General features: G+C 45.5%; 47 protein-coding genes and 1 pseudogene. 17 read left to right on the plus strand and 31 right to left on the minus strand.

What is annotated here, in order from left to right:
* Positions 1-44 precede the first annotated feature (44 nt).
* Both AAE250_RS05130 and AAE250_RS05135 read left to right on the plus strand, forming a co-directional pair.
* Positions 45-557 carry an HU family DNA-binding protein gene (locus AAE250_RS05130; RefSeq protein ID WP_294598953.1) on the plus strand — a complete coding sequence of 171 codons (513 nt, stop codon included), beginning with the start codon at positions 45-47 and terminating at the stop codon, positions 555-557.
* A gap of 26 nt (positions 558-583) precedes the next feature.
* Complete coding sequence (locus AAE250_RS05135) at positions 584-685, plus strand: smalltalk protein (RefSeq protein ID WP_294598950.1); 102 nt, start codon at positions 584-586, stop codon at positions 683-685.
* 80 nt (positions 686-765) lie between these two features.
* Here the strand turns inward: AAE250_RS05135 and AAE250_RS05140 are convergent, their stop codons facing one another.
* From AAE250_RS05140 to AAE250_RS05160, 5 genes are read right to left on the minus strand one after another with little or no spacing between them, the layout of a single operon-like run.
* Positions 766-1,881, minus strand: coding sequence for an ABC transporter permease (locus AAE250_RS05140; protein WP_294598947.1), 1,116 nt, complete (start codon positions 1,879-1,881; stop codon positions 766-768).
* Positions 1,882-1,886: 5 nt separating this feature from the next.
* Complete coding sequence (locus tag AAE250_RS05145) at positions 1,887-2,990, minus strand: ABC transporter permease (protein ID WP_294598945.1); 1,104 nt, start codon at positions 2,988-2,990, stop codon at positions 1,887-1,889.
* Positions 2,991-3,041: 51 nt separating this feature from the next.
* Entirely contained in the window at positions 3,042-4,499 is a 1,458-nt protein-coding gene (locus AAE250_RS05150; RefSeq protein WP_294598942.1) for an ATP-binding cassette domain-containing protein, read from the minus strand.
* Positions 4,477-5,367: an HlyD family secretion protein gene (locus tag AAE250_RS05155; RefSeq protein WP_294598940.1), complete on the minus strand. Its 891-nt coding sequence runs from the start codon at positions 5,365-5,367 to the stop codon at positions 4,477-4,479. The genes AAE250_RS05150 and AAE250_RS05155 overlap by 23 nt, the downstream gene beginning before the upstream one ends.
* A 25-nt stretch (positions 5,368-5,392) precedes the next feature.
* Positions 5,393-6,661 (minus strand): TolC family protein, encoded by a 1,269-nt coding sequence (locus tag AAE250_RS05160; protein WP_294598937.1) that lies wholly within the window; start codon positions 6,659-6,661, stop codon positions 5,393-5,395.
* Positions 6,662-6,980: 319 nt separating this feature from the next.
* On the opposite strand from AAE250_RS05160, the gene AAE250_RS05165 reads away from it, so the two are divergent.
* Together AAE250_RS05165 and AAE250_RS05170 are read left to right on the plus strand one after the other, a co-directional pair.
* Positions 6,981-7,883, plus strand: coding sequence for a helix-turn-helix domain-containing protein (locus AAE250_RS05165; protein ID WP_294598934.1), 903 nt, complete (start codon positions 6,981-6,983; stop codon positions 7,881-7,883).
* 59 nt (positions 7,884-7,942) lie between these two features.
* Complete coding sequence (locus AAE250_RS05170) at positions 7,943-11,107, plus strand: AAA domain-containing protein (RefSeq protein WP_294598931.1); 3,165 nt, start codon at positions 7,943-7,945, stop codon at positions 11,105-11,107.
* A gap of 35 nt (positions 11,108-11,142) precedes the next feature.
* Here the strand turns inward: AAE250_RS05170 and carB are convergent, their stop codons facing one another.
* The 4 genes from carB to glmS form a co-directional block, all read right to left on the minus strand.
* A complete protein-coding gene (gene carB, locus AAE250_RS05175) occupies positions 11,143-14,376 on the minus strand; it encodes a carbamoyl-phosphate synthase (glutamine-hydrolyzing) large subunit (RefSeq protein WP_294598929.1) in 3,234 nt (1,077 codons plus the stop codon).
* 23 nt (positions 14,377-14,399) lie between these two features.
* Positions 14,400-15,476 (minus strand): glutamine-hydrolyzing carbamoyl-phosphate synthase small subunit, encoded by a 1,077-nt coding sequence (gene carA / locus AAE250_RS05180; RefSeq protein ID WP_294598926.1) that lies wholly within the window; start codon positions 15,474-15,476, stop codon positions 14,400-14,402.
* Between the two features lie 43 nt (positions 15,477-15,519).
* Complete coding sequence (locus AAE250_RS05185; RefSeq protein WP_294598924.1) at positions 15,520-17,403, minus strand: amidophosphoribosyltransferase; 1,884 nt, start codon at positions 17,401-17,403, stop codon at positions 15,520-15,522.
* A gap of 146 nt (positions 17,404-17,549) precedes the next feature.
* Positions 17,550-19,394: a glutamine--fructose-6-phosphate transaminase (isomerizing) gene (glmS, locus tag AAE250_RS05190; RefSeq protein ID WP_294598922.1), complete on the minus strand. Its 1,845-nt coding sequence runs from the start codon at positions 19,392-19,394 to the stop codon at positions 17,550-17,552.
* 366 nt (positions 19,395-19,760) lie between these two features.
* On the opposite strand from glmS, the gene gltB reads away from it, so the two are divergent.
* From gltB to asnB, 3 genes are all read left to right on the plus strand, one after another.
* On the plus strand, positions 19,761-24,302 hold the full coding sequence (gene gltB / locus AAE250_RS05195; protein WP_294598920.1) for a glutamate synthase large subunit: 4,542 nt from the start codon (positions 19,761-19,763) through the stop codon (positions 24,300-24,302).
* Positions 24,303-24,355: 53 nt separating this feature from the next.
* The gene (locus tag AAE250_RS05200; RefSeq protein ID WP_294598918.1) at positions 24,356-25,699 is read left to right on the plus strand and encodes a glutamate synthase subunit beta; all 1,344 of its coding nucleotides are present in this window, start codon (positions 24,356-24,358) and stop codon (positions 25,697-25,699) included.
* A 184-nt stretch (positions 25,700-25,883) separates the two neighbouring features.
* Entirely contained in the window at positions 25,884-27,611 is a 1,728-nt protein-coding gene (gene asnB / locus AAE250_RS05205; protein WP_294598915.1) for an asparagine synthase B, read from the plus strand.
* A 70-nt stretch (positions 27,612-27,681) separates the two neighbouring features.
* Here the strand turns inward: asnB and AAE250_RS05210 are convergent, their stop codons facing one another.
* From AAE250_RS05210 to AAE250_RS05315, 22 genes and pseudogenes are all read right to left on the minus strand, one after another.
* On the minus strand, positions 27,682-27,774 hold the full coding sequence (locus tag AAE250_RS05210; RefSeq protein ID WP_005837261.1) for a smalltalk protein: 93 nt from the start codon (positions 27,772-27,774) through the stop codon (positions 27,682-27,684).
* A gap of 40 nt (positions 27,775-27,814) precedes the next feature.
* The gene (locus tag AAE250_RS05215; protein ID WP_294598908.1) at positions 27,815-28,318 is read right to left on the minus strand and encodes an HU family DNA-binding protein; all 504 of its coding nucleotides are present in this window, start codon (positions 28,316-28,318) and stop codon (positions 27,815-27,817) included.
* Positions 28,319-28,622: 304 nt separating this feature from the next.
* Positions 28,623-29,927: an FRG domain-containing protein gene (locus AAE250_RS05220; protein ID WP_294598905.1), complete on the minus strand. Its 1,305-nt coding sequence runs from the start codon at positions 29,925-29,927 to the stop codon at positions 28,623-28,625.
* A gap of 272 nt (positions 29,928-30,199) precedes the next feature.
* Positions 30,200-31,495 (minus strand): DegT/DnrJ/EryC1/StrS family aminotransferase, encoded by a 1,296-nt coding sequence (locus AAE250_RS05225; protein WP_294598902.1) that lies wholly within the window; start codon positions 31,493-31,495, stop codon positions 30,200-30,202.
* Between the two features lie 14 nt (positions 31,496-31,509).
* Positions 31,510-32,100, minus strand: a complete 591-nt coding sequence (locus AAE250_RS05230) for an acetyltransferase (RefSeq protein ID WP_294598899.1) — start codon at positions 32,098-32,100, stop codon at positions 31,510-31,512.
* An 11-nt stretch (positions 32,101-32,111) separates the two neighbouring features.
* Entirely contained in the window at positions 32,112-32,720 is a 609-nt protein-coding gene (locus AAE250_RS05235) for a sugar transferase (RefSeq protein ID WP_294598896.1), read from the minus strand.
* A gap of 444 nt (positions 32,721-33,164) precedes the next feature.
* The gene (locus AAE250_RS05240) at positions 33,165-33,584 is read right to left on the minus strand and encodes a hypothetical protein (protein ID WP_294598893.1); all 420 of its coding nucleotides are present in this window, start codon (positions 33,582-33,584) and stop codon (positions 33,165-33,167) included.
* A 208-nt stretch (positions 33,585-33,792) separates the two neighbouring features.
* On the minus strand, positions 33,793-34,989 hold the full coding sequence (locus AAE250_RS05245) for a glycosyltransferase family 4 protein (protein ID WP_294598890.1): 1,197 nt from the start codon (positions 34,987-34,989) through the stop codon (positions 33,793-33,795).
* Positions 34,990-35,145: 156 nt separating this feature from the next.
* Positions 35,146-35,650: pseudogene (locus tag AAE250_RS05250) on the minus strand (IS66 family transposase); the annotation flags it as partial.
* 633 nt (positions 35,651-36,283) lie between these two features.
* On the minus strand, positions 36,284-37,348 hold the full coding sequence (locus AAE250_RS05255; protein ID WP_294598884.1) for a glycosyltransferase: 1,065 nt from the start codon (positions 37,346-37,348) through the stop codon (positions 36,284-36,286).
* A gap of 86 nt (positions 37,349-37,434) precedes the next feature.
* The gene (locus AAE250_RS05260; RefSeq protein WP_294598882.1) at positions 37,435-38,163 is read right to left on the minus strand and encodes a glycosyltransferase family 32 protein; all 729 of its coding nucleotides are present in this window, start codon (positions 38,161-38,163) and stop codon (positions 37,435-37,437) included.
* An 18-nt stretch (positions 38,164-38,181) separates the two neighbouring features.
* The gene (locus AAE250_RS05265; RefSeq protein WP_294598879.1) at positions 38,182-39,258 is read right to left on the minus strand and encodes an EpsG family protein; all 1,077 of its coding nucleotides are present in this window, start codon (positions 39,256-39,258) and stop codon (positions 38,182-38,184) included.
* Positions 39,259-39,267: 9 nt separating this feature from the next.
* The gene (locus tag AAE250_RS05270; protein WP_294598876.1) at positions 39,268-40,275 is read right to left on the minus strand and encodes a hypothetical protein; all 1,008 of its coding nucleotides are present in this window, start codon (positions 40,273-40,275) and stop codon (positions 39,268-39,270) included.
* Between the two features lie 6 nt (positions 40,276-40,281).
* Positions 40,282-41,739 carry a lipopolysaccharide biosynthesis protein gene (locus tag AAE250_RS05275; protein ID WP_294598875.1) on the minus strand — a complete coding sequence of 486 codons (1,458 nt, stop codon included), beginning with the start codon at positions 41,737-41,739 and terminating at the stop codon, positions 40,282-40,284.
* A gap of 3 nt (positions 41,740-41,742) precedes the next feature.
* Entirely contained in the window at positions 41,743-43,020 is a 1,278-nt protein-coding gene (gmhB, locus tag AAE250_RS05280) for a D-glycero-beta-D-manno-heptose 1,7-bisphosphate 7-phosphatase (protein ID WP_294598872.1), read from the minus strand.
* Between the two features lie 4 nt (positions 43,021-43,024).
* On the minus strand, positions 43,025-43,672 hold the full coding sequence (locus AAE250_RS05285) for a D-sedoheptulose-7-phosphate isomerase (protein ID WP_294598870.1): 648 nt from the start codon (positions 43,670-43,672) through the stop codon (positions 43,025-43,027).
* Between the two features lies 1 nt (position 43,673).
* Entirely contained in the window at positions 43,674-44,630 is a 957-nt protein-coding gene (locus tag AAE250_RS05290; RefSeq protein WP_294598867.1) for an NAD-dependent epimerase/dehydratase family protein, read from the minus strand.
* A gap of 10 nt (positions 44,631-44,640) precedes the next feature.
* Positions 44,641-45,660: a GHMP family kinase ATP-binding protein gene (locus AAE250_RS05295; protein ID WP_294598864.1), complete on the minus strand. Its 1,020-nt coding sequence runs from the start codon at positions 45,658-45,660 to the stop codon at positions 44,641-44,643.
* Positions 45,661-45,669: 9 nt separating this feature from the next.
* Positions 45,670-46,815, minus strand: a complete 1,146-nt coding sequence (locus tag AAE250_RS05300) for a glycosyltransferase family 4 protein (protein WP_294598861.1) — start codon at positions 46,813-46,815, stop codon at positions 45,670-45,672.
* Between the two features lie 60 nt (positions 46,816-46,875).
* Positions 46,876-48,222, minus strand: a complete 1,347-nt coding sequence (locus tag AAE250_RS05305; protein ID WP_294598858.1) for a nucleotide sugar dehydrogenase — start codon at positions 48,220-48,222, stop codon at positions 46,876-46,878.
* A 31-nt stretch (positions 48,223-48,253) separates the two neighbouring features.
* A complete protein-coding gene (locus AAE250_RS05310; protein WP_294598855.1) occupies positions 48,254-48,742 on the minus strand; it encodes a UpxZ family transcription anti-terminator antagonist in 489 nt (162 codons plus the stop codon).
* A gap of 28 nt (positions 48,743-48,770) precedes the next feature.
* Positions 48,771-49,307, minus strand: a complete 537-nt coding sequence (locus AAE250_RS05315) for a UpxY family transcription antiterminator (RefSeq protein ID WP_294598852.1) — start codon at positions 49,305-49,307, stop codon at positions 48,771-48,773.
* A 675-nt stretch (positions 49,308-49,982) separates the two neighbouring features.
* Here AAE250_RS05315 and AAE250_RS05320 point away from each other — a divergent pair.
* From AAE250_RS05320 to AAE250_RS05365, 10 genes are all read left to right on the plus strand, one after another.
* On the plus strand, positions 49,983-50,279 hold the full coding sequence (locus AAE250_RS05320) for a hypothetical protein (RefSeq protein ID WP_294598849.1): 297 nt from the start codon (positions 49,983-49,985) through the stop codon (positions 50,277-50,279).
* Positions 50,280-50,460: 181 nt separating this feature from the next.
* Entirely contained in the window at positions 50,461-50,826 is a 366-nt protein-coding gene (locus tag AAE250_RS05325; protein WP_294598846.1) for an SH3 beta-barrel fold-containing protein, read from the plus strand.
* Between the two features lie 80 nt (positions 50,827-50,906).
* Entirely contained in the window at positions 50,907-51,353 is a 447-nt protein-coding gene (locus tag AAE250_RS05330; protein WP_294598844.1) for a Lin1244/Lin1753 domain-containing protein, read from the plus strand.
* A gap of 13 nt (positions 51,354-51,366) precedes the next feature.
* Complete coding sequence (locus tag AAE250_RS05335; RefSeq protein WP_294598841.1) at positions 51,367-51,552, plus strand: hypothetical protein; 186 nt, start codon at positions 51,367-51,369, stop codon at positions 51,550-51,552.
* A gap of 124 nt (positions 51,553-51,676) precedes the next feature.
* On the plus strand, positions 51,677-52,447 hold the full coding sequence (locus tag AAE250_RS05340) for a glycerophosphodiester phosphodiesterase family protein (protein WP_294598838.1): 771 nt from the start codon (positions 51,677-51,679) through the stop codon (positions 52,445-52,447).
* A 339-nt stretch (positions 52,448-52,786) separates the two neighbouring features.
* Positions 52,787-53,632 carry a diaminopimelate epimerase gene (dapF, locus tag AAE250_RS05345; protein WP_294598835.1) on the plus strand — a complete coding sequence of 282 codons (846 nt, stop codon included), beginning with the start codon at positions 52,787-52,789 and terminating at the stop codon, positions 53,630-53,632.
* 15 nt (positions 53,633-53,647) lie between these two features.
* Complete coding sequence (locus tag AAE250_RS05350; protein WP_294598832.1) at positions 53,648-54,880, plus strand: LL-diaminopimelate aminotransferase; 1,233 nt, start codon at positions 53,648-53,650, stop codon at positions 54,878-54,880.
* Positions 54,881-54,972: 92 nt separating this feature from the next.
* Positions 54,973-55,695, plus strand: a complete 723-nt coding sequence (locus tag AAE250_RS05355; RefSeq protein ID WP_294598829.1) for a hypothetical protein — start codon at positions 54,973-54,975, stop codon at positions 55,693-55,695.
* Between the two features lie 30 nt (positions 55,696-55,725).
* Entirely contained in the window at positions 55,726-56,082 is a 357-nt protein-coding gene (locus AAE250_RS05360; protein ID WP_294598827.1) for a P-II family nitrogen regulator, read from the plus strand.
* An 89-nt stretch (positions 56,083-56,171) separates the two neighbouring features.
* Positions 56,172-57,605: an ammonium transporter gene (locus tag AAE250_RS05365; RefSeq protein WP_294598824.1), complete on the plus strand. Its 1,434-nt coding sequence runs from the start codon at positions 56,172-56,174 to the stop codon at positions 57,603-57,605.
* Positions 57,606-57,671 lie beyond the last annotated feature (66 nt).

Consider the following 57,671-nt stretch of genomic DNA (forward strand, 5'->3'; position numbering starts at 1 on the left):
GAATTAGTTAATATAGTTTTTAACCTTTAATTTTTTAATTGTTTATGGGAGTACCATTCAAGAAGATTGCGAGGAAGGATCCTCGAAAAGCAGATGCGGTGGCAAAGTATTATCCGCAACTGGTGACATTGGGAGACAATGCGACGCTGGACGACCTTGCGTATGTGATGAAGGAGAAGAGTTCACTGACGCTCGGAGACATTCAAAGCGTGCTGACAAACTTTGTGGAAGCGATGATTACAACGCTCTACAACGGACAGTCGGTGAATGTGAAGAACTTCGGAGTATTCAGCTTGTCGGCACGTACGGCAGGGGTACTGGATGTAAAGGAGTGCACGGCGAAGAACATCAAGGCGGTGAAGATTAACTTCAGGCCGTCCAGCACCGTAAGACCGGACATCACGGCAACACGTGCAGGGCAGAAGATCGATTTCTATGACCTGGAATCGCTGGTGAATAAGGGAGAAGGAGGAAGTTCCTCCGGAGGCGGCTCGGACGACAACAAGCCGGGCGGCGGCGGTTCGGATGGAGACCAAGGAGAGAATCCGCTGGGATAAAATATAAACCTAAACTTTAAAATCTTATGAGTACAAAATCATCTACCTGGGATAAAATCCTGAAAATTGTCATTGCGATAGCTTCGGCTGTGCTGGGTGCACTGGGAGCGAATGCAATGAATGTGTAAAATGAAGGTGTTGTTTCCTTTCCGAAAGGGAGACAACACCTTTTCTCTATCAAGTATCACAAATCATTCACTTTTCCCTATCAATTACTCTTCTTATAACTCTTCACCGCCCACAGATTAAAGATCACCGCAAAAGAAGCCAAGGCACCCAACTGGGGAAGCAAATCGGAGAAACCACCACCACGAAGATAAACAGTACGCATCATCTCCACAAAATACTTTAAGGGATTGAGACGGGCAATCCACTGCGCCCACTCCGGCATGCTATGAATAGGAGTGAAAAGACCACTCATCAGCATCAGTATAAGCATAAAGAACCACATGACGAACATGGCCTGCTGCAACGTGGCAGAGTGATTGGATATCACCAGTCCCAATCCGGAAACAACCAGCAGGAACACCACCGCAAAACCATAGATCGTGAAGAAATGTCCGGCAGGCAGAATACCGTAGAGCAGCCAAGCAAGAATGAAACAAATCGTCAGTACCACAAAGCCTACCACCCAATAGGGAATCAGCTTGGCTGCAATGAAAACAAACTTGCTGACGGGAGTCACATTGATTTGCTCGATAGTACCTGCCTCCTTCTCTCCCACTACGTTGAGTGCCGGAAGGAAACCACAAATCATTGTCAGCAGCATGACCATAAGTGCAGGAACCATAAAGAGTTTGTAGTTCAGGTTCGGGTTATAAAGATTCTGAGTCGTCACTTCTACACGGGGAACAGACCTGCCCACCCCTGCCGATGCAGGCGATTCCTCCCTCAACTCGCGGGCATAGTCGTTGATGATGGCAGAGAGATAGGAACTTCCCAACCCTCCCTTCGTTCCGTTCACGGCATTGGTGGCAACCAGCAGGTCGGGGGCTTTCCCATCCATCCAGTCCTTCTCGAAATCACGGGGAATCTCCAGAATGATATCTGCCGATCCCACTTCGATGGCCCGCAGCGCTTCGTCGTAAGTTCCGGGAATATCCGTGGTACGGAAGTAAGTGGAAGCACCAATCTTATCGACCAGACGCCGGGAAATGACACTATGGTCATTGTCTACAATATTCAGGTTGATGTTCTTTATCTCCAGGTTTGCCGCCCAGGGCATCACGATCATAATCATGCAGGGGAAGATGAAGATCAGCTTCGGCAGAAAGGAGTTGCGGAACAACTGCTTGAATTCTTTTTCGATGAGATACTTTATCATAATAATCACTCTAATCTATTTTTAAACTTCTTGAAACTGATCGTTATCAGTAACACCGCCATCGTGGCCAGTATGCCGACTTCCATCAGTACAAGCGAAATATCCACTCCTTCAATCATCAGCTTGCGCACAGCCTGGATGTACCAGCGTGCCGGAATGACGACGGAAATACCTTGCAGGATGGCAGGCATGCTCTCAATCGGGAATATCATGCCCGAAAGCAGCATGGTAGGCATCATCAGTATCAATCCCGAAGCCAGCATGGCAGCCACCTGCGTGCGGGTAACGGTAGAGATGAGCAACCCCAAAGCCAGGGACACAAAGATAAAGAGCAGCGACACCAGGACCAGCCAAAACAAACTACCGGCCACAGGAACATCGAGCACATAGACCGAAAGCAACAGCACGGTAGTAAGGTTGACAAACGACAGCACAAAATAAGGCACCGCCTTGGCAAGGATAATGAAAAGCGGCTTCACGGGAGATACAAGCAGCACCTCCATCGTCCCCATCTCCTTCTCGCGAACGATGGAGATGGAAGTCATCATGGCACAAATCAGCATGAGGATAAGCCCCATGACACCCGGCACAAAGTTATAGGCACTCTTCATCTGAGGATTGTACAGCAACTTCACCTGAGGTACGATGGCAGCCGCATGTACTCCCGGCGGAAGCATCTCCTGTCCGGCAGCGGAAATGATGCTGGTGGCATAACCTGCCTGCATGGTAGCCATATTCGGATCGGTAGCATCGGAGACGAGCTGCACGCTTGCCTCACCGGTATAGAGGTTATTGGCAAACTGGCTGCCGAACACAAGTGCCATGTCTATGTCTCCCTTCCTGAACAACTGCTCCACTTCCTGCGGGGAATACAGACGGCGGGTGATGGTGAAGTACTCGCTGGCATCCATGCGGTCGATGATGCGGCGGGTAACCACATCGTTCGACGGGTCGAGGACGGCCACCCGCACGTTGCTCACTTCGGTGGTGATGGCAAAGCCGAAGAGGATAATCTGCACGATGGGCATACCCAGCAGGATCATCATCGTGCGCAGGTCGCGGAAGATATGGAAGAATTCCTTTCGGACAAAAGCTATAAATTGTTTCATTGTTCTATCTATATTTTAGGCACGGATTACACGGATTTCACAGACACTCCATCAGTCTGCCGTCCGCACAGCCTGGCGTGCCAGTTGCTGGAATACGTCGTCCATGGTCTCGGCCCCGAATTGTCGTTTCAGTTCGGCAGGGGTGTCGAGGGCACGGATCACACCGTCCACCATGATGGAGATACGGTCGCAATACTCGGCCTCGTCCATGAAGTGGGTGGTGACGAAAATGGTGATGCCACGGTCGGCAGCCTGGTAGATGAGTTCCCAGAACTGGCGGCGGGTGGCGGGGTCGACACCTCCCGTAGGTTCGTCCAGGAAGACGATCTTCGGTTCATGGAAGATGGAGACGGAGAAGGCAAGCTTCTGTTTCCATCCCAAAGGCAGACTCTTCACCAGCGTATCGCGTTCGGCGGCAAGGCCGATACGTTGCAACAGCTCATCCGTCTTGGGGGCAATTTCAGCATCGGGGATTCCATAGATACCGGCAAAGAGACGGATGTTCTCCCATACTTTGAGGTCCTCGTAGAGGGAGAATTTCTGGCTCATATAGCCGATGTTCTTCTTCACGTCTTCGGTCTGGGTGGCGATGTCGAAACCGGCTACACGGGCTGTGCCGTCGGTGGGATGGCTAAGTCCCGTGAGCATACGCATGGCGGTAGTCTTGCCTGCACCGTTGGCACCGAGAAAGCCGAAGATTTCACCCCGGTGAACGCGGAACGAGATACGGTCGACGGCGGTAAAGCTGCCGAAGCGTTTGGTCAGGTCGTTCACTTCGATGACGTAGTCTTCGCGGTGCTCTGCCTTATCGTGCTGCAAGCCGGCAGGACAAAGGATGTCGGCAAATTGCTCCAAGATGCGTTCGGGAGTATCGATGCCATGTATCCGGCCTTCGTTGATGAAGGCGATACGGTCGCACTGGCGGGCCTCGTCGATGATGGGCGTGGAAGCAATGATCGTGATACCTTGTTCCTTGAGGCGGCGCAGCATTTCCCAAAACTCCTTGCGCGATACGGGGTCTACACCCGTTGTCGGTTCGTCCAGAAAGAGCACATCCGGCTTGTGGATGAGGGCGCAACTGAGGGCAAGCTTTTGCTTCATACCTCCCGACAAAGCTCCGGCACGGCGCTTGCGGAAAGGTTCTATCTGTCGGTAGATGTCCTTCACCAAATCGTAGTTCTCCTCGATGGTGGTATGGAAGACGGTGGCGAAGAAGTTCAGGTTTTCTTCTACCGTCAGGTCCTGATAGAGGGAGAAGCGTCCGGGCATATAGCCCACCCGGCGGCGTATGGCTTTATAATCCTTCACCACATCCAGTCCGCAGACGGTAGCTGTCCCGCTGTCCGCCAGCAGCAAGGTGGTGAGGATGCGGAAGAGCGAGGTCTTCCCTGCACCGTCCGGGCCGATGATGCCAAAGAGTTCACCGGGCTTCACGGAGAGAGAGACACCTTGCAAGGCTTCTACCTTGCCGTAGTGCTTGGTGACACTATTTAAAGTTACAGCCTCCATACATTCCTATTTTCAGCATCCCGTCATTCTTCACAGCTATCTTCACGGCATATACCAGGTTGGCACGTTCGTCTTTCGTCAGAATGGTCTTCGGCGTAAATTCGGAGGTCTCGGAAATCCAGGTGACGATGCCCGGGTATTCCTTCTGAATGTCCTTGCCATAATCGGAGTAAACGGTTACCTTTTGTCCCAGCTTGATGTCGGCAAGCTGTTCGGAAGTGATGTAGGCGCGAAGATAAATCTGCTCCATATCAGCCACCTTGAACAGCGGTGTGCCGGGAGCAGCCAACTCACCGGCTTCGGCGTATTTGGCAAGGACGGTTCCCGTCAGCGGAGAGGTGATGTGGCATTTGCTCAGTTGGTCTTCGACCTGCGCCACCTGGATACCGACGGAGGAGCTTTGCCACGTCAGGCTCCGGTCACTGTTTCGCAAGGTGGAGTTCTGGGCTGCGAGCTGTTTGTTCAGCACTTCGAGCAGTGACTCGGCATCGTCCAGTTGTTTCTGATTGGCGGCGCCTACACGGAGCAGGTTGGAGACACGGTCGCGTTCGCGCCGGGCCTGCACAATCTGTTCCTTGGTGGCGGCCACTTGCTTCAGGATGTCGGGACGCTGCCCTTCTACGGACTTGACACTGGCTTCTAGCTGGAGCTTTTTCAGGTAGAGCTGTACGGTGTCGATGATGCCGACTTCCTGACCGGCTTTCAATGCCGTGCCTTCTTCAATGTCGAAACTGAGCAGCTTGCCCGAAGCTTCGGCCGATACAATAACCTCGGTGGCTTCAAAGGTTCCCGTAGCATCGTATTCAGGCGTGCCGTTTCCACAAGCAGCAAGAAGGAACAGGAGGGGAAATAGTTTTAATGATTTCATAATGATGTATGTTTTATTATTATTTTCATTGATTCAACGTATACTTCAACTGCCAGATATTCATCAGCAACTGCACCTCATGCAGTGCCTTGGTCTGGCGGGCCAGGTTTTCATTCGTAATCTCGCGTAGCATATCGGTCACGGTCAGCGTACCGTTCTCCACCTTGGCTTCGGCGGCACGGCGGATGTTCTCACGCAAACGGATGATTTCATTATCATCTGCCATCTGCCGGCGCATGGAGATTACATTTGCATCCTGCCGGGTAGCTTCGAGGCGGGTATTGAAAAGGAACACGTCGCGGCTCGATTCTATCCGGCGACGGTTGTTGTCTATCCGGCGGCGGTCGTTCTTCAAGGTATACAAGCTACCGAAGTTCCACGACATGCGTACGCCCGCTATATAATAGGTATCGAATTCATCCTTCAGCATATTCAGCCCCGGATTGCCGTAAGCCCCTTGCACAAAGAGTCCGAAGCGGGGCATCAGGCGCGTGTTTAGGGTAGCTTCCTGCACCCTCAACTGTTCGCCCTGCGCATCGAACCAGCGAAGTTCCGGACGATTATTCAGCCCACCCTCCACGGCACCGGTTTCTTCCAAGGGCGGCTTCACCAAAGACGTTTCCGAGGACACCTCCTTACCGATAAAGGCAGAAAGCATGTTCAGGTAGGCACGGCGCGAGGTTTCCAGTTCCACACGGCGCTGCTTGGTATTCAGTTGTTCCACACTGACGGCATCCAGGTCGCTCTGGCTGGCTATGCCATTGGCTATGTAGTCCGAAACTTGCTTATGTGTCCGTCCCAGGTCATCCAGCAGCAGTTGGTTCTGCTTCAGTTGTTCGTCCAGCAGCAGGATGCCGAAGAATAGTTGGTTTACACGGTCGTTCAAAGCATACATGTCGACGTTTTGTTTTTCCATCTCCACATCCGAGGCGGCACGCGTCAGGCGTTTCCTGGAACGGATATCGCCACCGTCCCAAAGGGTCTGCTGCACTTCGAGCATCACCTGGTACTGGTCTTTCGGAGCAGTCTTTACATCAATGCCCGGTATCTCCACCGGCAACCGGGTTATTTCACTCTGGTACGTCGCCTTACCGGACAATGAGAATTGGGGCAGATAACCTTTCCCGGCATTGGAAAGGTCGTACTCGCGTGCTTTCTCTATCAGTCCGTATTGGCGTACCAACGGATAGTTGGCCTGTGCCTGGCGCCGGCACTCGTCCAACGTCAGTTGGGCATGCATCAACGTTGCGCCAACAAGAAGGGAGAAAGAAAGAAGGATTCGTTTCATTTTCATATTCTGTTTCTGTTATGAGTTAAATGACAAAAGAATTATTTTTAGACAGAAGAACAAAAGAACAAATTCATGATATGCTATAGCTTATATTTTCTAATATGTTCTTTTGTTCTTCTGTCTAAAAAATATAGCTCATGTCTATCATCTTTTCTATTTTGTTTTCTGTTCTGTTTCGACAGTGCAAAGATAGGCTATAAAGATATATGATTACTTTCTATTAATCGCACAAGATGTCCCATTTGTTCGATTTACAACAATAATGGATAATATATTCGCCCGTTTTCTTATCTTTGCCACAGATATACATCCGTTAACAGAAATGAAAACAACAGAAAAGAGCAAACCTCTGAGTCTTGGATTTCAAGAGTTGAGAGACAGGGCCGACCTCATCACACATGCCGAATTCCGCTCCATACGGCAAGGAGTAGGCATGGTAGTCAGCTTTGCGCAAATGCAAAGTTCATTGTTCCGCACAGGGCAGCCTTACCGTACCCAAGAGTGCCGCATCATACGCATCATGCGTGGTGTGGGGCGTATATCCATCAACCTTGTGGAACACGAAGTAAGGGAGCAGATGATTGTCATCTCCCCGCCCAATTCTCTGATAGAGTTGATCGAGATAAGTCCGGATTATGATTTTCAGATAATCGTCCCCGAAAATGACTTCCTGCCTGCCATGCAGAACAGCAACATAACGGATATATGCGGGCAATACGGGCTTCCCCTCTCACTGACCACCGAGGAATGGGAACGTACCGACAGATTCTTCTCACTGCTATGGGAAACCATGCACCGCACTCCTTTCCGTCGGGAGGTGGTGCAAAACTTAATCACCGCCTTGCTATATGATATAAGATACATACGGGACCAGAAACAAGTTTCCCTCCCCTCCCGCCTCTCCCGCCAGGAGGAAGTGTACCGCCGCTTCATCGCTCTGGTAAACGAGTACGGCAAGCACCAACGCAACATCAGCTTCTACGCCGACAAGCTATGCCTGACGCCCCACTACCTGAGTACGGTGATCCGTGAAGTAAGCGGACAGACGGTGATGCAATGGATAAACCAAGCCGTCATCCTCGAAGCCAAGGTACTGTTGAAGCACAGCGACCTGCTGGTGTTCCAGATATCGGATGAACTGAACTTTCCCAATCCGTCGTTCTTCTCGAAGTTCTTTAAGAGAATGACGGGGATGACTCCGGCAGAATATCAGAAGCAAATGTAAATATCAAATAAAAAAAACATATCTTTGTAGGTAGAAACTCAAAATAATCCTATAAACTGATGAACCTGACATCCCTGAAAGAACTGCTAAGCTCAGTTACCAATGATTCGCGCGACACGACTAATATAGTAGCCTATTGGGAAGCCTTGGAGTATTTTCAAGAAATTTCTTTCCCTAAACCGACAAACAGCAATACCGACTCTGAAAAAGTAAGATTGAAATATGCCGGTTCGCAAGATGAACTGAACGACTTTATACACCCTTCCGAAGAAGGTGACGAGAACTTCCGCGTCTATGCAGGCGGAGTGTCGAAGTTCGAACTGTTCTCGGCGCTGTACAATCGCATTCCTGCCGAAGAAGACAATAAACGTTTCAGAAAGCTGCTCGAAAAGAATTGGGAAGTCAGCGTGCTCTATACCATAGAGCTATCTCCCGAAGGTAAATACATAAAAGGCTCATTTCAACTTTCCTCCTATATCTGGGCGATAAGTTGCTTGCTGCACGACCGGACGATCAATGAGGATAATTTAGAACCTTTGATAAAGGAAGGCGATGAGTTTTTCCAGGCAGATATTCCGGACGGCGAATTGTACGGACGACTGCTGGAGAAGGTGAAGCAGTTGATGACGGAACTGCATATACAAAACCTGTTTTACTCTACCGAACTCTACCGCAAGAAGGAGTTAAAGAAAATATGCATCCGTACGCTGCTGGAAAATGATACTGACTTGAACCAGAGTTTCTATGCCAAAGACCTGAGCCGGGTACGCAGGAGCTTACAAAGCAAAGAGTCTGCCCTGCTGTTGAATACCTATATCAATGCACCGTTAAAGTCCGTTGAAGGACGCCACAGCATCTGCTCCGCAGAGAATTACCGGAAGTGGCTGCAACCGGAGAAATACCCCATGGGACGCTGGCCTTCTGAGTTTGCCCCCGCACTGATGCAGCAAATGGCCATCAACATAGCCTTGACGGATGAACGGCAAGGCGGATGCGGCATCTTCTCCGTCAACGGCCCTCCGGGAACCGGAAAAACAACGTTGCTTAAAGATATCATAGCCGAATATATAGTGCGTCGGGCACGCTTACTGGCAAACCTAAAGAAACCGGATGACGCTTTCGGTTATGATGCCATTCTGAATAAAACATTGGAAGGCAAAACACAGTCACAGAGTACGTTCGCTTTTAAAACACAATCCGGACTCGATGATTATGGCATTCTGGTGGCATCCTGCAATAATGCGGCAGTAGAGAACATCACCTTCGAACTGCCGGAAATGAGCAAACTTCCCAAGGCACAAGCCATGAAAGAAGCCGGGCACACGCTGAAGTTCAGTGAAGAACGCGACCTGTTCTTCGGCGAGCTTGCCACAAATATGCTCAACGGCTCTACGGAACCTGACAAACAGACAAAGAAAGCCTGGGGACTGATTTCGGCACGACTGGGTAAAAGCGATAACATCCGCTCTTTCTGCGAAATGGTGCTGAAACAGTTTGCCTCCAAAATCAGCAGCAAGGCAGATAACAAAAAGGTAGCCGCCGAATTCAAAGGGCGCTTCCCTACTTTCGAGGATGCCAAAGAGCAGTTTATGGAGCAATACCGGCTTGTAGAGCAGTTGCGCCATAGACTGTCCTGCAACGAAGCTCTGTTTGAAGAAGCCAATGAAAAGATGCAGCCTGCCAATCCTCTGAAAAATGCAGCTTTCGACAAAGCAAGGGAAGAGCTGTTCTACCGGGCACTTGTATTGCATGGTTCGTTTATCATCCATTCTTTCAAGTGGCGGTGCAATCTTTATTCCCTCATATATCTCTGGGAAGGTAAATATACCTCCGAAGAAAAGGCGCTGATCTTCCCTTCCCTGCTCAACAGTCTCTTCTTCCTTGTACCGGTGGTCTCCACTACTTTTGCTTCGGTGCAGAAAATGCTGGAGTACGTAGGTAAGGAACAACTGGGACTATTGATTGTAGACGAAGCCGGACAAGCCGCCCCACAATGTGCCGTAGGCGCTCTGTGGAGGGCAAAGAAAGCAATCATTGTAGGCGATCCGAAGCAAGTGGAACCGGTGGTGACCACCGATGAAACGCTGATGAGTCTTTATCAGAAGAAGTGCAGAATCGCTTCTCTGGCAGCCTATCTGTCAAAGTCTCATTCCGTACAAGGGTTTGCCGACCGAATTAATCCGTATGGAGCGTGGATAGGCGAAACCTGGGTAGGGTGTCCGTTAGTGGTACATCGGCGGTGCATCAATCCGATGTTCAGCATTTCCAATCGGGTTTCTTATGACGGAACGATGATACTGGGCACAAAGGATGAAGTAAAGGCAGACGAACAGCAGGAATTGTTATTCGACCACTCGCTATGGATAGATGTACCCTCAAAGAGGAATATGGCTAATGGAGGAGGCAACCACTACGTACCCGAGCAGGGAGAACTCTGTCTTCGGATTATCTTATCCTGGATGAAGAAGCATTACGAAGGAAAAGATAACCGGAAGTTGTACGTCATATCTCCTTTTACAACCGTTGTCAACGGGGTGAAAACAGCTGTAAGGAAGGCATTGCAGCTGAAGGAAAATGAATGGCTACTGCCCAAATACAAGAGGTGGGCAGAGGCTAATTGCGGCACAGTGCATAAATTCCAGGGCAAGGAGGCGGAGGAAGTCATCTTCTTGCTGGGATGTCAGCCTTCGTCTACGGGAGCTATTGCATGGGTAAACAGCAATATCCTGAATGTAGCGGTAACCCGTGCAAAGAAGCGTGTCTATTTTATCGGTGACTATGAGATATGGTCGCAGAAGAATGGGAACTTCAATACGCAGATCATCCGCTTCTCGGAGGAAGATACCGGTTTGAGACGACTGCTTTACACAGATTTGCCTTCTTTTGAAGACGTAGTTGTGGATGTAGAAACGGATATAGAAGAACCGGAAATCCGTCCTATTCCCAAATATTCTTTCCTGACCGGACCTGATTACCGGATGCGGCATCACGTCATATATTCGCATCCTTACCAGCTGATCTTTGAAGTCATGATTAGTGATCCGGCAATAACATTTCCACTATTGCCTGCCTCTCATTATCAGAAAATATCAGAAGAACCGGATTTATGGATGTGCCTGATTTATCCGTCGGATATAGACTTTACGGAAGATGAGCTACATGCAGAGCTTGGGCAGGTGATAGACTGGTTTGTGGGCGACAATTCAAATGCCACACTTGAGTAAAGGAAGTGTGGCATTTGAGCTGCCCAAGTGTGGCATTACTTATATTCCGACCATGACTTGATAGCCAAATCATCCAGCGTCATCGTGCAGAAGGCATGGATAAACGCACTTGCCAGACGGGCATTCGTAATCAACGGAATGTTGAGGTCGATGGCGGCACGGCGTATCTTGTAGCCGTTTGTCAACTCGCCTGCGGTGAGGTTCTTCGGGATGTTTACTACCATATCGATCTCCTTTTTGTGCAGCATGTCGAGTGCCTGCGGTTGTTTCTCCGGCTCACTGGGCCAGTAGACGCGGGTATTCTCTACACCGTTCTCCGTAAGGAAGTTGCTGGAACCACCCGTAGCGAAGATCTTGTAACCCTTCTGCTGAAGCATGCGGGCGGCAGTAAGCATATCCACTTTCTGCTTCGGCGTACCGGTAGAAAGCAAGATATTCTTCTTCGGAATGCGATAGCCCACGGAAAGCATGGCTTTGAGGACAGCACAGGAAGTATCACTTCCGATACAGCCCACCTCACCCGTACTGGCCATGTCCACACCCAGCACCGGGTCGGCCTTTTGCAGACGGTTGAAGGAGAACTGGCTGGCCTTGATACCTACGTAATCCAGGTCGAAGAGGTTCTTGTCCAACTTCTGCACAGGGATGCCGAGCATTACTTTTGTGGCAAGATCGATGAGATTGATCTTCAACACCTTGCTGACAAAGGGGAAGGAACGGCTGGCACGCAGGTTGCATTCAATCACCTTGATATCGTTTTCGCGAGCCAGGTACTGGATATTGAATGGTCCCGAGATATTCAGTTCGCGCGCAATCTCACGGCTGATGCGCTTGATGCGGCGTACGGTCTCCACATATAACTTCTGCGGCGGGAACTGGATAGTGGCATCACCGGAGTGCACACCCGCAAACTCGATATGTTCGCTGATGGCGTAAGCGATGATTTCTCCATTCTGCGCCACGGCATCCATCTCCACCTCTTTGGCATGTTCGATGAACTGGCTGACTACAACGGGATGCTTCTTCGATACATTGGCTGCCAGTTGCAGGAAGCGTTCCAACTCCTCCTGATTGGAGCAGACATTCATGGCCGCACCCGAGAGCACGTACGACGGACGAACCAGCACGGGGAAACCTACCTTCTCTACAAAAACATTGATGTCTTCCAGTGAAGTAAGCGCACTCCATTCGGGCTGATCCACACCGATGCGGTCGAGCATGGCGGAGAACTTGTCACGGTCTTCGGCATTGTCGATGCTCTTGGCGCTTGTACCCAGAATGGGCACGTTCTGCGCATCGAGGCGCAAGGCAAGGTTGTTCGGTATCTGGCCACCGGTAGAGACGATGACGCCATGCGGATTTTCCAGTTCGAGGATATCCATAACGCGTTCGAAGGTGAGTTCGTCGAAGTAGAGGCGGTCGCACATATCGTAGTCCGTAGACACGGTTTCGGGGTTATAGTTTATCATAACGCTACGGTAGCCTTCCTTGCGGATGGTGTTCAGCGCCTGCACACCGCACCAGTCGAATTCTACCGAGGAGCCGATACGGTAGGCACCACTACCAAGTACGACGATGGATTTATGGTCGCCCAGGTATTTCACATCGTTGGCAATGCCGCTGTACGTCAGGTACAGATAATTGGTCTGTGCAGGATATTCGGCGGCAAGGGTATCGATTTGTTTCACTACGGGCAGCACGCCTACGCTCTTACGGTAGTTGCGGACGTAGAGGATGCCGTCCTCCATATCTCCCTCGTAACCTATGACACGGGCTATCTGGAAGTCGGAGAAACCTTGTACTTTGGCTTTGCGAAGCAGTTCGACGGGCAGGTCGGCAATCTGCTTATGATTCTTGCCCCACTGTTCCAGTTCCTTGCTGGTATTCATAATGTTCATCAGCTTCTCCAGGAACCAGCGGTCTATCTTGGTCAGCTCGTGCACCTGGTCGATGGTATATCCGGCACGGAAGGCTTTGGAGATAACGAAGATACGTTTGTCGGTAGGTTCTTGCAGCGCCTTGTCGATATCGGAGATAACAAGCTCCTTGTTCTCCACAAAGCCGTGCATGCCCTGACCTATCATGCGGAGTCCTTTCTGAATGGCTTCCTCGAAGGTACGGCCGATGGCCATTACCTCGCCTACGGACTTCATTGAAGAACCGAGCTCCTTGTCCACACCGTGGAACTTACCCAAGTCCCAACGAGGGATTTTGCAGACTACATAGTCGAGTGCAGGCTCGAAGAAGGCGCTTGTGGTCTTGGTAACGGAGTTCTTCAAGTCGAACAAGCCGTAGCCGAGTCCCAGTTTTGCAGCCACGAATGCCAACGGATAACCCGTTGCTTTAGAGGCTAATGCAGACGAACGGCTCAAGCGGGCATTTACCTCGATTACGCGGTAGTCTTCACTCTCGGGATCGTAGGCATACTGTACGTTACACTCTCCTACAATACCGATGTGGCGGATGATGCGGATGGCAAGTTCGCGCAGTTTATGATAATCGCTATTGCTCAAAGTCTGCGACGGAGCGATGACGATGGACTCACCCGTGTGGATGCCCAGCGGGTCGAAGTTCTCCATGTTGCAGACGGTGATACAGTTGTCGAAGCGGTCGCGGACTACTTCGTATTCCACCTCTTTCCAGCCGCGCAAGGACTTCTCTACGAGTACCTGCGGAGAGAAAGAGAAGGCTTTTTCTACCAATACATTCAGTTCTTCTTCGTTGTCACAAAAGCCCGAACCCAGTCCGCCGAGTGCGTATGCAGCGCGGACAATGACGGGGTAACCCAGTTCCTTGGCGGCACGGCGGGCATCTACGGCATTCTCTACTGCTTCGCTCTTGATGGTCTTTACATCGATCTGGTTCAGTTTCTGAACGAAGATTTCACGGTCTTCGGTGTCGATGATGGCTTGTACGGGGGTACCGAGGACTTTTACATCGTATTTCTCGAAGATCTTGTCTTTGTAGAGGGCTACACCGCAGTTCAAGGCGGTTTGTCCGCCAAAGGCAAGCATGATGCCGTCGGGACGCTCTTTCTCGATGACTTTTTCTACAAAGTAGGGGGTGACGGGCAGGAAGTAAATCTGGTCGGCAACGCCTTCCGAAGTCTGCACCGTGGCGATGTTCGGGTTGATGAGGACGGTATGGATGCCTTCTTCCTTCAACGCTTTTAGCGCCTGCGAACCGGAGTAGTCAAACTCTCCCGCTTCACCGATTTTCAGTGCACCGGAGCCGAGTAGCAGGACTTTCTTTATTTTATCTTCTTTCATTTGTTGTACGTTTAATAAGGTAATTACAGCAGTTTCACAAACTCGTCAAACAGAAACTCCGTGTCCGTCGGTCCGCTGGCAGCTTCCGGATGGAACTGTGCCGAGAACCAGGGATTGCGCTTATGCTTGATGCCCTCGTTGGAACCATCGTTCATATTGATGAAAAGCGGTTCCCAGTCTTCGGTCAGCGTATTGTTGTCTACGGCATAACCATGGTTCTGCGAGGTGATGAAGCAACGCTCCGTACCCACCATGCGCACGGGCTGGTTGTGGCTGCGATGACCGTATTTCAGTTTGTATATCTTGGCTCCTCCCGCTTTACTCAGCAACTGGTTACCCATGCAGATACCGAAGATAGGCAACTTCTCGTTTGCCATTGCCTTGCGGATGTTCTGTACGGCAGCATCGCAGGTATCGGGATCACCGGGACCGTTGGAGACGAACAGTCCGTCGAACTCTAGTCCGTTGTAATCGTAATCCCAGGGCACGCGGATAACTTCTACGTCGCGTTTCAGCAGGCAGCGGATGATGTTGGACTTTACACCACAATCCACGAGCACTACTTTCTTCTTATCAGCACCCTCATTGTAACGGATCACCTCTTTGCAACTTACCTTATCTACATAGTTTACGCCTGCATAGACTGCTTCGGGCACATTCTCCGGCTCGTCATCGAAGACAATCTTGCCCATCATTACACCATGTTCGCGCAGCACCTTCGTCAGTTCACGCGTGTCGATGCCCGTAATGCCGGGTACTTGTTCACGTTTCAGCCAGTCTCCCAAGCTTTCTACAGCGTTCCAGTGGCTGTACGTCTCCGAGTAATCGCTCACGATGATGGCTTCAGCATGGATGCGTTCGCTCTCCATGAACGTAGCCAGCCCGTTCGGTTCGATGGTGAACGGTGGCACACCGTAGTTGCCCACTAACGGATAAGTGAGCGTCATTAACTGACCGGCATACGAAGGGTCGGTCAAGCTCTCGGGATAACCCGTCATGGCTGTGTTAAAGACCACCTCTCCCGCTACCGGCTTTTCATAGCCAAACGACTTGCCGTGAAAGCGGCTCCCGTCGTCGAGGATAAGAGTTACATTTCTCATCTATAGTATTACTTTGTATCTTGATTATTCTTTTCTTCTTCCATCAGAACTGGTAAACTTGTTCAATATAGTCAATGAATGCGGCATTCAACAGCTTCACGCCACCCGGTGTAGGATAGTCTCCGCTGAAGTACCAGTCTCCCTGATGTTTGGGACAAGCCTCATGCAGTCCTTCGAGGGGCTGATAGACAATCTGTACTTTGGCTTTCGTTCCTTTCGGGGTAAGCAGTTCCACCATCTTGGCGGAGATTTCTTCGTCGGTGAAGGGAGCATAGATATCCTTTACATAGTTCACCATCTGCTCCTTCGGCAAGCCCACCTGGTCTTTCGACTTACGATAGGCAGCGGCAATCACATCCTTCATGTCCCGTTCTTTCAGCAGCTCTACGGCAGCCTTGAAGGCGATGAACTCGCTCATCTTTGCCATGTCGATGCCGTAATAATCGGGATAGCGTACCTGCGGAGAGGAAGAGACGATAACGATCTTCTTCGGACCCAGACGGTCCAAGATACCGATGATACTTTGCTTCAAGGTGGTTCCGCGGACAATGGAGTCGTCAATGACAACCAGATTGTCCACACCTGGCACGAGGCTCCCGTAAGTGATGTCGTACACATGAGCGGCAAGGTCGTTGCGGCTGTTGCCCTCGGCGATAAACGTGCGCAGCTTGATGTCTTTGATGGCTACCTTTTCACTTCGTATGCGTCGGGAAAGGATACGTTCCAGTTCTTCGTGACTGGGTTTGTTTGCCAGGTTTGCAATCTGCTCTACCTTTTCTTCGTTGAGATACTCGTCCAGTCCTTGCAGCATGCCGTAGAAGGCAACTTCGGCCGTGTTGGGGATGAAGGAGAATACGGTATGGTCGATATCGTTATCAATGGCTTTCAAGATGTTAGGTACCAACTTCTCACCTAACAGTTTACGTTCCTTGTAGATGTCCATGTCACTGCCGCGACTGAAGTAGATGCGCTCGAAAGAGCAAGGTCTCACCTCACGGGGCTTGTTGATTTGCACCGTACGCAGCTTGCCCGCCTTGTTGATGAACATAGCTTGTCCGGGTTGCAGTTCCTTGATGGAAGCGGCAGGCACATTCAGGGCGGTCTGTATCACAGGGCGTTCGCTGGCAAGCACGGCTATCTCGTCGTCCTGATACCAGAAGGCGGTACGGATGCCCCACGGGTCACGAACGGCAAAGGTTTCACCGCTTCCGGTGAGTCCGCACATCACATATCCTCCGTCCCACTCCCTGCTCGAAGTGCGCAGCACGTTGGCAAGGTCGATATGGTCTTCGATGTAATGGGTCACGTCCATGCCCGTCAAGCCCTCGGCTTCGGCGAGGTTGAAGAGGCGTTCTACTTCGCGGTCCAAGCGGTGTCCCAGTTGTTCGAGCATGATGTATGTATCGGCGTACTTGCGCGGATGTTGTCCGATGGCGGTGATGCGTGCAAAGATTTCATCGACGTTCGTCATATTGAAGTTGCCGCAGAGGGCAAGGTTCTTGGCACGCCAGTTGTTTCTTCTTAAAAACGGGTGCACGTAGGAGATTCCCGACTTTCCGGTAGTGGAATAGCGCAAATGCCCCATATAGGCTTCACCGGCAAAGGGAAGCACACGCTTTGCGTATTCGGCATCGTGCAGCTGTTCTTTTGTCAGATCCTTGAAGTTACTCTGCACCGTACCGAAAATCTCGGTGATAGCACCGGAGCCCAAGGCCCGTTCGCGAAACATGTACTCTTCACCGGGATTGGCTTCCAGTTTTACACAAGCCAGACCCGCACCTTCCTGTCCGCGATTATGTTGTTTCTCCATCAGGAGATAGAGCTTGTTCAGTCCGTACATCCATGTGCCGTACTTCTTTTCGTAGTATTCCAGCGGTTTCAACAGGCGTATCATGGCGACGCCACATTCATGCTTTAGTTGTTCCATTTATAGATTTACTAATTACTAAATTACAAGTTACAAAAACGCATTATCTATTCAAGTAAAACGCATCATCTGTTCAGGGTAAACACATCATCTGTTTGGGTCAAACGCATCATCTGTTTTGCCTCAACACATCATCTGTTTTTTCCCTACTCTACGGTCACCGATTTCGCAAGGTTTCTCGGTTGGTCTACATCCATACCTTTGCACACGGCGATGTGATAAGCAAGCATCTGCAGCGGCACCGTAGTTATTAACGGATCGAGGCATTCCATTGTTTCGGGAAGTTCGATGCAAGTATCGGCAATCTTGCTGATAACCGTATCGCCTTTCGTAACGATGGCAATAACCTTGCCTTTGCGCGCCTTGATTTCCTGGATATTGCTGAGCACTTTCTCGTAAAGTCCGTTCTGCGTGGCGATAACCACCACCGGCATTTCGGCGTCTACCAGGGCGATAGGCCCGTGCTTCATTTCGGCAGCCGGATAGCCTTCGGCATGGATATACGAGATTTCCTTCAGCTTCAATGCACCTTCCAGGGCTACGGGATAGCTGTAACCGCGTCCCAGGTAAATGAAGTTATGGGCGTATGTGAATATCTTGGAAAGTTCGGCAATGCAGTCGTTCAGCTTCAATACTTCCTTCATTTTGTCGGGAATCTGTCCCAACTCCTTGACAACGGCAAGGTATTGTTCCTCGTCAATCGTCTTCTTCTCCCGGGCAAGCGTCAAGGCAAGCATGGTGAGCACCGTAACCTGTCCGGTGAAGGCTTTGGTAGATGCCACACCGATCTCGGGTCCTACGTGAATATACGAGCCTGTATGCGTAGCGCGGGGAATGCTGGAGCCGATGGCATTGCATATACCATATATAAATGCTCCACGACTTTTGGCAAGTTCCACGGCAGCCAATGTATCGGCTGTCTCTCCGCTCTGCGAAATGGCAATCACTACGTCGTTGCTGTCAATCACCGGGTCGCGATAACGGAACTCCGATGCATATTCCACTTCCACCGGGATGCGGCAGAAGCTCTCGATCAGGTGCTTGCCGATAAGTGCTGCATGCCAGGACGTGCCACAGGCTACAATCACAAAGCGTTTGGCAGCCAGCAGGCGCTCCTTATAATCTATCACAGCCGAAAGTACCACATTGGTTCCTTCTACATTGATGCGTCCGCGCATGCAGTCGTGAATACAGTCGGGCTGTTCGAAGATCTCCTTCAACATGAAGTGCGGATAACCGCCCTTCTCCAACTGACCGAGGTTGAGTGCCACCGTCTTCACTTCGTGCGGGCACTCCACGTTCTTCAGGTTCACTACCTTCAGCTTCTCACCCCGGCGTATCACGGCAATCTCTTCATCTTCCAGATACACTACCTTGTCGGTATATTCCACAATCGGCGTGGCATCCGATGCCAGAAAGAACTCGTCCTTGCCGATGCCCACTACCAGCGGACTGCTTTTGCGTGCCGCAATAATCTCGTCCGGGTTGTCTTTGTCGAGCACGGCGATGGCATACGCACCGATCACTTCCTGCAAGGCAAGCTGTACGGCCGTCAGCAAATCAAGGTGGTTTGTCAACTGGATGTACTCAATGAGCTGTACCAGTACCTCGGTATCTGTACTGCTTTTAAATGAATAGCCTTTAGCTTGGAGTTTTTCTTTAAGGACGGCGTAGTTCTCGATGATGCCGTTGTGGATGAGTGCGAGACGTTCGGAAGAGGAATAGTGGGGATGGGCATTAGCGGAACAAGGTTCTCCGTGCGTAGCCCAACGGGTGTGTGCAATACCAATATTACCGGAAATATCTTTTTGAGTAACGAAAGTTTCCAGTTCCGAAACCTTACCTTTCGCTTTATACACGTTCAACTGCCGGTTGTCACTGATCAATGCTACCCCTGCACTATCGTATCCACGGTACTCTAACCGCTTCAGACCTTTGATAAGAATGGGGTAGGCTTTCCTTTGACCTATATAGCCTACGATTCCACACATAATATATCAGTATTTGAATTTGCGCTGCAAAGATACATATTCTTAAGAACATAAAGTTTATTTTTCTCCTATTTATTTATCAAAAGAATAGAAAAAAGTTCTTTTAATGTCAAAAAGCAAAAGAAAATATTCTTTTGAAAGCAAAAGGATGAATTTACAATCTAAAAGCAAACTAAATGTATTTGATTTGAATTTAAAAGAAAACAGCCGGTATTTCGTGTCAGATTATAACCTTATCCCCAATTGCAGGTATTTAATGAAAGAGAAGTGCGGATATTATTATATCATTTTGAAATTAAATAACTATATTTGCCGAACATTTTGACACTACTAATAGGTATTACACAGAAATAAAGTAAACTTAGAATGATGAAAGAAGAACTTTTTAACAACGAAACAAAAGCACAGCCCTACCAACGACAGCCCAGACAACTGGGCCTGTACGATGCCTCCAATGAGCACGACGCTTGTGGAGTAGGTATGCTGGTCAACATTCATGGGGGCAAATCACACGATCTGGTAGAATCGGCATTGAAAGTATTGGAGAACATGCGCCATCGCGGAGCCGAAGGTGCAGACAATAAGACCGGAGACGGCGCCGGCATCATGCTGCAAATCCCGCACGAGTTCATCTTGTTGCAAGGAATCCCCGTGCCCGAAAAGGGAAAGTACGGTACCGGTCTGCTTTTCCTTCCGAAGGACGAACGGGACCAGGCTGCCATTCTGAGCGTCATTATCGAAGAAATCGAGAAAGAAGGACTGACACTGATGCACCTGCGAAACGTGCCCACCTGCCCCGAAATTCTGGGAGAATCGGCACTGGCCAACGAACCGGACATCAAACAAATCTTCATCACCGGATTTACGGACGCCGAAACCGCCGACCGTACGCTATATATAATAAGGAAGAGAATAGAAAACAAAATACGCAAGTCGGACATCCCCGCCCGTGAGGATTTCTACATAGTTTCGCTCTCCACGAAGAACATCGTCTATAAAGGTATGCTCTCGTCCTTGCAGTTGCGCAACTACTTCCCCGACTTGACGAACAATTACTTCACCAGCGGTCTGGCACTGGTACACTCCCGTTTCAGTACCAACACCTTCCCCACTTGGGGACTGGCACAGCCGTTCCGCCTGTTGGCGCACAACGGCGAAATCAACACCATCCGCGGTAACCGTGGCTGGATGGAAGCCCGCGAAAGCGTACTCTCCTCTCCCACGCTGGGCGATATCAAAGAGATACGTCCCATTGTGCAACCGGGCATGAGCGACAGCGCCTCGCTGGACAATGTGCTCGAATTCCTCGTGATGTCGGGTCTGAGCCTGCCGCACGCTATGGCGATGCTTGTGCCCGAATCGTTCAACGAAAAGAACCCTATCAGCGAAGACCTGAAAGCCTTCTACGAATACCACTCCATCCTGATGGAGCCGTGGGACGGACCGGCAGCATTGCTCTTCAGCGACGGACGCTATGCAGGCGGTATGCTGGACCGTAACGGCCTGCGCCCTGCACGCTACCTCATCACCCACAACGACATGATGGTAGTGGCAAGCGAAGTCGGCGTGATGGACTTCGAGCCCGCCGACATCAAAGAGAAAGGACGCCTGCAACCGGGTAAGATTCTGCTCGTAGACACCGAGAAAGGCGAAATCTTCTACGACGGCGAACTGAAACAACAGCTTGCCGAAGCCAAGCCCTACCGCACCTGGCTGGCCAACAACCGCATCGAACTGGACGAACTGAAAAGCGGACGTAAAGTGCCCCACAGCGTGGAGAACTACGAACGCATGCTGCTCACCTTCGGCTTCTCGAAGGAAGATGTAGAGCGGCTGATCGTACCGATGTGTACCACCGGTGCCGAGCCCATCAACTCAATGGGTAACGACACGCCGCTGGCCGTACTGAGCGATAAACCACAACTTCTCTATAATTACTTCCGTCAGCAGTTTGCTCAAGTCACCAATCCGCCCATCGACCCGTTGCGCGAAGAACTGGTGATGTCTCTGTCGGAATACATCGGCGCCGTGGGCATGAACATCCTGACGCCCAACGAAAGCCATTGCAAGATGGTACGCCTGAACCACCCCATCCTGAGCAATACGCAACTCGACCTCCTCTGCAACATCCGCTACAAGGGTTTCAAGAGTTTGAAGCTGCCCATGCTGTTCGAGGTGGAGAAAGGACGTCAAGGCTTGCAGGAAGCGCTGGCCTCTCTTTGCAAGCAGGCCGAAGAATCTGTTACCGAGGGCGTGAACTACATCGTGCTTTCCGACCGTGAGGTAGATGCCACCCATGCCGCTATTCCGTCGTTGCTGGCGGTGAGCGCCGTGCACCATCACCTGATCTCGGTAGGGAAACGCGTGCAGACGGCACTGGTAGTAGAGAGCGGTGAAATCCGCGAAGTGATGCACGCAGCCTTGTTGCTGGGCTTCGGTGCCAGCGCACTGAACCCGTACATGGCATTCGCGGTCATTGACAAGCTGGTGGCCAAGAAAGAGATACAGCTGGACTATGCTACGGCTGAAAAGAAATATATCAAATCCATCTGCAAAGGTCTGTTCAAGATCATGAGTAAGATGGGTATCTCTACTATCCGCTCCTACCGCGGTGCCAAGATATTCGAGGCAGTAGGTCTGAGCGAAGAACTGAGCAACGCTTACTTCGGCGGACTGGCTTCTTCCATCGGCGGTATCCGTCTGGACGAGGTGGCACGCGACGCAATAGCCTTCCACAATGCGGGCTTTGCCCCGAAAGTAGACGAGCAGCTACCCAACAACGGCCTCTACGCCTTCCGCAAAGACGGCGAAAAGCATGCGTGGAACCCTGAAACAATCTCCACCCTACAACTGGCGACCCGCTTGGGCAGCTACAAGAAATTCAAGGAATTCACCTCCCTGGTAGATGGCAAAGAAGCGCCCATCTTCCTGCGCGATTTCCTCGACTTCCGCCGTGCACCAATCTCTATCGACAAGGTAGAACCCGTGGAAAACATCCTGCACCGCTTCGTTACGGGTGCCATGAGCTACGGTTCCATCAGCCGCGAAGCGCACGAAGCAATGGCCATCGCCATGAACAAGATACACGGCCGCAGCAACACGGGTGAAGGTGGCGAAGACAGCGCACGCTTCACACCGCGCGAAGACGGAACCTCGCTGCGCAGCGCCATCAAGCAGGTAGCATCGGGACGTTTCGGCGTAACGGCAGAATACCTGGTGAATGCCGACGAAATACAGATAAAAGTAGCCCAGGGCGCAAAGCCCGGTGAAGGCGGCCAGTTGCCGGGCTTCAAGGTAGACGAGGTGATTGCAAAGACGCGTCACTCCATCCCCGGCATCTCGTTGATATCTCCGCCGCCGCACCACGATATTTACTCCATCGAAGACTTGGCACAGCTCATCTTCGACCTGAAAAATGTAAACCCGCGCGCCAAAATCAGCGTGAAGCTGGTAGCCGAGAGCGGTGTAGGTACCATTGCCGCCGGTGTGGCTAAAGCGAAAGCCGACCTCATCGTCATCTCCGGTGCCGAAGGCGGTACGGGGGCTTCTCCCGCCAGCTCCATCCGCTATGCGGGTATCTCGCCCGAGCTCGGACTGAGCGAGACGCAACAGACATTGGTACTGAACGGACTGCGCGGGCAAGTAATGCTGCAAGTAGACGGACAGTTGAAGACAGGCCGCGACATCGTACTGATGGCCATGCTCGGTGCCGAAGAGTTCGGCTTTGCCACCAGTGCACTGATTGTATTGGGCTGCGTGATGATGCGCAAATGTCATCAGAACACCTGTCCCGTGGGCGTGGCCACCCAAAACGCCGAACTGCGCAAGCGCTTCCACGGACGGAGCGAATACCTGGTGAACTTCTTCACCTTCCTGGCGCAGGAAGTGCGCGAATACCTGGCCGAAATCGGTGTAGAGAAACTGGACGACATCATCGGCCGCACCGACCTCATCATCCGCAAGCCTGCCGACGGCATAGAGAAACATTCTCTTATCTCCTTCGACAAGCTGCTGGCACGCGTGGACAATGATGCAGCCATCCGCCACGTCATCGACCAGCAACACGGCATCGACCACGTGAAGGATGTAGAGATGCTGAACGCTGCCACCGACGCCATCGAGCATCAGAAGGAAGTATCACTGGAATACGCCATCGCCAATACCGACCGTGCCTGCGGTGCCATGCTCTCCGGTGCCATTGCCGCCCGATACGGTGAAAAGGGATTGCCGGAACAGACGCTGAACGTCAAGTTCAAAGGCTCGGCCGGACAGAGCTTCGGTGCCTTCCTCGTGCCGGGCGTCAACTTCAAGCTCGAAGGCGAAGCGAACGACTATCTGGGCAAGGGACTCTCCGGCGGACGCATCGCCGTACTGCCTCCGGTACGCAGCAACTTCGAAGCCGAGAAGAATACAATTGCGGGCAACACCTTATTATATGGTGCCACAAGCGGCGAAGTCTACATCAACGGACGCGTAGGCGAACGCTTTGCCGTCCGCAACTCCGGTGCCATCGCCGTAGTCGAGGGTGTGGGCGACCACTGTTGCGAGTACATGACCGGCGGCCGCGTAGTAGTGCTGGGCGAAACGGGACGTAACTTTGCAGCCGGTATGTCGGGCGGTGTGGCCTACGTGTGGAACAAAAACGATAACTTCGACTACTTCTGCAACATGGAGATGGTAGAGTTGAGCCTTATCGAAGAAGCCTCCTATCGCAAGGAACTGCACGAACTCATCCGCCAACATTACCTCTACACCGGCTCCAAGCTGGCACGTACCATGCTCGACGACTGGACGCACTACGTGGACGAGTTCATCCAGGTAGTCCCCATCGAGTACAAAAAGGTACTGCAAGAGGAACAAATGCGGAAGCTGCAACAGAAGATTGCAGATATGCAGAGAGACTATTGAAATCATAAATCCTTGAAATCATAAATCATAAATTTGAAATCATAAATTTCATCATGGGCGATTCAAAAGCATTCCTAACCATACCCCGCCAGGAAGCGGGTTACCGGCCGATACACGAACGTATCACCGACTTCAGCCAAGTAGAACAGACGCTGAACAGTCATGACCGCAAACTGCAAGCTTCGCGCTGCATGGACTGCGGTGTACCCTTCTGCCACTGGGCATGTCCGCTGGGCAACAAAGACCCCGAATTTCAGGACGCACTCTATCGAGGCAAGTGGCGCGAAGCCTATCAGATACTGACCTCGACCAACGACTTTCCCGAATTCACGGGACGCATCTGCCCCGCGCTGTGTGAGAAATCTTGCGTACTGAAACTTTCGTGCAACGAACCCGTCACCATCCGCGAGAACGAAGCGGCCATTGCCGAAGCAGCCTTCCGCGAAGGTTATGTGGTGCCTGTTCAACCCGAACGCAACGGAAAGCGGGTAGCCGTCATCGGTGCCGGGCCTGCGGGACTCTCTGTAGCCGTGCGCCTCAATGCCCGAGGCTATGAGGTGACGCTCTTCGACAGTAAGCCTATGCCGGGCGGATTGTTACGCTACGGCATCCCCAACTTCAAACTGGATAAAGCCGTCATCGACCGCCGCATGAAGGTACTCGAAGCCGAAGGCATCCACTTTGAAATGGGCGTACACGTAGACGTGCAGAAACTGCCCGAAGGGTTCGACGCTTATGCCATCTGTACCGGTACGCCGCAAGCACGCGACCTTGCCATTCCGGGCCGCGAACTGAAAGGCATCTACTTTGCCCTCGACATGCTGGCACAGCAGAATCATATCTTGGACGGAGAGACTTTCCCGAAGGATCAACTCGTCAATGCACGGGGCAAACGTGTCCTCGTCATCGGCGGTGGCGATACGGGCTCGGATTGTATCGGCACCAGTATCCGCCAGGGAGCCGCAAGCGTGACGCAAATCGAAATCATGCCGCAACCACCAGTAGGTCATAATCCGGCAACGCCGTGGCCGCAATGGCCCGTAGTGCTGAAGACTACCTCGAGCCACGAAGAAGGTTGTACCCGCCGCTGGTCGCTGGCCTCCAACCAGTTCATCGGAAAGAACGGACGGGTGTGTGGCGTAGAGGTGGAAGAAGTGGAATGGATTCCGGCTCCGGACGGCGGCCGCTCCACGATGAAGCCCACAGGCAAGAAAGAAATCATCGACGCCGATATGGTACTCCTCGCCATGGGCTTCCTGAAACCGGAACAGCCCAAGTTTGCCGAGAATGTATTTGTAGCCGGCGATGCCGCTCTCGGCGCCAGCCTCGTGGTACGTGCACTGGCGGACGGGCGACGGGTGGCGAAGGCAATAGATGAGTACCTCTACCGCGGGTAAATCTGCGTATAGACGCGGGTAAATTTACTGTATAGACGCAGATTTTGCTCCCTATATACGCGGGCAAATCTGCGTATAGGCGTAGATTTTGCTCCCTATAGGCGCAGATTCAGTTCCCTATATACGTAGATTTTCTGCCCTTATTTTGGCTCTTTAAATCATTAACATTTTAACTTTTATAACTATGTGTGGAATAGCAGGAATCTTCAACATAAAAGTTCAGACCTCTGAACTGAGAAGCAAAGCGCTGAAAATGGCGCAGAAAATTCGTCACCGCGGTCCCGACTGGAGTGGTATCTACGTCGGCGGCTCCGCCATCCTGGCCCACGAACGCCTCGCCATCGTCTCCCCCGAGAGTGGCGGGCAACCCCTCTACTCCGCCGATGGCCGGCTGGTCCTTGCCGTCAACGGTGAAATCTACAACCATCGCGAAATCCGTGCCCGCTACGCTGGTCGCTACGACTTCCAGACCGGATCGGACTGCGAAGTCATCCTGGCACTCTATCGCGAAAAAGGCCCCCGTTTCCTCGAAGACCTCAACGGCATCTTCGCTTTCGCCCTCTACGATGAGGAAAAAGACGACTTCCTCATTGCCCGAGACCCCATCGGCGTGATCCCCCTCTATATCGGCCGCGACCGCGAAGGCCACGTCTACTTCGGCAGCGAACTCAAAGCCCTCGAAGGCTTTTGCGATGAGTATGAGCCTTTCCTCCCCGGCCACTACTACCTGGGCAGCGAAGGCAAGATGAAGCCTTGGTACACCCGCGACTGGACCGACTACGAAGCCGTGAAGGACAACTATACTCCTGCCGCCCAACGCAGCTACGAGCCCACCTCGCAGGACAAAAAAGCCCATGCCGCCCAAGTCTCTGCCGTGCACGATGCCCTCGAAGCAGCCGTACACCGCCAGCTCATGTCCGACGTCCCCTACGGTGTGCTGCTCAGTGGCGGCCTCGACTCTTCCGTCATCTCCGCCATCGCCAAGAAATACGCCTCCAAGCGCATCGAAACCGATAACGAGTCTGACGCCTGGTGGCCTCAGCTCCACTCCTTCGCCATCGGTCTGAAGGGTGCACCCGACCTGCTGAAAGCCCGCGAAGTGGCACAGTACATCGGCACCGTTCACCACGAAATACACTACACCGTTCAAGAGGGACTCGATGCTCTGCGCGACGTCATTTACCATATCGAAACCTACGATGTCACCACCGTACGCGCTTCCACTCCTATGTATCTGCTGGCACGCGTCATCAAGTCTATGGGCATCAAGATGGTGCTCAGTGGCGAAGGTGCCGACGAAGTGTTCGGTGGTTACCTCTACTTCCACAAAGCCCCCACCCCGCAAGCCTTCCATCAGGAGACTGTCCGCAAGCTCTCCCGCCTGCATACCTACGACTGCCTCCGTGCCAACAAGAGTCTGGCTGCCTGGGGTGTAGAAGGCCGTGTACCCTTCCTCGACAAAGAGTTCCTGGATGTGGCCATGCGCATCAATCCCGCCACCAAGATGTGTCCGGGTAAGGTCATCGAAAAGCAAGTAGTCCGCGAGGCCTTTGCCGACATGCTGCCCGAAAGCGTTGCCTGGCGTCAGAAGGAACAGTTCTCCGACGGTGTGGGCTACAACTGGATCGACACTCTGCACGCCATCACCGCCACAGCTGTCACCGACGAGCAGATGGCGCACGTGGCCGAGCGCTTCCCCGTCAATCCGCCGCAGAACAAGGAAGAATACTACTACCGCTCCATCTTCGAGGAGCACTTCCCCAGTGAAAGTGCAGCCCGCAGCGTGCCCAGCGTGCCCAGTGTAGCCTGCTCCACGGCCGAAGCCCTCGCATGGGATGCTTCTTTCCAGGGAAAGAACGAACCGAGCGGACGCGCCATAGCCGGCGTACACGAAGAAGCGTATCAGGAATAAAAAAAAAGAGCTGCCGACAGATTTCCCGTCAGCAGCTCTTCTTATTCTTTATTTACCAAATTCGGTCAGACTAAAACATCATTGTTTGTCCGCCAATCACACCAGCCACAGCACTCGCTACGGCGATAATAAGTTTCAAAATCACATTCCACGTTTTTTTCATAAAGATTATCCATTATTTGATTAATAGTACATGGCCACCGTTATCCCAGTGGGTTCTCGCCTTGGTCTCCATCCGAACCGGAGTCTCCTCCTTCCGAACCGGAGCCACCACCTGTCGTGGTCTTTCCCTTAAGATAGTCATCCAGACTCACCAAATCCAACCTTTCTCCGGCACGGGTAGCAGCCTTCGATATTTTCAGCTCCTTGTTCGCCTGAAAACAGATACGGACGCTCTCCACACTTTTAGCCGTTACATCATCAGCCTTTTCCTCGCCTTTCGATTTTGCTGCCAATATAAAGACACCTAGTCCGGCAATATTAACCGTTTTCCCCTCCAGTAGCTGCTCTTTCAGCTTTTCCACAAAATTCTGCATCGTACTCTTGATGTCACCGATAGACAGAGAAGAACGATCCTGCATCTTCTGTGCAATAAACGCCAAATCTACGCTTTGTCCTAACGTCACCAACTGCGGGAAATATTTCTTGGGAGAGTTTTCAACCCGAGGGTCCGACGGTCTCTCCACCGTTCTAAAAATTACACTCATACTTTTTTTCTTTAGAGATTTAAATTCGTTTTTCTATTCACATGTTTCGTTGATCAACGATGCAAAGGTGCGGATTAAAAACTATACAGCCAAAGAAAAAAGGCGCTTGAGAGTAGTTTTTCTCAGAAAAGTGCATATAGTTGAGATAGGAACCGCAAGCATTTGAAGGGTATGTTTCCCCAATATGTATCTTAACGTCAGTTCGGTGAAATCAACTCTAGGTATTCAATAACTATTTTTTAGATGTAAATCGCATCTTTTAAAATGTGTAATATGCAATAACCTTTTGTCACTATTTACTGTTTCATATCCACCAATCCTTTTCCGTCAGATACGGATTACCAAACATATCCTCCATTCTTGCTGGAATTTTTGTCCATTGGGCATTGTCGGGGGCTTTCATCTTTTTTTTCGTATATGGAGTATTGGTGTAGTTTTTCCACTCAGCACCTTCAGGACCATCAGGACATGCTATCATCAAAAGCATTTGCTGGGTTTCCAACTGCTTCAAAGATCTGAATGCATGCTCATTATGTATGCCTACAATACGTTGCTGCCCGTCGTTGCTATCTTCAACACCTTCATGTTCAAACCATTGCTTTCGGAAAATGGTAGAAGCCATCGATTTACCTAAATCGTTGTTCCATCGTTCGATTATTTGAGTACGTTCCTCTGCGGTAAAGACCACATCTTCAACTTTTGTTTTTAACTTGATGCCGTTTGGCAAGCACTTCTTCAACTTATTGCCAGAAAATCCTTTAGGTCTGTAGTCGCAAAATGTTTCGTTGAACACATTGAATGAAAAGACTTCCTGCTTAGTAATTGACTTTGCTTTATCCACTAATTCATCTTTTATCCAAAGTCCATCACCATCAGCAAATTTTCTGTAGTAAGCTTCCGACTCCTCACATGTGAACGTAAACCTATACATATACGCTTTCAAGCTTTCCTCCTTTGATAGATGCAAGCCATACCCTTGCTGTGCTCCAGGACGTCTGAATGCCTGCAAACCAATAGGCTTGATACTTCCATTTAAGAATCCGTTCCCATCCAACATAGGGATTGGTTCATTATCGAATATCGGCAGAAAGACATATAGAACAGCCTCATGCTCCTTGCCATCATTATGATAGCAGTACCTGTCATGTTCGCTGTCGTAAGGACACATTGCAAAGAATAATGCCACCTCCAAACTACTTGTCAAATCCAGAACCGAGGTCTTTAAACCATAATGTTGCGCCAACCCTTCTTCATCTACAAGAAATCTATGTTTCCGGAAAAACTGCTCCACTACAGGGTGGGATGCCAATAAACGTCGGAACACCACAAGGCGCATCCTCTCCACGAACACTTCTACATCTGTCGGATTACCACGATAAAGCGAAGGCGAACAAGGAATATACTCTTCACCTTGACCGCGGAAGAGAAAATGCAAAGTTCCTACTTGAGGAATTAAACACTTCGTATCCCCTTTCCCTGTTAGTACAGCCTCAAAAGTTCCACCGCACTTCTGCTCGAGAATAGCTTTATTCGCAGGTGTATGCTCATACATTAAATCCCGCTTTACTATCTCGTTGTGGATAGTTTGTATTAGTTCTGATAAAATCATAATCCTGTTCTTAGAATTCCTGTCTTAGCTACATGAGTTTTTAGGATATGTAGTTCGTAAAAAACTTTTCTTCGTTCGTCGCGAATCCTTAATATTTTTTAGTTAAACAGACTTTATTTATTGATTCCAATTTTCGACAAAGATATTTGGCTGTATTGAGATATCCTAAATAATAATCAACTATTCAAGCATCATACCTTGATTTATCTGTCTTCTGAGGCCAGAACAAATAACTAATGAACTGCCAAACACCAATAAAAAACTGTTTCATATTAATTGATAATCGCCTCCTTGATGCAATCAACAATATAACGTACATCATCATCCGTCACATACGGACCTGCTGGCAAACAGAAACCAACCTTGAAGATTTCTTCCGACACGCCATTCACGTATGCCACAGCGTCAGCATATACCGGTTGCTTGTGCATCGGCTTCCACACGGGGCGACATTCAATCTTTTTCGAAAGCATAAACACGCGAAGAGCCTCTACATTGGCATTGGGCTGGCAATCGGTTACGGCTGAATCTACCGCTTTAATCACACCGGCAGCACCACCTACGGCAGTCTTGATTACCTCCTTGTAAGCATTCTCCTGCCCCTGAATCTTTACATCCTCGTCAAGAGTGGCTGCACAGAGCCAAAAATTGGAATCGAATTTGCGTTCACCGGTTTTGGAATTCATAGTTTCAGGCTGTTCATGCAGATGTATACCTTTAACGTCCTTCAACAGCTCCTTATACAACTCCTGCACATGCTTGTGATGTGCAATATGATTATCGAGTACCCTCATCTGACCACGACCGATACCTGCACACACATTACTCATACGGTAGTTATAACCGATTTCCGTATGCTGATAATAAGAGTACGCATCACGCGCCTGAGTAGCGTGCCACATAATGTTGTTCGCATCCTCCTCGTTGCGGCAAATCAATGCGCCACCACCCGATGTCGTAATCATCTTGTTGCCGTTGAACGACAGCACACCAAAGCGACCGAACGTACCCAGCACTTGACCGTTGAAACGAGAACCCATTCCCTCGGCTGCGTCCTCAATCACAGGAATACCGTATTTGTCTGCAATCGCCATGAGCCGCTCGCAGTCGTATGGCATACCATAAAGCGCTACAGGAATTATCGCCTTAGGATACTTACCTGTCACAGCCTTGCGTTCAATGATAGCCTTCTCCAACAGCTCCGGATCCATATTCCAAGTTTTACGCTCCGAGTCGATGAACACTGGCTTTGCACCAAGGTAAGTGATAGGGTGTGAAGAAGCGCAGAAGGTGAACGATTGCACGCACACCTCATCCCCCGCCTTCACGCCACAGGCAATCAATGCCAAGTGGACGGCAGCAGTACCGGTTGAGAGGCACACCACCCTTCGGTCAAGCTTTGAGCCTTCTGAATTTGCATTGGCAAAATCTGCAAGATTCTGCTCAAATGCGTTCACATTCGGCCCCATAGGTACTACCCAATTCGTATCAAATGCTTCCTTTACGTATTTTTGTTCCCAACCTTCCTCGCTCATATGAGCAAGGCAGAGATAAATTGTTTTATCCATAAGATATATACGATTTACAAAACTATATTCTTAATTACTTTGCATCGGTTTCCTACCGCTAAAACCCCGTCCGGAATATCCTTTGTGACAACTGAGCCAGCACCAACCACACTCCATTTCCCAATCTTCACCCCAGGAATAACAATGCTACCGGCACCAATCCAAGAGCCCTCACCCACTTGCACATTGCCACAAAGTGTGCAATGAGGAGAAATATGCACATAATTCCCAATTAGACATTCATGGTCAATCGAAGCACCCGTATTAATGATACAATGACTTCCAATACGACAATCCGACTGAACGATAGCTCCCTGCATCACAACAGTTCCTTCCTTTATCACTGCCTTTTCCGAAATAATTGCCGAAGGATGAAAAGCCCTACCATACTTCACTTGTAGTTTCTCCGCTATCTTTCTGCGAATATCATTATTCCCGATACTGATTATCAACGGGCCACAGACTTCCGACGAACGTAATACGGGATAGTCAAAAAGAGAATGGATTTTTTCATTATCGTCAAACAACGCTTCAATCGGTTCATTATTCGCACGCAATATATCAATGATCACTTTGGCATGACCACTGGCACCATATAAATACATTTCCTATAAAATTAATTATTCCCCGTAAAGACCTCCATCGTAACCGAAGTTTCCGAGCTAATACCTTCGCGTACAAAGACCTTCTTTATTGTCATAAAAACGATTTTCAAATCAAGCAGAAAAGAGCAATGGTCCACGTACCACACATCCAGTTCAAACTTACGGGTCCAGCTGATGGCATTGCGTCCGTTCACCTGTGCCCAACCCGTAATGCCCGGACGCACTTCATGGCGACGCGCCTGCTCTTTGCTGTATAACGGCAAGTATTGGGGAAGCAAAGGACGGGGACCTATCAGAGCCATATCCCCTTTCAATACATTTATCAGCTGGGGAAGTTCATCTATCGAGGCGGAACGTACAAAACGCCCTACTTTGGTCAAGCGTGCAGCATCAGGTAATAAATTTCTCTCTGAATCCCGTTCATCGGTCATAGTCTTAAACTTGATAACCCGAAAGATTTTGCCATGCTTTCCGGGGCGTTCCTGAGTGAAAAAACCTCCGGCACCCTTATTGGCAAAATGCAACCAAAGGGCAACAAGAAGCAGTATCGGCCAAATCAAAGCCAATACGAAAAGCACGAGGATGAAATCAATCACCCTCTTAAAAAAATGAGAATACATGATTAAAAAAATAAGATTGTGTACGAAAGATTACCCCAAATTATCTACTATATCATGAGATACTAAATCTTGTTTTTCATCAACATAATCTTTCAATAAGGAGATTATATCATTGTCTTTGAGGGTAATCAAGCCTTGTGGTCCCGTTTGGGATAAATATATAAGAAAACGACTTCTTCTTTTTGTCTATGAACAAGATAAAGAAGTCTAAACCCATCTTTTTTACTCAAATTTCGTCCACTGTTAGGTACTCTAAGCTTGATAATGGAGAAATTATCTTCATTCAGCACCATATCCCGATTTATGCGAATCTCGGCTATAGACTATCCGCAAATGAACCGCATATATCTTTAACAACACTACCATAGCCTTCTTTAGGCTTAGAACAAAGTTTTGTGAGGGCATTTCGAAACGCCTGAATGGAATAAAATACAGGCACAACGATTACAAGTTATTGATTAAACCAACCAAATTCCTATAATCCTTATTTTGAGGGAGTGAAACGATAAATATCTTCATATCATTCCCTATTTCCTGCAAATCATCAATGCTATTTTTTAAATCTCTCAAATCGGTTTTAATACCGGAATAAAAACCTGATGTTCGATATGCTGTATATAATCCAAACAAACTCCTGATTAGCTTTTTATACATATCAGCTATCTGAGAATAATCCTCTTTGGTTAATTGAGAGAAATTATCATGAATCAAATCATAAAGTTCAGCTATAGATTTATTCAAGCTACGTATATTTTTCTGAATATCCAAATAAGTATCAATAGCCTTATCCATAGCTTTTTTATTTATTGCCGATTCAGTTTGAACAGCAACAATATTATCTTTAATGACTTCAACACAACACATTATATATCTCCCTTTTCCAATGCCAATTGGATTTTGTTAAATAATTGATTACGCAAATATACATATAAGCAACAAATAGCCAATATAAATACTGGCAAAACATTGATTATTTAACCTTTTGCTATATTATTGGTTATCAATATTTTTTTTGCAGTTGTTTTTCATACATTTCCTGTCTTACCGTTTCTACTTCAGAATCAATATCTTCCTAGGATATTTCGTCCGTTTCCAAAGAACGATATTCTTCCAATAACGCTTCCCAAACCTTATGCTGTTCGTAACGTTCCACAATCATAGGACGGGCACGTTTTGCCATTTCTTTTACTTCATCATTACGATGTTCATAAAACCATTTCATCGCATTGTATAAAGCATCCTCATTACGTGGAGGAATGATTTTGCCGTTAATGCCATCTTGAATTATTTCGTTACAACCATTTATATCAGTAACTATTGAGGGCAACTCCATTGCACCTGCTTGAAGAACAACGTTTGGGAAGCCTTCACGATAACTAGGGAAAACCAAGACATCTGAAGCAGCAAAGAAAGGGCGAACATCCAACTGGAATCCCCAAGCCACAATCGCTTTTTCCTTTTGTATATTACTTTTAACATCCTTATCCAGCGGATCTAACTCATTCTCTAAATCTCCAACCAGATATAACCTTATATCAGAATAATCACTTAATAATTTCAAGAAAGCCTTTACCAATTCATTAATGCCCTTGTCCTTTACCAATCTACCGACAAATATGAAATTGAAAGTGTCTTTTTCTTCACGTATACTTTTCACTTCTTCCAATATTTTTACAGAGCGCGAATAATGTTCAATATCCACTCCGTTTATATTGCCATTCAAAACTACTTTCAAAGGTTTCTTCGTAACTCCGTTTCTTATCAAAGCATTTTTCACTCCTTCTCCCTCAGGAATTACTTTTGTTGCACACAAACAAGTTATTCTCTCCATTGTAATTAGCAACCATCGAAACCATCCTGTAGTTGTTTCAAATCGCAAGCCCGTTACCGTATAGATGCGATGTGGTACACAAGTCATCCAAGCTGCCATCATCGCTAATAAACTGCCTTTAGGAGTATTAGCATGAACAATATAGGGCTTTTCTTTTCGGAAGAGTTTTATCAATCTCCATAAAGAATTCACATCGTTCCATAAAGATATTTCTCGATGCATTTGGATATCTATAGTACGTACGCCTTCCCGATTAGACACTACTTCCAAATTTCCAGTACCAAAATCAGACGCAACGCCAATAACCTCAAAATAACTAGAAAGAAAATTTAACTGCCCTTTAAGAAGCATATTTAAACTGCCAGTAATGGTAGTGAGTCGAATAAGTTTTTTTGCTCTATCAGAGGCTATAGTTTCCACCTTAAATATTTGATTCATAAAGTCCAATTGTCTTTGTAACCACTTAAATTAGCCCCCTTTTAAAGGGCACATAAACATACCTTAGACTGATTTTGTTAATGTAATCATTCTGTTTTCAGCCACGACAGTTTTCAGCCGATAAAATAAAAATGTCCGCAAGAAAATAATTTTGTTTTAGCATTTGGATTTGCAAAAACATGGCAGAAGCTTCTTCTTGTCGCAGTCTTCACCATTAAGAATGCATTCAAAAAATGTTTCAGGTAATCCTGAGGGCTATGCCATTAAGCTTACAGCTCTCTATCAGCGAGAAGATGAATGCCGTGTCTTCAGTGACAGCTTCACTGCCTATATTCATACAATTCTTAAGCAGCAGTGTTACAGGTCTCATTCTCTGTTCGCAAAGATTGTTCGATATTTCCGCCGAACCGTCCTTGAGGATATTGCTCAGGGATTTCCATTGGTTCATCGTATAGTTCACAACCTTTCTCATCAGGCCGTTTGCCATAATCTTCGCGTCCTGCATCATCAGGACGGTCTTGAGATGGATAGGTTCGAGAATAGCTCCCGTGAGCTTCAACCTTTTTTCCTTAATCTGCCCGCTGCCGAGGCTCATCGTACGGAACAGGGCTTCATTCTTGAATATGACTTCGATGGAGTCTATTATTCCCATCACTATCCTCAAGCTGAAGTCTGAGATTGAAGATCTCCCTTGTCAGTAGTCTGTTCACCTCCTCCTTCGCTTCCAGCTGCTTTCTCATAAGTTCGGACTCTTTTCGCAGGTATTTGACTGTCGCGGACAGTTCATTGATGGTGGCCATCAGTGCCTTCGAGCTCTCCTTGTTGGATTCTTCAATGACCTTAAGCCTTGCAACCAGTTCGTTCACCTGTTTGCGAAGTCCCGCCTTTTCCTCGTTACATGGACTGTCTTGCCCAACTCTCACTCCACAGCTGATGACGTTGCCAGTTCATAAACTTATCGTAACTCACACCATAATCCGCACAGAACCACGAAAGTCCTTGGTCTCGCTACATAACTAATAGAGGTCATATACCTCCTAGTAATTTACTTTTTCTCTTGCCATAATCATTGTTGTCAAAGGTTATGGCAAAGGTATACCAGGAGACAATGAGCATCAAGGCGGAAAAATAGTAGGGTTACCGAACACCTGTTCCATCAACCGTATCGTAATCATTACCAAATACACCAAACTCTTTACGTATGCCAATAACGACTTGTATAAGGTAGCCTGTTTTATCTAATTCAATGATAGTATGTTTCCAATATAACCAGCGCCATCTGCTAGAAGTATATTCATCTATTACATAGTTCTTTATAAACGTTATTATAATTTTCAGCCATCTTTGATATATCATATTGTTTTGCTCTTTCTGTGCATCTCTTCACTATATTATCACGAAACAGTATGTCTGTAGTAAGTTTTAATATTAATTCGGCAAGTACTTTTTCATCTCCATGAGGAAATAATAACCCATATCCTCGAGTCACTTCACGAAGCCCTTCTACATCACTAGCAATAAATGGATTACCTGATGACATTCCCTCTACATTCGAAAGCGAAAGCCCCTCTCTATGACTAGACATGACTATCACATCAGAGGATCTTAAAATATTAGGAACATCATTACGCACCCCTAGCAAATGGACTCTATTGTTAAGTTTAAGATTGTCTATCAAATATTCTAGTTCTGCTCGTTTTTCTCCATCACCGACTAAGACTACATGATAATCATCTGGCAAGTACTTTAATGATTTAATAACAGTAGGTTGATCTTTCTCATAACGGAATCCAGCAACCATAGTGATGATTTTTAAGTTTGAAAAACCTAAATCTACTTTATCAGCAAATGCAAATCTATTTACCTCTATGCCATTTAATATCGTTGTAATTGGATAATTGTTACCAATATAATTTCTCAAACTAGTTTCTGCAGACTCAGCAATACATATGATTTTATCATATTGTCCATACATCCACTTATCAATAAATTTTAAAAAAGGATAATGCCTTCTTCTTGTCGATGTTGAATGTTCTGTTGTAACAAGAATATTATTATTAGCTTTTGCCATAGGTGCAAACATTTGACAAGCTGTATTATGAGTATGAACTATGTCAAAATTTGTCATCAACTTTCTCAACCTCAAAATATGTTTATAATTATAAGGGCCATCTGTTTCTGAAAATCCATGAACCTTAATGCCAGTTTCCTCCAGTTCGTTATAAAAAATTGTTCGTTTGCTATTGAATACTGCTATTTCCACTTCATTTCCCAAATGAGACAATCTTGGAAGAAGATCTACCATAAGGTGTTCAGCTCCTCCCGTTGCTAAAGATGTTATTACATGAAGAATTCTCATAATATACCTTACTTAGTCAGCAAACCATTTAAAACTTCCCAATATTATGACGTAATATTATAATCTTCTTATAAAACCTGAAGAATTTACCATAACTTCTTTACTAGATTTGATAGAGTCACAGCAAACTTAAATCCGAAGTATTGACTAATAAATCTAAAAAATTTCTGTTTAGGTAGAAACCAAGTGGCAGTAAAATGATGAATTGTATATGTATTAGAAGTTTGTTCTACTTCAAATGTATCATTACGTTTTGGTGAGAAATATTCAGCTGGCAAAATAAATAGTGACTTCTCATCCAATGTTATTTTGGACGGGTTATCAATATCTCTTACCTCATAATTAGCTTCTGCTATCTCTGTAATAATATCAGGTAATGTTTTTAGATCTAAAGTTCCATCTTCTTTGACAAAGGACTTATTGTCATAGTAATTAACCACTTTCTTCATTAATACCATACCTGGCTCAGCACCCATTATGGCGGGCTCTAACTTACCAGATTTCTCTCGACACAAAAAATATGGCAGATTTAATAAATCGTTAAACGACTTAAGAACTTCAACGTCAGAGTCCATATATATCCCACCCTCTGTGTATAAAGCATAAGCACGTAAATAATCACAAGCATATGAATATTTTTTATGCTCATATGCATGCTTAACCCAAAGCAATTTATTAAAATCAACTTTATTTAAATCCCAAAGTACTATTTCATAATCAGGAAGATATTTCTTCCACGTACTTATACAATACGCAATTTTATCAGGATATTTATCACCTGAAAGCCAACATAAATGAAGTTTTTTAGGAATCATATATAAAATAAATTGTTACTATTCCCAGAAAAAAAGATAAGGAACATTTCCATTAGTATCTTTAAAGACACCCATAGAATATATTGCGACAAATGCTATAATAAAAACTATTTTAAAAAATATCATGCCATTTCTCTTCTTATACTTCTTAAGCATATATGGAATAAAGAATACTAAATAGGAATAATAGAAAAGACTAATTCTATTTAGCAGCATAAATACAGATGAAAAGAATTGTATTATAGTAGCAATAACAAGCACATAGATAAAAAATTCCATATCTTTATCTTCATCTTTATTCTTTTTGTAAATATATAAAGAAAAAAAAGTAGCAAACAACAAGAATAAAGCTAGTGATGTTAATCCAGTACTTGCATCACTAATCAAATACGATTCATCTGAAATTTCGAAAATTGTAAAATAAGTATTTACAATTTTCGCAAATCCTGATCCTGTAAGAACCATTGAAGCAGTTAGAGAACAAACAATTCCAATGATTATCAACCTATTATTAAATTTTAGATTATAAAGGAAATAAGCAGGAATAAAAAAAATAGACGTTCTCTGCATTGAAATTGCAATTGCCATCATTATTAAAAAACGTAACAACTGTCGTTCCTTAATATATTGAAATGATAATAAGCATATAGATATACATAGGCTTGCTCTAATAATATTAAATGAATTCAAATAAGCTATTGAAACATAAACTAAAACGCTTAATGCTTTGTCAACAGAAAACTTATTAATCGCATACATTGCAGTCCCTATCACAAAAAAAGAAGTGAAAATTATGTAAAACTGATTGGAGCCATCTATACAACTCATCACTTTTTGTAGATAGCGAAAACCATATTCTGAAAAAAAAGAAAATTGAGAGTCATTCCATGTTAACAAATCCCCCCAGTTAGTATGCTGTACTCGATCAAAAGTTGGAAGATATCTTTTAAGATCACCTCCTACAGTCTCTTTTCTAAAAGCTGAAACTATAAATAGAACAAGAAAAGACAAGAATGGTATCGCTCTATTCTGTTTACTGTCTGCAGTTATAGCTAATAATAAAAAAAATATTATAATAACAAAATAAAGTATCATAGGGAAAAATTACAGCTTATGAACTAATTTAGGCAATTCTGCTAATTTAAAAATATATTTTGCCATAATATTGCAAATCTTAAAAAGAAAGGGGTGAAAAGAATACAAATACAGTTGTAATTGCACTGCTGGTAAATAGTATGACGTTAAAGCTTCATCCGATAATATTTCATATTTATCACAGAATAAGGATTTAGGGCTACTTATCACCGACGCTATATTATTATCAATAATATATCCATTTTCTCTAACCTTCAAAAATATCTCTGTTTTGGTAAGTTTGTATGGATAGTTTTTTAGCTTTGTTCTCGTATTTGAATTAAAATAGTGAATAATCTTAGCATCATGCAAATATTGCAATCCATTGCCAAGCACCTGACAATTCATTGTATCTGGTAATCTATCAATAATGTAACCTAAATCTCGATTTGCAATAGCAAGAGCGGGCTGATCAATGTTTAAACCACGTTCATAGTTCATCTTCCAATTTTCATGCCACTTTGAATATAAAATACGTGAAGCATCATTATCTTCTACCAACATCACTCCACTATTGAAGAAATTCACATCTTTCGGTGTAATATCCCATCCTATTTTACTTGCTTGATTCAGAATTGAAAAAAACATCTGATTATCAAAAAGACCTATATGCCTATCAAGTACAGCTAATATATCACCACGTATATCATCAACAAAAGACAAGTCGGATGTGACTAAAGTATCAGTATCTATAAACAGATATCGTCCTCTAACATTACTTCTGATTGTTGTTTTAATATACCGTGATCGACTTTTTTTATCCAATCCATCAGGTGTATTAACTATAATATAATCATCAACTAATGTTCTTGCAATTTTTCTGTCTTCTTGTAACAATTTATCTGTTATACTATCTACTACAAGCACTACAAAAGAAGAAACATTATAGAGTCGTAATGTATATAAAGAAATAACAAGCTGCTCTAAATAAAGATCTGTTTTATCTGAAGATAAAGCATAGACTACCTTTGTTTTCATATTTATTTACTTATATATAAACTTAGATAAAACTTTATGTAATAGATAATATACATTTAACAACTTGAATAGATGAATAAATACTATCGCTAACAATAATGACGATATTCCTTTTATTATCAATAAGAGATATTTATTATCTATAGAAGTATACAAATTAAATAGATAAAAAAAACATCCCAATATCAACCCAATTAGTAAAGGTTTTTGAAGAATCTTGAAGAATGAGACAATTTTTACATTTAATACATACCGATAAATTATAGAATATGTAATAACAAAATTAATAAGTAAAGAAATTGTCCATGCCCATGCTATTGCTTCTATCGACTTAAAGAAAAAGGCGGCTATTATAAAGGAAACAACTGTGATTATCGTGTTTCTTATACCAACATAAAATTGTTTTTTTGTCTCACTACAAATTAAAAAGATAGCACCTGATGTTGATTGTATCATCTGCAGTGGTAAGGATAAAGATAATATAGCTAATGTTCCTGCGGCTGGAGTCCACTGATTTCCAAAAAATACATAAATAATTTCATCAGCCATTCCCCAAAAGATAAAACCAATTGGAAAACTTATTATAGCTATCAATCTAGTTATTTTCAAATATTTATCGGCTAATAGTTCCTTTTGATTATGAAGATCTTTTAATACTGGTTGCAATACAGGATTTATTACAGCAGGCACATTACTCATAGGTAATTGCATTAAACTATAAGATTTCTCGTAATACCCTAATTCAACTGCGGATAAATATCGACCAATAATCAACTTATCTAAATTCCTCGAGAAGTAATTAAAAAATTCGAACAGAAATTCATAAGAGGAATAGGAAAATATACGCAAAATTGGCTTTAACGAAAAAAAGAACTTGAATTGTACTGGATAAAAATGTCTATTATATAAAAACATTCCTATTGCCGTAAATACTGGAGTAATCAGAAGTGCATACAATCCAAATCCTATAAATGCAGCAGTAACAGATATAACGCCAGTTAAAACTTGTAGTATCAATGTCCTAATAGCATTTTCTTTGAACCTTTTATCTTTGAACATAAGTGCATTTGGTACCATATTAATTGCACTAAAAAATACATTAATTGACAATATCTGGCATACTTCTACCAATTGTTCTACATTATAAAAAGATGCTATTGACCAGGAACCAAAGAAAAAAAATAGAGCCAAAAGTAATCCTACATAAAAAGAGAAAGAAAATATATCATCCAAATCATCTGTAGTGAGATCTTTAAATTGAATTATAGCAGGTCCAATTCCCATCTGACATAGCATTGATAGAAATGTTATAATAACAGTAGCAATAGCAACTACCCCAAACTCCTGAGGAGTTAGGATTCTGGCCAAAATCATAGTAATGATTAGACTGATAACTAAACCTGAATATTTAGCTATAGATGTCCACATTACACCATTTATCATTTCTTTTTTAAGAGATGTCATAAATTATAATAATGATTCTATGAGGTTGTGTATAGAATCGCCCTCTTTTAGAATATATGATTTCTTACATTTCGAATTAAGTCCAGCTTCATAGTCACTCTTACTATCTCCTATCATATAACATTCTGAAAGGTCTATATTAAAATCCTTAGCTGCTTGCAAAAACATACCAGGTTTCGGTTTTCTACAATCACATTCAATCTTATATTCAGGTCGCTCACCGTCAAATCCTTTATCTGGATGATGAGGACAGATATAGATACCATCAATATATGCACCTTCTTTACCAAGAAGCGTTTCCATCTTGCGATGAATCTCATTAAGTTCATCCCATGATACTTCACCTCGAGCAATAACCGGCTGGTTCGTAACAATAATTGCAAGATAACCACTTTGATTAATAAGCTTGATTGCTTCAGGTACTCCTTCTATTAGTTCGAAGTCATCAATATCACGCAAAAAGCCAACATAGTTATTGAGAGTTCCATCTCGATCAAGAAAGATAGCTTTCTGCTTATTTCTAAGATTCTTTGCCTGAACTACACCTTTTTTGAAATCTACTTCAACTTGATGGAAACGCTCAGGTGTTCCCATATCCTTCACATATTCAGGACTATCATAGCAGAATATCCGACCAGTACCGCAAAAAGGTTTGAGAATTTGACGATCCAAATCCACCTTTCCTTTTGGGAAACCTGTTGTTTCGTCAGTTTTCAAATTCTTAAAGACTTCATCTAGCATCTTAGGGTCAATAATATGCAAGCCAGCATTTACTCTATTGTTATACCACTGCGGACGTTCATCTTCCTTACTAAGCCATTTCTCTACTTTACCATCCTCATCAGCAATAATCAAACCGCTATCGTACGGATGTGAATTTGGGTGAGTAAAAAGCGTAGCTAAACCTTTATGCTGCTTATGGAATGCAACCATTCGATTGAAATCTACATCAAAAGCTGCATCAGCATTGAGAAGCAAGAATGGTTCATCGCCAATCTTTTCTCTTAATTGAAATAAAGCACCTGCATTACCAAGTGGTGTTTCTTCTACAAAGTATTCTATACTAACTCCAAACTTGCTACCATCTCCAAAATAAGAAGAAATCTTATCTGCAAGATAACCGATAGTTAAAATAATATCTTTAAATCCCTGAGCAGCAAGAGATCGTATCTCACGCTCAAGGATAGGCATACCATTAACTGGTATCAATGGTTTTGGAATATTTGGAAAAAGCTCAGCAATCCGAGTTCCACGACCACCAGCCATTAAAATTGTCTTCATATAATTACTTTCCAAAGAAATAATCTTCCAACATCAAGCATAAGCAATGATATACAGGAAGATGAAGTTCTTGAATTTTGTATGTTTCTGTTTCTGGAACTCGGATACAAACATCTGCATATTTCATCAGGTCATTTTCCTTTGCACCAGTAAGGCCAACAACCTTCAAGCCCCTAGCTTTAGCAGTAATTGCAGCATAAAGCACATTCTGGCTATTTCCAGATGTTGAAATACCCAGAAAACAATCACCAGCTTTACCATAGCCATTTACTTGTTGTGCAAACACAAGTATAGGTTCGCTATCATTCATGAATGCTGTAGCTAAAGAGGAATGAGCTGTAAGGGTGATTGCAGGAAGAGCTCCCTGAAGATTTTCTGCGAGTACCTCTCCCTTTTCAGAATCAATAGCACGCATTGCAGCGGCTTGGTCGCTATAAACCTTACGTTTTAACTTAAACTCCTTCATCAATTCACCTACAATATGTTCAGAATCAGAAGCAGAACCACCATTACCGCAAACAAGTAACTTTCCCTCTGAGGCATAAACTGCCTCAAGCAGTTTATATGCTTTTTCAATATCTTCTTTACATACAGAAAGATTAGGGTACCTTTCAATTAGTAAATCTAAATGCTTAATTATTTTTTGCTCCATATTATTTACCTTTTTTTATCAGTTCTCGAACATATGTTGCCATTTTCTCAATATTTCCTTTCGATATTTCTGATATGAAAGCGAATTGACTGTCTGAATAGGTATAAAATTGAATTTTTTCTCGCAATTCTTCAGGAATCTCAATGAGCTGAATATAATCATTTACTGATTTCTGTGGAATTACGCCTTCACCCATCATAGTTTTGACAACAGTCTCAGCTACTTGTCTATGGGAAATAGGATGGTTACCACCTAAATTGTAAATACCTGTAGTTATATCTTCACGTATTATAGCCTGATACATTACTTCGGCTACATCTTCTACCCAAATATGATCTCGAATTATCTCCTTATTGAAAAGATCAATGACATTCTTCTCTTTAATAAAACGATAGAACCGATATACGATATTTGCATTTTTCCCTTTATGAAATTCACCCCATCCGAATACATTAAAAAAACGGAAACCTATTACCTTATTAGAAAATTTCTCTTTATTTGCAATTATATATTGATCAAAAAGCCACTTTGACAGAGCATATGTATTATGAGGCTCCTCATTACCATCTCCAACCCTTTGGTTACCTCCATTTCCATATACTGCAGATGATGAAGCATATATAAATGGAATATTATGCTTATTTGCAAATTCACAATACATCTTCGAAAACTCATAATTCTCGTTCATCATCGTCTTCGAATCACAAACAAGTACATCGGCATTAGCCCCTATATGAAAAAAGGCCTCCGGATTTTCTACTGTTTCAAGAAACCTAGAAATACTCTCTATACCATCTGTATAATCAATGAAATTTGAAAAATGAAGTCCGAAAAGATTTTTCATCTTTTCGTCACCATAAGAATCTAAGATAATAATATCATTGATTCCTTTCTCATTTAACTTTTTCACCATATTGGATCCAACAAACCCTGCTCCTCCTGTTATAATATAAGCCATAACAACTAATTTATCTACGTAAAATTATATTCTTTCTTGGTATGTATGAAATAGGCTGATAATGAACAATTGAAGCACCTTCATTCTCAAAATTGAACGGAACTATCATCAAGTCCTCTAAAGCATTCATCACGGCCTTTCTCTTATCTTTTTCAACATAAAAAAGAAGGAATCCGCCACCACCTGCTCCTAACAGCTTGCCACCTAAGGCACCAGCTTTTGTTGCAGCATTATATAAATAATCAATAGATGTAGAGGATACTTTTTTACCAGTTCCTCTTTTTAATTTCCATGTTTCATCAAGAAGTTTACCAAAATCATTTAAATCAGAATTACCATCCGTCAGAATATTTTCTGCAGCATCAACTAATTGAAGCATTTCTATTAGCAGTTTTGTTTTATTCTTAGGATGAGCAAAAGTATTTTTTTGAATTTCTGATGAGAATCTTTGAACACCAGTATAAAATAAAATCAAATTATCATCCAAGCTTTTTTTTCTATCAGGTGAAATAATTATCGGATGTACTGCAAATTGATTATCTTTAAAGTCAATTCTGTTTAACCCTCCATATGCCGCTGCAATTTGATCTTGCCAACCTCCGTGTTCTTTGAGAATGTCTCTTTCTAACAAAATGGCCTCCTTTGCTAATTGATACTTACCTACATATTTGCCTTTTAATGCATAAAAAGCATTTAACATACCTACAGCAAACGTACTGCTTGTTCCTAGCCCTGTTCGGGCAGGAAGATCCCCTTCATATGTAAGTCGAATTTCATGAATATCACATAAACGCATTGCTTCACGAATCAAAGGGTGCTCAATATCTTCAATATTGTTTACTCTTTCTATTTTACTGTGAATCAATTCACTTATATAAGGCATAAATGGAGGCAAATGCCTAACATTAACGTAACAGAATTTATCAAATGTTGTGCTAATTACTGACCCACCATATTCATTAAAAAAAGCAGGCATATCAGTACCACCACCAAAAAAAGACATTCTAAAGGGAGTCTTTGTTACAATCATATTGGAGTATTAATTTAAAGAATTCCTATTATCTATATATAAGCTAATTAGGGAAAAGTATAGCTTGGAAATTTCTGTTATTGAATGTTTTTTAGCCCAATCAATACAAAATTCAGAAGAGTAAGAGAAACTACTACTATAATAGCGCTCTATAGAAACAGCCAAATTATGAATATCACCTTCGGGTGATAGAAGTCCTGTTTTTCCATCAATTACTGCATCAGATACTCCTCCAGTTTCCGATGCTATGACAAACTTTCCAAAAGAATTAGCTTCAACAGATACAATTCCAAATCCTTCTACACTCGTTTGGTCTTGAATTGTCATACTTGGCATCACAAACAACCCACATCTATTATATAATTCTCTTTTTGCAGATTCACTTACTCTTCCTAGAAACTGAACACGATTATTCAAATTGTAATCACTTACCAGTTTTCTTAACTGTGGTTCAAATGGTCCTTCCCCTCCAATAATATATTGTAATGATGGCAATTTATCTTTAAGAAGATACAATGCTTTTATCACATTCTGAAAGCCTTTCCTTTCAACTATTCTTCCTATTGACAGAAGTAAAGGTATTTTTTTCTTATCAGCATTAAGCATATTCTCGTCAACATCATGATTAAAATCAATAGGAGAGTGGACAATATGAACCAGTCGATGGTGAATATTTTCTACTAGGTTTGATGTGTATTTTGAATTGGCAAATACTTGATCAGCCATTTGTAAAACCAATTTTCGAGGAATCTTACTATAAATCATATTAAAAACATTCTTAACTATGTTAAGTCTAGGGGGATCCATCAATTCATTACCATGACACAGAAAGCCAAAAGGAATCTTCTTAATTAAATTAAGAAGAAGAACATTTGGACACATATAACAAGCTATCCCCAATACATAATCAATATGTTTTACTTTATCAATTTGCAACAATTCGCATAAGACACCGTAACTGAAAAATTTTATTTTATCTATAGAATATTTGCTTTTATAAAACGTAACATTATCAACACTAATTTCACGCGATTGATTACCAGCATAACAAGATACATCAGCATACTTAGATAAATGTTTCGCAAGCAAGTAACTTGTATTTTCAATGCCACCTGCTTCCAAGCAAAAATCAAAACTTACAAGAAGTATGTGCATATATTTTTATTTAGAATTGATATAATAAAGCTATACTCAAAAATGAATATGCATTCTATATTAGTCTCTTCTAAAGAGATCACGAGTGTAAACCTTATCTTCTACGTCATCAAGAACATTATCATAGCGATTAGCAATGATAGCATTACTCTGCTCCTTAAATTCATCCAGGTTGTTTACAATCTTGCTTCCGAAAAACAGTTCAATGTCCTCAAGTGTTGGCTCATAGATAATCACATTTGCACCCTTGGCTTTAATACGTTTCATAATGCCTTGAATAGCACTTTGACGAAAATTGTCGGAGTTACTCTTCATTGTCAAGCGATACACACCGATAGTTACAGGATTTTTTGAACCATCATATTGATTATTACTATAATAATCATACCAACCAGCCTTGCGAAGCACTGCATCGGCAATATAGTCCTTACGGGTACGATTCGATTCCACAATAGCAGTCATCATGTTCTGAGGCACATCTGCATAATTGGCAAGAAGCTGTTTTGTGTCTTTTGGCAGACAATAACCGCCATAACCAAATGATGGGTTATTGTAGTGAGTGCCAATACGAGGATCGAGACCAATTCCCTGAATGATGGCAGCTGAATCCAAACCTTTTACTTCGGCATAGGTATCAAGCTCATTGAAGTAACTTACACGAAGGGCAAGATAAGTATTGGCAAAGAGTTTGACTGCTTCGGCTTCTTTCAGTCCCATAAAGAGAGTATCAATGTTTTCTTTAATGGCACCTTCCTGAAGAAGCTTAGCGAATATCTCAGCAGACTCTTGCATATGATTGCCTTGAATTTTTCGGATTGCTTCGTTCTCCTCCTCCCATTCAACGGACATCATTTTTGGATAACCCACGATAATACGTGAAGGATAGAGATTGTCTTCAAGGGCTTTCGATTCGCGAAGGAACTCAGGAGAAAACAAAAGGCGGAATTCACGACGTTTTCCATCTGGCAATGGTACCATCTGAGCAAACTTCTGAGCATACTTCACATAGAGGGAACGACAGTAGCCAACTGGAATAGTTGACTTGATAACCATTGTTGCTTCAGGATTCACTGATAGTACAAGGTCAATGACGTCTTCTATATGATGCGTATCGAAAAAGTTCTTAGCCGGATCGTAGTTTGTAGGAGCTGCAATAACCACAAAGTCAGCATCCTTATAGGCAGATGCCCCATCAAGAGTTGCAGTGAGGTCCAGTTCCTTCTCCGCAAAATACTTCTCTATATATTCATCCTGAATTGGAGATATACGATTGTTAATCTTTTCCACCTTTTCAGGTATCACATCAACGGCTGTCACCTTGTGATGCTGTGACAACAAAGTAGCAATGCTCAAACCGACATAACCGGTACCAGCAACTGCTATTTGCAAATCTTCAAAGTTTCTCATATTCTATCTTTCTTCAGCTTTATCTCTGCTTTTACTCCTCCAGTTCTTCCCACGGATAAGGATTCTCCACCACATTCCGGAACTCGTCAATAGCTTCCTGCTGTTCGGGAGTAAGCGATGTGGAATCCCATGAAGAGATGATAGTGCGGGCTTCATCGGCCAAAGGCTCGTCGAACACTTCACCGTAGCAAGCGGTAAGCAGACGGAGCTTCAACAACGAAGCAGGAAGGATGTCGAGGATGTCCCAGCAACGGTCCAAGACTTCCTGGACGTGCTTCTGCTTCTCCCCGTGGTCGATGAATGATGCGCTATAGCCCATCAAAAGAGCAAGATAGATATTCGCCTGTTCCCCAATGGTAGAACCTTTGACACCGGAATTATACAGAGCCGTAGTCAGACGATAAACTTCACCGTTGCGGCGGGACAAATCATCGCTATAGATGGGGCTCCCGTCCACACCAAGATACATCAGGTCGTGCGCGGCACGCTGAAGAGTAATTGCTTCTTCTAAAAGAGACATAATTATTTCAGATTTATGATTTCAGATGTTATTTGATTACTTCGATAAGATCCGGGTGGATGGTTGCCATGGCAACAGCGATGACACCTTGTATTTGGATGACTACACGACGGTCGCGGGCACCTTTCACTTTCAGGAAAATACCTTCCTGACCTTCGAATTCGCCACCGGTGACACGAACTTTGGTGCCTTTCGACAAATTCAGTTCATCAGGTTGGAAATACAAGAGATGGTCATTATAGGTGCCGGATACAGCGATGAAACGCTGCATATCTTTGTCGGGGACAATAATCTTCTGTCCACTACGGGTATCGGTGATATATTGCAAGTAAGTGACCTGAGACTTGACACGCTTCAATTCTGAAGGACGAGCATGGACAAAAAGCAGATTGTGAATGACAGGAACCAAAGCGCGAACTTTCTTCCCTTTACGGATACTTACCTTATATTGCATAGGGACGAAACAGCCTAATCTTTCCTTTTCAAAAAGATGCATGGCATCAAGCTCTCTACGGTAGGTGGCACGCATGGCATACCAGACTTCGGTCTCTTTATCCGCTTCCATTTTCGTTATTTTGTTCAGAAAAGGGTGTTCCTCCGGGGCTTTGAATTCTCAGTACATAACTGTAATTCAATCACTTGCGAGCACTCTATGTAAAATACGACAAGCTTTATGCCCCTCTTGTCAACAGATTTTCTGTAGTTGTTCATTACCTTCTGGTAAGAGACTATAAACGAACGTGTTATGAACAAAAAACGTTTTTTAGACGTACGTTTTTTGAACGCCTATTTCAAAGCCCTATAAAACATTCTGAAAAAGCTAAAAACAAGAACTATTTAACTGATTAGATACAATATTTATCTTACTGATAATCAATACACTAAACATACAACCATTTATTATTAGGAATATTTTTTATCAAACATTTTGTCATTACAAAAAACATCTCTATATTTGCGCCCATTAAACGTACGTTTAATGGGCGTTCCAACACGTTGTATTACAACTATTTACGATTTAATCATTCATCTTTTCCTCCAAATCTCCTTATTTCTCCCCCACTTTTTATACTTTCGCATTTTTTAACCAGAACAAAAAACAGTTAAATGAAAGAAGTATTATGCAAATGAAAGAACTCAAAAAAAGGAAAATCTCAACGGTAACGAACTGAGAAGCACGTCGTATCAATCTGATACACAGAAATCAAGAAAAATAAAAGTAAAGGAACACTGTTCCATAGTGGATGAAAAGCTATTGGCAGAACGAGTTTACTACGGAGACCAAACCCATATTTATGTAGGTTATTTAAGAGCTTTTAAATCAGGGTATTTTGAAGGCACAAAAATCAGAAAAATAACGGATATAGCCAAACTACTCGTAGCATCCGAAAACTTCACAAAAAGAACCAGAGGAGAACAAAAGCCTTTGACTTACAGTACGATAATCACCGAGCTGGAGAAGGTATGGGCCATAATAAAACAAGAGGACACCGCACAAATTGACCCCTACGGATATGATGTAAAGATAAATCACTGATAGTTCAGTACATGAAAAGGCAGTAATTTTGCCGCCGTCAGCAACCGGACAGAAGGGCTACACCTTTCTCATCGGATGGTGTAGCCTCAACAAGGCAAGGGTGTAGCCATCCACACTGAAAGGAGTAGCCCTTTTTCATTGCTGATTATCACATATTTACTAACACTAAAAACATAAAAAAATGAGAAAAGAAAAAAATGGGTCAGAGGAAAAATTTGTATCCAAAAAAGAAAAAACAAAGAAGCTATGGGAAGAACGGATCACAGAAAACACAACATTGAGCATGGAGTCTGTACAATGGATGGCACAGCGCATAAACTCCTTGCTGGAATACATGCAATACGGATATGCTTTGATAGCCTACCGAAAGCAAGACGGCAGCTTCTATATGGGAAGAGGAACCCTCTTTTCCTACGAAAACGACTTCAAAAAGAAGCATGACGTGACAAGCATCAAAGCACACGTAGCCTATTGGGACGCAGAACAACAAGGCTGGCGGACTTTTCTGATTGAGAATTTTCTGGAATGGAAACCGATAGTAAACTAACAAAAATACTGAAGTTAAAAGTTATGGAGGCTTATTTATTACATGACGCCAATGCTGGCAGCAATTTAAAATTAATGATTATGATACAAGAAGAAGGTATGAAAGGATATGGCATTTACTGGACAGTGCTCGAATTCCTCAGATTACAGAACGAATATAAAGCCAGCCTGAAAGTGATTCCCATACTGGCACAAAAGGCAAGGGTAACAACCGCCACACTGAAGCGGATCATCTATGACTATGCGCTGTTCGAGGTGAACGAGACAAGCTTCTCATCCCCCGGACTAAGCCGCCGCATGGAACCATGGGACGCCCAACAGGAAGCTAAAAAGGAGGCAGGGCGTCGCGGTGGACTGGTTAACCAGCAGAGAATCAGAGACGCGAAGGCAAGCAGTGCTTTAGCAAATAAACAAAATAAAGAGAATAAAGAAAACCCCTCTCTATCTCCCCCAAGGGGAGACGAGGAAAAAGAAGGAGGAGATTCTTCTGACTCCACCGGAGTACACGCTCAACAAACAGACGCATAATTACCAAGGCTTGATGGAGGAACTGGCAAGGCAAAAAGTTACCGACATCCACGATCTGAATGCCATTCTGAGACTGACAGATTTCGGAAGACTGGGAGGGAAAATCTGGAAAATCCTATATGAGTTGAACAGTTCACCCCACCTGAAAGCCCGCATCGTTATGCCCGGAAAGTATATACTGAAATTACTCCAGGATTAGATTTAAAAATAGAGAATGAGAACTTTATACTCATTCTCTATTTTCCACCAATAATCTATACAGCCATCAATGAGTTTCATTTTTATTTTCTACCTTTGTACACAAAACAAACACCATAATCATTATGAATCTAAAAAATCTCTTTTTAGCCTCTGCCCTGGCGCTTACCGCATGTGGCACCATGCAGGCGCAATCTACCCAAGTCATTGCACACCGCGGTTTTTGGAACACCGCCGGTTCTGCGCAAAACTCCATCGCTGCACTCGTAAAAGCCGACTCCATCGACTGCTATGCCTCCGAGTTCGACGTATGGCTCACCATCGACCACCAACTGGTCGTTAACCACGATGCCACCTTCAAAGGCGTCACCATGCAAGATGCCACCGCCAAGGTATGCACCGCCGTACAACTGGACAACGGCGAAGCCCTCCCCACCCTGCAACAGTATCTGGACAAAGCAAAAAGCCTGAAAACCCGCCTCATCCTGGAACTGAAAGCACATAAAACTCCCGAACAGGAGACCCGTGCCGTAGAGGACATCGTAAAGATGGTGAAAGACATGGGACTTGAGGACCGCACCGAATACATCACCTTCTCCCGCCATGCCACCAAGGAATTTATCCGCCTGGCTCCCCAGGGTACTCCCGTTTACTACCTGGAAGGTGACCTCTCTCCCAAAGAGTTGAAAGAATGGGGCTGCGCCGGACCGGACTACCACTTCAGCGTCTTCAAGAAGCACCCCGAATGGATCAAAGAATGCCACGACCTCGGCATGAAAGTAAATGCCTGGACCGTGAACGACCCTAAAGACATGGAATGGCTCATCGACCAGGGCGTAGATTTCATTACGACCAACGAACCCCTGCTATTAGAGGAAATCATAAAGAAGAAATAGCCAACCTACGTACATTTAGAAACTAAAATAAGAAAATCCGCTTCATTATGTCAACAATGAAGCGGATTTATTGTTTCAAAAAGGTAGCAATTACTCGAATAAACAATCTTTTTTCTTATTTGAAATCAAATTAAGATTGCATCTTGATTACAATTTATTCAAATATAGCACTATATGCTTTTAAATTGAAACAGGAATAGCGTATATTTGTATCGACTGAAAGTTTAATTAAAAATAAATAGAAAATAGATACGCTTTTCATCAAACATTGAACAAAACGTCGTATATTTGCAGTGAAATAAAACAAAAGGATATTTTAATTAACCAACAAAGTACAAAATGACAAGAGTTATTAAATTCACCAAAATGCATGGCGCAGGAAATGACTACATATATGTAGACACCACCAAATACCCCATTGAAAATCCGGAGGAACTTTCAAGGATATGGAGTGCGCCGCATACGGGAATTGGCAGCGATGGCCTGGTACTTATCGGTCGGCCCCAAAACGCAGATTTCAGCATGCGCATCTTCAATGCCGACGGTTCCGAAGCCATGATGTGCGGCAATGCGACCCGCTGCATAGGAAAGTATCTTTTTGATTACAGATTGACAGAGAAAACTGAAATAACCCTTGACACACGGTCGGGTATTAAAATACTGAAGCTACACATTGCAGACGGAAAAGTAGATACCGTGACCGTAGACATGGGCATACCGGCCGATGAACCGGTAGACTATGACGGCAAGGGTGCCAAACCAATGAAAGAACAACCCATCGAAGTAGAAGGAGAACGGTATGTAGCGACCACCGTGTCAATGGGGAACCCTCACCTGGTGATTTTTGTTAATGATATTGCAGAGGTAGACCTTGACACCATCGGTCCGAAGCTGGAAAATCATCCGCTCTTCCCCGGACGCATCAACGTAGAGTTTGCCCAGGTACTGGGCGAAGGCAAAATAAGGATGCGCGTTTGGGAACGGGGTTCGGGCATCACCCAGGCCTGCGGCACCGGAGCTTGTGCCACCGCCGTGGCCGCCGCCCTGACAGGACGTGCAGGAAGAGAATCAATCATCATCATGGATGGAGGCTCGCTGAACATAGAATGGGACATAGCTACAAAACATGTCCTCATGACGGGAGGAGCCACAAAGGTATTCGACGGAGAAATAGAACTAACTTAAAACAAAAACAAGTATATGGCATTAGTAAACGAACATTTCTTGAAACTACCCGGTAGTTACTTATTTTCAGACATAGCTAAAAAGGTTAATACTTTCAGGATAACGCATCCCAAACAAGAGATCATCCGTCTGGGTATCGGAGACGTTACCCGTCCACTGCCACCAGCTTGCATCGAGGCGATGCACAAGGCAGTGGAGGAGATGACAGACTCGAAAACATTCCGCGGTTACGGTCCCGAACAAGGGTACGACTTTTTGATTGAAGCCATCATCAAGCACGATTACGCATCGCGCGGCATTCACTTCAGTCCCACAGAGGTTTTTGTAAACGACGGGGCAAAGAGCGATACGGGAAACATCGGCGACATTCTGCGCCACGACAACAGCGTGGGAGTAACCGATCCCATCTATCCGGTCTACATCGACAGCAACGTGATGTGCGGACGTGCCGGAGTACTGGAAGAAGACGGCAAATGGAGCAACGTGACTTATATGCCCTGCACCGCCGAAAACAACTTCATCCCCGAAATCCCCGACAAGCGTATCGACATCGTTTACCTCTGTTACCCCAACAACCCCACGGGAACCACCTTGACCAAACCGCAACTGAAAAAGTGGGTGGACTACGCACTTGCCAACGACACACTGATCCTGTTCGATGCCGCATACGAAGCATTCATCCGGGAAGACGACGTGCCCCACTCCATCTATGAAATAAAAGGTGCCAAGAAATGCGCCATCGAATTCCGCAGCTTCTCCAAGACTGCCGGATTCACCGGAATGCGCTGCGGATATACCGTAGTACCCAAAGAGCTGACAGCCGCCACCCTGGGAGGCGAACGCATTCCACTTAACAAGCTGTGGAACCGCCGCCAATGCACCAAGTTCAACGGCACCAGCTACATCACCCAACGAGGTGCGGAAGCCATCTACACCCCGGAAGGCAAGCGACAGATAAAGGAAACAATTGATTACTATATGAACAACGCCCGTACCATGAAGGAAGGCCTTGAAACTGCCGGACTGAAAGTGTACGGTGGAGTGAACGCTCCATACATCTGGCTGAAAACACCCAACGGCGTAGGCTCGTGGAAGTTTTTTGAGCAGATGTTGTACGAAGCCAACGTGGTGGGCACTCCGGGCGTAGGTTTCGGCCCCAGCGGCGAAGGCTACATCCGATTGACCGCCTTCGGCAAATACGAAGATTGCGTGGAAGCTATGAGACGCATCCGCAACTGGCTATCTTAAACGACCAACTACAAACTACTATACAATAGCGCTACACTATAGGTGAGCCGGACTGATCATCCGCAAAATTCTTAACTTAAAGGTAAAAAGGTATGAAAACAAAAAGCGTTAAATTGGGGATAATGGCAATGCTATTATCAATTGCAATGCCTTTCACGGCAAAGGCTCAGGACAAAGTAGAAGCATCGGTAAGCGCCGACCTCGTAAGCGGTTACATCTGGCGTGGTCAGGATTTGGGAGGCGTAAGCCTTCAGCCCGGCATGTCTGTAGGCTATAAGGGTTTCTCTTTGGGAGCTTGGGGATCAGTAGGACTCGAAAGTACCGACACAAAAGAATTCGATCTCACATTGGGGTACTCCACCGGAGGCTTCAGCATATCGGTGACGGACTATTGGTTCAACAAGACCGGCGACGGAGAGACGGCCAAATACTTCCAGTACGGTACCCACGATGCAGCCAATTCCCACTTGTTCGAAGCACAGATTGGCTACGATTTCGGTCCGCTGGCTGTAAACTGGTACACAAACTTTGCCGGTGTCGACGGTCTCAACAAAGACGGCGACCGGGCCTATTCATCCTACGTCTCCGTAGCAGCCCCCTTCAAGCTGGGAGGGCTGGACTGGACAGCCGAAGTAGGTGCCACCCCTTGGGCTACTGATTTCTACGGTGCCAACGGCTTTGCCGTATGCGACATCAGTCTGGGCACATCGAAAGAGATCAAGATTACCGACTCCTTCTCCCTCCCGTTGTTTGCAAAAGCAACCTGGAATCCAAGATCGGAGGGTGCATACTTTGTAGTCGGACTGAGTTTCTAAAAGAGTGTAGAATCGTAAATTGTTTAAAGTATGAAAAAGATTGAAGCTATTATCCGCAAAACAAAGTTCGAGGATGTGAAGGACGCACTGCTCGAAGCGGACATCGAATGGTTCTCTTACTACGACGTCAGAGGTATCGGGAAATCCCGTCAGGCCCGCATCTACCGTGGTGTGCACTATGACACCAGCTCCATCGAGCGAATCCTTATCTCGATCGTAGTGCGCGACAAGAATGCAGAGAAGACCGTACAAGCCATCATCAAATCTGCACAGACCGGCGAAATCGGTGACGGACGTATCTTCGTCATTCCCATCGAAGATGCCATCCGCATCCGCACTGCCGAACGGGGCGACATTGCCCTCTATAATGCCGAGCAAGAGAGATAAGCAGGCAGCATAAGCCACATATACCCATCGGGGCAGCGTGCCCTGATGACAAGAAGAAGTACAATACAACTAAATAAAGTAAAGAGATTATGGACAAATATATAAAACGCAGTTCTGCCCGACTGTGTATAGCCATTGCTATATTCATGGCATTCTGCTTTACCACCGATACATTTGCACAAGATGCCGCAGCAACGGACAGCATTGCGGCAACAGCCACCGAAGTAATCACCGCCGTGGAAGTTCCCGTTGACGCGGCAGCTTCCGATACAATCGGCGAATTGGCCAACGGACTGAACACCGTCTGGATGCTGCTTGCAGCTATGCTGGTGTTCTTCATGCAGCCGGGTTTCGCACTGGTCGAAGCGGGCTTCACCCGTACCAAGAATACAGCCAACATCCTGATGAAGAACTTCGTGGACTTCATGTTCGGTTCGCTGCTCTACTGGTTCATCGGTTTCGGACTGATGTTCGGCATCGGCGGATTCATCGGCATGCCCCACTTCATGAATCTTTCGTTCTACGACGGAGGCGGACTTCCCTCGGAAGGCTTCCTGATATTCCAGACCGTGTTCTGCGCCACAGCGGCCACCATCGTATCCGGCGCCATGGCAGAGCGCACCAAGTTCTCCATGTATCTGGCCTACACGGTCTTTATCAGCGTACTGATTTATCCGATTTCGGGTCACTGGACCTGGGGCGGTGGTTGGCTGATGAACGGCGAGCAGGGTTCGTTCATGATGGATACGTTCGGGGCGACTTTCCACGACTTTGCAGGTTCTACGGTGGTTCACTCCGTAGGTGGCTGGATAGCCCTGGTAGGTGCAGCCATTCTGGGCCCGCGTATCGGTAAGTACGGCAAGGACGGCAAGTCGAAGGCCATTCCGGGACACAACCTTATGATGGCGGCGCTCGGTGTATTCATCCTCTGGTTCGGATGGTTCGGATTCAACCCGGGTTCGCAGCTGGCAGCCTCTTCTACGGCCGACCAGATCGCTATCTCTCATGTGTTCCTCACCACCAACCTGGCCGCATGTGCCGGAGGTTTCTTTGCACTTTGCATCAGCTGGTGGAAGTACGGCAAACCGTCTCTGTCACTGACGCTGAACGGTATCCTGGCAGGTCTGGTAGGTATCACGGCCGGTTGCGACGCGGTTTCGGCTGCGGGTGCAGTCATCATCGGAGCCATCTGCGGCGTAGTAATGATATTCTCGGTAGAGTTCATCGACAGAGTATTGAAGATTGACGATCCCGTGGGTGCATCTTCCGTACACGGTGTCTGCGGTTTCCTCGGAACGGTACTCACCGGACTGTTCTCTACCAGCGAAGGCCTGTTCTACGGTGCAGGTGCAGGTTTCTTACTCGCACAGTTGTTCGGCGCACTCGTAGTAGGCGCATGGGCAGCCGGCATGGGATTCCTCATCTTCAAGGGTCTTGATATGGTACACGGACTCCGCGTTTCCAAGCGCATCGAAGAAGAAGGTCTCGACATCTACGAACACGGAGAGTCGGCCTATAACTAAACATAACCTCCCGGTCGGGCTTGGCCGCCCCTCCGGGAACAACTAAAGATGAAGTTTTTTTCACTC

Origin of the sequence: Bacteroides sp. GD17 (assembly GCF_038448625.1) — a bacterium.
In the GTDB taxonomy this organism is placed as follows: domain Bacteria; phylum Bacteroidota; class Bacteroidia; order Bacteroidales; family Bacteroidaceae; genus Bacteroides.

Bases quoted from the DNA above. Each gene is read 5' to 3' on its own strand.
- AAE250_RS05210 (WP_005837261.1), bottom strand. From the start codon at position 27,774: ATGAAAAAAACGTGGAATGTGATTTTGAAACTTATTATCGCCGTAGCG.
- AAE250_RS05150 (WP_294598942.1), bottom strand. From the start codon at position 4,499: ATGGAGGCTGTAACTTTAAATAGTGTCACCAAGCACTACGGCAAGGTA.
- carA (WP_294598926.1), bottom strand. From the start codon at position 15,476: ATGAGAAATGTAACTCTTATCCTCGACGACGGGAGCCGCTTTCACGGC.
- AAE250_RS05240 (WP_294598893.1), bottom strand. From the start codon at position 33,584: ATGTGTTGTGTTGAAGTCATTAAAGATAATATTGTTGCTGTTCAAACT.
- AAE250_RS05295 (WP_294598864.1), bottom strand. From the start codon at position 45,660: ATGATTGTAACAAAGACTCCCTTTAGAATGTCTTTTTTTGGTGGTGGT.
- AAE250_RS05245 (WP_294598890.1), bottom strand. From the start codon at position 34,989: ATGAATCAAATATTTAAGGTGGAAACTATAGCCTCTGATAGAGCAAAA.
- AAE250_RS05260 (WP_294598882.1), bottom strand. From the start codon at position 38,163: ATGATTCCTAAAAAACTTCATTTATGTTGGCTTTCAGGTGATAAATAT.
- AAE250_RS05285 (WP_294598870.1), bottom strand. From the start codon at position 43,672: ATGGAGCAAAAAATAATTAAGCATTTAGATTTACTAATTGAAAGGTAC.
- AAE250_RS05300 (WP_294598861.1), bottom strand. From the start codon at position 46,815: ATGCACATACTTCTTGTAAGTTTTGATTTTTGCTTGGAAGCAGGTGGC.
- AAE250_RS05225 (WP_294598902.1), bottom strand. From the start codon at position 31,495: ATGGATAAAACAATTTATCTCTGCCTTGCTCATATGAGCGAGGAAGGT.
- AAE250_RS05200 (WP_294598918.1), top strand. From the start codon at position 24,356: ATGGGCGATTCAAAAGCATTCCTAACCATACCCCGCCAGGAAGCGGGT.
- AAE250_RS05140 (WP_294598947.1), bottom strand. From the start codon at position 1,881: ATGATAAAGTATCTCATCGAAAAAGAATTCAAGCAGTTGTTCCGCAAC.
- AAE250_RS05255 (WP_294598884.1), bottom strand. From the start codon at position 37,348: ATGAGAATTCTTCATGTAATAACATCTTTAGCAACGGGAGGAGCTGAA.
- dapF (WP_294598835.1), top strand. From the start codon at position 52,787: ATGACAAGAGTTATTAAATTCACCAAAATGCATGGCGCAGGAAATGAC.
- AAE250_RS05155 (WP_294598940.1), bottom strand. From the start codon at position 5,367: ATGAAATCATTAAAACTATTTCCCCTCCTGTTCCTTCTTGCTGCTTGT.
- AAE250_RS05330 (WP_294598844.1), top strand. From the start codon at position 50,907: ATGATACAAGAAGAAGGTATGAAAGGATATGGCATTTACTGGACAGTG.
- AAE250_RS05170 (WP_294598931.1), top strand. From the start codon at position 7,943: ATGAACCTGACATCCCTGAAAGAACTGCTAAGCTCAGTTACCAATGAT.
- AAE250_RS05270 (WP_294598876.1), bottom strand. From the start codon at position 40,275: ATGAAAACAAAGGTAGTCTATGCTTTATCTTCAGATAAAACAGATCTT.
- AAE250_RS05340 (WP_294598838.1), top strand. From the start codon at position 51,677: ATGAATCTAAAAAATCTCTTTTTAGCCTCTGCCCTGGCGCTTACCGCA.
- AAE250_RS05360 (WP_294598827.1), top strand. From the start codon at position 55,726: ATGAAAAAGATTGAAGCTATTATCCGCAAAACAAAGTTCGAGGATGTG.
- AAE250_RS05145 (WP_294598945.1), bottom strand. From the start codon at position 2,990: ATGAAACAATTTATAGCTTTTGTCCGAAAGGAATTCTTCCATATCTTC.
- glmS (WP_294598922.1), bottom strand. From the start codon at position 19,394: ATGTGTGGAATCGTAGGCTATATAGGTCAAAGGAAAGCCTACCCCATT.
- AAE250_RS05290 (WP_294598867.1), bottom strand. From the start codon at position 44,630: ATGGCTTATATTATAACAGGAGGAGCAGGGTTTGTTGGATCCAATATG.
- gmhB (WP_294598872.1), bottom strand. From the start codon at position 43,020: ATGAAGACAATTTTAATGGCTGGTGGTCGTGGAACTCGGATTGCTGAG.
- carB (WP_294598929.1), bottom strand. From the start codon at position 14,376: ATGAAAGAAGATAAAATAAAGAAAGTCCTGCTACTCGGCTCCGGTGCA.
- AAE250_RS05130 (WP_294598953.1), top strand. From the start codon at position 45: ATGGGAGTACCATTCAAGAAGATTGCGAGGAAGGATCCTCGAAAAGCA.
- AAE250_RS05275 (WP_294598875.1), bottom strand. From the start codon at position 41,739: ATGACATCTCTTAAAAAAGAAATGATAAATGGTGTAATGTGGACATCT.
- AAE250_RS05215 (WP_294598908.1), bottom strand. From the start codon at position 28,318: ATGAGTGTAATTTTTAGAACGGTGGAGAGACCGTCGGACCCTCGGGTT.
- AAE250_RS05315 (WP_294598852.1), bottom strand. From the start codon at position 49,307: ATGGAAGCGGATAAAGAGACCGAAGTCTGGTATGCCATGCGTGCCACC.
- AAE250_RS05365 (WP_294598824.1), top strand. From the start codon at position 56,172: ATGGACAAATATATAAAACGCAGTTCTGCCCGACTGTGTATAGCCATT.
- AAE250_RS05185 (WP_294598924.1), bottom strand. From the start codon at position 17,403: ATGGAACAACTAAAGCATGAATGTGGCGTCGCCATGATACGCCTGTTG.
- AAE250_RS05265 (WP_294598879.1), bottom strand. From the start codon at position 39,258: ATGATACTTTATTTTGTTATTATAATATTTTTTTTATTATTAGCTATA.
- AAE250_RS05230 (WP_294598899.1), bottom strand. From the start codon at position 32,100: ATGTATTTATATGGTGCCAGTGGTCATGCCAAAGTGATCATTGATATA.
- AAE250_RS05325 (WP_294598846.1), top strand. From the start codon at position 50,461: ATGAGAAAAGAAAAAAATGGGTCAGAGGAAAAATTTGTATCCAAAAAA.
- AAE250_RS05310 (WP_294598855.1), bottom strand. From the start codon at position 48,742: ATGTCTCTTTTAGAAGAAGCAATTACTCTTCAGCGTGCCGCGCACGAC.
- asnB (WP_294598915.1), top strand. From the start codon at position 25,884: ATGTGTGGAATAGCAGGAATCTTCAACATAAAAGTTCAGACCTCTGAA.
- AAE250_RS05165 (WP_294598934.1), top strand. From the start codon at position 6,981: ATGAAAACAACAGAAAAGAGCAAACCTCTGAGTCTTGGATTTCAAGAG.
- AAE250_RS05305 (WP_294598858.1), bottom strand. From the start codon at position 48,222: ATGAGAAACTTTGAAGATTTGCAAATAGCAGTTGCTGGTACCGGTTAT.
- AAE250_RS05235 (WP_294598896.1), bottom strand. From the start codon at position 32,720: ATGTATTCTCATTTTTTTAAGAGGGTGATTGATTTCATCCTCGTGCTT.
- AAE250_RS05220 (WP_294598905.1), bottom strand. From the start codon at position 29,927: ATGATTTTATCAGAACTAATACAAACTATCCACAACGAGATAGTAAAG.
- AAE250_RS05350 (WP_294598832.1), top strand. From the start codon at position 53,648: ATGGCATTAGTAAACGAACATTTCTTGAAACTACCCGGTAGTTACTTA.
- AAE250_RS05355 (WP_294598829.1), top strand. From the start codon at position 54,973: ATGAAAACAAAAAGCGTTAAATTGGGGATAATGGCAATGCTATTATCA.
- gltB (WP_294598920.1), top strand. From the start codon at position 19,761: ATGATGAAAGAAGAACTTTTTAACAACGAAACAAAAGCACAGCCCTAC.
- AAE250_RS05335 (WP_294598841.1), top strand. From the start codon at position 51,367: ATGGAGGAACTGGCAAGGCAAAAAGTTACCGACATCCACGATCTGAAT.
- AAE250_RS05135 (WP_294598950.1), top strand. From the start codon at position 584: ATGAGTACAAAATCATCTACCTGGGATAAAATCCTGAAAATTGTCATT.
- AAE250_RS05160 (WP_294598937.1), bottom strand. From the start codon at position 6,661: ATGAAAATGAAACGAATCCTTCTTTCTTTCTCCCTTCTTGTTGGCGCA.